Annotated in this window: 48 protein-coding genes and 1 pseudogene; 12 read left to right on the forward strand and 37 right to left on the reverse strand. The window is 60.7% G+C overall.

The window, feature by feature from the left end; all coding sequences use genetic code 11:
* Both map and AAFM15_RS07165 read left to right on the forward strand, forming a co-directional pair.
* On the forward strand, window positions 1-619 hold a 619-nt coding region (gene map, locus AAFM15_RS07160; RefSeq protein ID WP_341686020.1), incomplete at its 5' end, for a type I methionyl aminopeptidase.
* Between the two features lie 5 nt (window positions 620-624).
* Window positions 625-3249, forward strand: coding sequence for a [protein-PII] uridylyltransferase (locus AAFM15_RS07165; RefSeq protein ID WP_341686021.1), 2625 nt, complete (start codon window positions 625-627; stop codon window positions 3247-3249).
* A 9-nt stretch (window positions 3250-3258) separates the two neighbouring features.
* Here AAFM15_RS07165 and AAFM15_RS07170 read toward each other — a convergent pair whose 3' ends face one another.
* The 3 genes from AAFM15_RS07170 to AAFM15_RS07180 form a co-directional block, all read right to left on the reverse strand.
* A complete protein-coding gene (locus tag AAFM15_RS07170; protein WP_341686022.1) occupies window positions 3259-5589 on the reverse strand; it encodes a YgiQ family radical SAM protein in 2331 nt (776 codons plus the stop codon).
* A gap of 67 nt (window positions 5590-5656) precedes the next feature.
* Complete coding sequence (locus AAFM15_RS07175; RefSeq protein ID WP_341686023.1) at window positions 5657-5845, reverse strand: DUF2783 domain-containing protein; 189 nt, start codon at window positions 5843-5845, stop codon at window positions 5657-5659.
* Entirely contained in the window at window positions 5842-7536 is a 1695-nt protein-coding gene (locus AAFM15_RS07180; protein WP_341686024.1) for an FAD-dependent monooxygenase, read from the reverse strand. The genes AAFM15_RS07175 and AAFM15_RS07180 overlap by 4 nt, the downstream gene beginning before the upstream one ends.
* Window positions 7537-7599: 63 nt before the next feature.
* On the opposite strand from AAFM15_RS07180, the gene AAFM15_RS07185 reads away from it, so the two are divergent.
* Genes AAFM15_RS07185 through AAFM15_RS07195 form a run of 3 tightly spaced genes read left to right on the forward strand, consistent with a single transcriptional unit; the run spans window position 7600 to window position 9418 of the window.
* Window positions 7600-8196, forward strand: a complete 597-nt coding sequence (locus tag AAFM15_RS07185) for a YigZ family protein (RefSeq protein ID WP_341686025.1) — start codon at window positions 7600-7602, stop codon at window positions 8194-8196.
* A gap of 32 nt (window positions 8197-8228) precedes the next feature.
* Window positions 8229-8822: a chromate transporter gene (locus tag AAFM15_RS07190; protein ID WP_341686026.1), complete on the forward strand. Its 594-nt coding sequence runs from the start codon at window positions 8229-8231 to the stop codon at window positions 8820-8822.
* Complete coding sequence (locus AAFM15_RS07195; protein WP_341686027.1) at window positions 8819-9418, forward strand: chromate transporter; 600 nt, start codon at window positions 8819-8821, stop codon at window positions 9416-9418. The genes AAFM15_RS07190 and AAFM15_RS07195 overlap by 4 nt, the downstream gene beginning before the upstream one ends.
* A gap of 1 nt (window position 9419) precedes the next feature.
* Here AAFM15_RS07195 and AAFM15_RS07200 read toward each other — a convergent pair whose 3' ends face one another.
* From AAFM15_RS07200 to AAFM15_RS07215, 4 genes are read right to left on the reverse strand one after another with little or no spacing between them, the layout of a single operon-like run.
* A complete protein-coding gene (locus tag AAFM15_RS07200; RefSeq protein ID WP_341686028.1) occupies window positions 9420-9668 on the reverse strand; it encodes a DUF3297 family protein in 249 nt (82 codons plus the stop codon).
* A gap of 2 nt (window positions 9669-9670) precedes the next feature.
* Window positions 9671-10018 carry a hypothetical protein gene (locus AAFM15_RS07205; RefSeq protein WP_341686029.1) on the reverse strand — a complete coding sequence of 116 codons (348 nt, stop codon included), beginning with the start codon at window positions 10016-10018 and terminating at the stop codon, window positions 9671-9673.
* A 24-nt stretch (window positions 10019-10042) separates the two neighbouring features.
* Window positions 10043-10780, reverse strand: coding sequence for a 23S rRNA (guanosine(2251)-2'-O)-methyltransferase RlmB (gene rlmB, locus AAFM15_RS07210; RefSeq protein ID WP_341686030.1), 738 nt, complete (start codon window positions 10778-10780; stop codon window positions 10043-10045).
* 9 nt (window positions 10781-10789) lie between these two features.
* A complete protein-coding gene (locus AAFM15_RS07215; RefSeq protein WP_341686031.1) occupies window positions 10790-11506 on the reverse strand; it encodes an ABC transporter ATP-binding protein in 717 nt (238 codons plus the stop codon).
* On the opposite strand from AAFM15_RS07215, the gene AAFM15_RS07220 reads away from it, so the two are divergent.
* Window positions 11505-12158 carry an arylesterase gene (locus tag AAFM15_RS07220; RefSeq protein WP_341686032.1) on the forward strand — a complete coding sequence of 218 codons (654 nt, stop codon included), beginning with the start codon at window positions 11505-11507 and terminating at the stop codon, window positions 12156-12158. The genes AAFM15_RS07215 and AAFM15_RS07220 overlap by 2 nt on opposite strands.
* Window positions 12155-13225 carry a tRNA 2-selenouridine(34) synthase MnmH gene (gene mnmH, locus AAFM15_RS07225; RefSeq protein WP_341686033.1) on the forward strand — a complete coding sequence of 357 codons (1071 nt, stop codon included), beginning with the start codon at window positions 12155-12157 and terminating at the stop codon, window positions 13223-13225. The genes AAFM15_RS07220 and mnmH overlap by 4 nt, the downstream gene beginning before the upstream one ends.
* On the opposite strand, the gene AAFM15_RS07230 is transcribed toward mnmH, so the two are convergent.
* The 21 genes and pseudogenes from AAFM15_RS07230 to AAFM15_RS07330 form a co-directional block, all read right to left on the reverse strand.
* Window positions 13211-14071: a DUF2189 domain-containing protein gene (locus AAFM15_RS07230; RefSeq protein WP_371833093.1), complete on the reverse strand. Its 861-nt coding sequence runs from the start codon at window positions 14069-14071 to the stop codon at window positions 13211-13213. The genes mnmH and AAFM15_RS07230 overlap by 15 nt on opposite strands.
* Before the next feature lie 76 nt (window positions 14072-14147).
* Window positions 14148-15362: a PLP-dependent transferase gene (locus AAFM15_RS07235; RefSeq protein WP_341686034.1), complete on the reverse strand. Its 1215-nt coding sequence runs from the start codon at window positions 15360-15362 to the stop codon at window positions 14148-14150.
* Window positions 15363-15433: 71 nt separating this feature from the next.
* Entirely contained in the window at window positions 15434-15958 is a 525-nt protein-coding gene (locus tag AAFM15_RS07240) for a phosphoribosyltransferase (RefSeq protein WP_341686035.1), read from the reverse strand.
* Between the two features lie 20 nt (window positions 15959-15978).
* Window positions 15979-17310 (reverse strand): adenylosuccinate synthase, encoded by a 1332-nt coding sequence (locus AAFM15_RS07245; RefSeq protein WP_341686036.1) that lies wholly within the window; start codon window positions 17308-17310, stop codon window positions 15979-15981.
* Window positions 17311-17331: 21 nt separating this feature from the next.
* Window positions 17332-18492 (reverse strand): ATP phosphoribosyltransferase regulatory subunit, encoded by a 1161-nt coding sequence (locus AAFM15_RS07250; RefSeq protein WP_341686037.1) that lies wholly within the window; start codon window positions 18490-18492, stop codon window positions 17332-17334.
* A 53-nt stretch (window positions 18493-18545) separates the two neighbouring features.
* Window positions 18546-18737, reverse strand: coding sequence for a DUF2065 domain-containing protein (locus AAFM15_RS07255; RefSeq protein ID WP_341686038.1), 192 nt, complete (start codon window positions 18735-18737; stop codon window positions 18546-18548).
* The gene (gene hflC / locus AAFM15_RS07260; protein WP_341686039.1) at window positions 18737-19636 is read right to left on the reverse strand and encodes a protease modulator HflC; all 900 of its coding nucleotides are present in this window, start codon (window positions 19634-19636) and stop codon (window positions 18737-18739) included. Before hflC ends, AAFM15_RS07255 begins: the two co-directional genes overlap by 1 nt.
* A gap of 14 nt (window positions 19637-19650) precedes the next feature.
* Entirely contained in the window at window positions 19651-21066 is a 1416-nt protein-coding gene (gene hflK / locus AAFM15_RS07265; RefSeq protein ID WP_341686040.1) for an FtsH protease activity modulator HflK, read from the reverse strand.
* A 25-nt stretch (window positions 21067-21091) separates the two neighbouring features.
* Entirely contained in the window at window positions 21092-22276 is a 1185-nt protein-coding gene (hflX, locus tag AAFM15_RS07270; RefSeq protein WP_341686041.1) for a GTPase HflX, read from the reverse strand.
* A gap of 23 nt (window positions 22277-22299) precedes the next feature.
* On the reverse strand, window positions 22300-22545 hold the full coding sequence (gene hfq / locus AAFM15_RS07275) for an RNA chaperone Hfq (protein WP_341686042.1): 246 nt from the start codon (window positions 22543-22545) through the stop codon (window positions 22300-22302).
* A gap of 78 nt (window positions 22546-22623) precedes the next feature.
* On the reverse strand, window positions 22624-23958 hold the full coding sequence (gene der / locus AAFM15_RS07280; protein WP_341686043.1) for a ribosome biogenesis GTPase Der: 1335 nt from the start codon (window positions 23956-23958) through the stop codon (window positions 22624-22626).
* 13 nt (window positions 23959-23971) lie between these two features.
* Window positions 23972-25096 (reverse strand): outer membrane protein assembly factor BamB, encoded by a 1125-nt coding sequence (gene bamB, locus AAFM15_RS07285; protein ID WP_341686044.1) that lies wholly within the window; start codon window positions 25094-25096, stop codon window positions 23972-23974.
* A complete protein-coding gene (locus AAFM15_RS07290; protein WP_341686045.1) occupies window positions 25093-25755 on the reverse strand; it encodes a tetratricopeptide repeat protein in 663 nt (220 codons plus the stop codon). The genes bamB and AAFM15_RS07290 overlap by 4 nt, the downstream gene beginning before the upstream one ends.
* Before the next feature lie 32 nt (window positions 25756-25787).
* The gene (gene hisS / locus AAFM15_RS07295; protein ID WP_341686046.1) at window positions 25788-27101 is read right to left on the reverse strand and encodes a histidine--tRNA ligase; all 1314 of its coding nucleotides are present in this window, start codon (window positions 27099-27101) and stop codon (window positions 25788-25790) included.
* Between the two features lie 9 nt (window positions 27102-27110).
* Window positions 27111-28376 carry a flavodoxin-dependent (E)-4-hydroxy-3-methylbut-2-enyl-diphosphate synthase gene (gene ispG / locus AAFM15_RS07300; protein WP_341686047.1) on the reverse strand — a complete coding sequence of 422 codons (1266 nt, stop codon included), beginning with the start codon at window positions 28374-28376 and terminating at the stop codon, window positions 27111-27113.
* Window positions 28373-29014: a helix-turn-helix domain-containing protein gene (locus AAFM15_RS07305; RefSeq protein WP_341686048.1), complete on the reverse strand. Its 642-nt coding sequence runs from the start codon at window positions 29012-29014 to the stop codon at window positions 28373-28375. The genes ispG and AAFM15_RS07305 overlap by 4 nt, the downstream gene beginning before the upstream one ends.
* Window positions 29015-29019: 5 nt before the next feature.
* Window positions 29020-30186, reverse strand: a complete 1167-nt coding sequence (rlmN, locus tag AAFM15_RS07310) for a 23S rRNA (adenine(2503)-C(2))-methyltransferase RlmN (protein ID WP_341686049.1) — start codon at window positions 30184-30186, stop codon at window positions 29020-29022.
* Window positions 30187-30217: 31 nt separating this feature from the next.
* A complete protein-coding gene (gene ndk, locus AAFM15_RS07315) occupies window positions 30218-30643 on the reverse strand; it encodes a nucleoside-diphosphate kinase (RefSeq protein ID WP_341686050.1) in 426 nt (141 codons plus the stop codon).
* A 98-nt stretch (window positions 30644-30741) separates the two neighbouring features.
* Window positions 30742-31875 (reverse strand): annotated as a pseudogene (locus AAFM15_RS07320) (pseudouridine synthase); the annotation flags it as partial.
* 26 nt (window positions 31876-31901) lie between these two features.
* On the reverse strand, window positions 31902-32576 hold the full coding sequence (scpB, locus tag AAFM15_RS07325) for an SMC-Scp complex subunit ScpB (RefSeq protein ID WP_341686052.1): 675 nt from the start codon (window positions 32574-32576) through the stop codon (window positions 31902-31904).
* Window positions 32577-32698: 122 nt separating this feature from the next.
* Entirely contained in the window at window positions 32699-33676 is a 978-nt protein-coding gene (locus tag AAFM15_RS07330; protein WP_341686083.1) for an RluA family pseudouridine synthase, read from the reverse strand.
* Window positions 33677-33708: 32 nt separating this feature from the next.
* Here AAFM15_RS07330 and AAFM15_RS07335 point away from each other — a divergent pair, with 32 nt between their 5' ends.
* Window positions 33709-34521, forward strand: coding sequence for an outer membrane protein assembly factor BamD (locus AAFM15_RS07335; protein ID WP_341686053.1), 813 nt, complete (start codon window positions 33709-33711; stop codon window positions 34519-34521).
* On the opposite strand, the gene AAFM15_RS07340 is transcribed toward AAFM15_RS07335, so the two are convergent.
* The 8 genes from AAFM15_RS07340 to AAFM15_RS07375 all read right to left on the reverse strand — a co-directional run bounded on the left by AAFM15_RS07340 (window position 34487) and on the right by AAFM15_RS07375 (window position 46480).
* Window positions 34487-36496: an ATP-dependent DNA helicase gene (locus AAFM15_RS07340; protein WP_371833094.1), complete on the reverse strand. Its 2010-nt coding sequence runs from the start codon at window positions 36494-36496 to the stop codon at window positions 34487-34489. The genes AAFM15_RS07335 and AAFM15_RS07340 overlap by 35 nt on opposite strands.
* A gap of 22 nt (window positions 36497-36518) precedes the next feature.
* The gene (locus AAFM15_RS07345; protein ID WP_341686054.1) at window positions 36519-36854 is read right to left on the reverse strand and encodes a hypothetical protein; all 336 of its coding nucleotides are present in this window, start codon (window positions 36852-36854) and stop codon (window positions 36519-36521) included.
* Window positions 36851-37948, reverse strand: a complete 1098-nt coding sequence (zapE, locus tag AAFM15_RS07350) for a cell division protein ZapE (protein WP_341686055.1) — start codon at window positions 37946-37948, stop codon at window positions 36851-36853. Before zapE ends, AAFM15_RS07345 begins: the two co-directional genes overlap by 4 nt.
* A 68-nt stretch (window positions 37949-38016) precedes the next feature.
* Window positions 38017-39444 carry a dihydrolipoyl dehydrogenase gene (gene lpdA / locus AAFM15_RS07355; protein WP_341686056.1) on the reverse strand — a complete coding sequence of 476 codons (1428 nt, stop codon included), beginning with the start codon at window positions 39442-39444 and terminating at the stop codon, window positions 38017-38019.
* 56 nt (window positions 39445-39500) lie between these two features.
* Window positions 39501-40745, reverse strand: coding sequence for a 2-oxoglutarate dehydrogenase complex dihydrolipoyllysine-residue succinyltransferase (odhB, locus tag AAFM15_RS07360; protein WP_341686057.1), 1245 nt, complete (start codon window positions 40743-40745; stop codon window positions 39501-39503).
* 43 nt (window positions 40746-40788) lie between these two features.
* Window positions 40789-43656, reverse strand: a complete 2868-nt coding sequence (locus AAFM15_RS07365; RefSeq protein WP_341686058.1) for a 2-oxoglutarate dehydrogenase E1 component — start codon at window positions 43654-43656, stop codon at window positions 40789-40791.
* 210 nt (window positions 43657-43866) lie between these two features.
* Window positions 43867-45762 (reverse strand): propionate--CoA ligase, encoded by a 1896-nt coding sequence (locus tag AAFM15_RS07370; RefSeq protein ID WP_341686059.1) that lies wholly within the window; start codon window positions 45760-45762, stop codon window positions 43867-43869.
* 112 nt (window positions 45763-45874) lie between these two features.
* Window positions 45875-46480: an isochorismatase family protein gene (locus AAFM15_RS07375; RefSeq protein WP_341686060.1), complete on the reverse strand. Its 606-nt coding sequence runs from the start codon at window positions 46478-46480 to the stop codon at window positions 45875-45877.
* Window positions 46481-46603: 123 nt separating this feature from the next.
* Here AAFM15_RS07375 and AAFM15_RS07380 point away from each other — a divergent pair, with 123 nt between their 5' ends.
* Window positions 46604-47197, forward strand: coding sequence for a C40 family peptidase (locus AAFM15_RS07380; protein WP_341686061.1), 594 nt, complete (start codon window positions 46604-46606; stop codon window positions 47195-47197).
* Between the two features lie 21 nt (window positions 47198-47218).
* Here AAFM15_RS07380 and AAFM15_RS07385 read toward each other — a convergent pair whose 3' ends face one another.
* Window positions 47219-48385, reverse strand: coding sequence for a YbfB/YjiJ family MFS transporter (locus tag AAFM15_RS07385; protein ID WP_341686062.1), 1167 nt, complete (start codon window positions 48383-48385; stop codon window positions 47219-47221).
* A gap of 117 nt (window positions 48386-48502) precedes the next feature.
* On the opposite strand from AAFM15_RS07385, the gene ylqF reads away from it, so the two are divergent.
* The 3 genes from ylqF to AAFM15_RS07400 form a co-directional block, all read left to right on the forward strand.
* Entirely contained in the window at window positions 48503-49450 is a 948-nt protein-coding gene (gene ylqF, locus AAFM15_RS07390) for a ribosome biogenesis GTPase YlqF (protein ID WP_341686063.1), read from the forward strand.
* A 2-nt stretch (window positions 49451-49452) separates the two neighbouring features.
* A complete protein-coding gene (locus tag AAFM15_RS07395) occupies window positions 49453-50700 on the forward strand; it encodes a TIGR03862 family flavoprotein (RefSeq protein WP_341686064.1) in 1248 nt (415 codons plus the stop codon).
* Window positions 50701-50706: 6 nt separating this feature from the next.
* The coding region (locus AAFM15_RS07400; protein ID WP_341686065.1) for a hydroxymethylglutaryl-CoA lyase at window positions 50707-51500 on the forward strand (794 nt) is incomplete at its 3' end.

A 51500-nucleotide genomic window follows, 5' to 3' on the forward strand; every position in this document is an offset into this window, starting at 1 on the left:
CTACAAGCCCTACCCCAAGTCGATCTGTACTTCCATCAACCAGCAGGTCTGCCACGGCATTCCCAGCAGCGACAAATTGCTGAAAAAGGGCGACATCGTCAACCTGGACATCACCACCATCAAGGATGGCTGGCACGGCGACACCAGCCGCATGTTCGTGGTGGGCGAAGGCTCGATTGCCGCCAAACGCCTGTGCCACCTGACTTACGAAGCCATGTGGAAAGGCATTTTGCAGGTCAAACCCGGTGCCAAGCTGGGGGACATTGGCCACGCCATTCAAAAGTTTGCCGAGGGCCACGGGTTTTCGGTGGTCCGCGAGTTTTGCGGCCACGGCATTGGCCAGGGCTTTCACGAAGAGCCGCAGGTGTTGCACTACGGCCGTCCGGGCACAGGCGTCGAGCTGGTGCCGGGCATGGTGTTCACCATCGAGCCCATGATCAATGCAGGCAAGCGTGACATCAAGGAGCTGGGCGATGGCTGGACCATCGTCACCAAAGACCGCTCCTTGTCGGCGCAGTGGGAACACACGGTGGCCGTGACCGAAACCGGTTTTGATGTGCTGACCCTGTCAGCCGGCAGCCCACCCTTGCCCAATTTTGTGACCACCACCCGCTGCTGAACACCATGACCGAACTGGCCGCCCTGCGAGACGCCTACCGCACCGACAAGGCGGCCTTGCTGGCCCAGCTGGGCCAAGCCGCTTTGCGCTCTGTCGGGGTGTCGCGTACCCTGGCCAAGCTGACCCGTCTGACCGACGCCTTGCTCACCCAGCTGTGGCAACGCGCAGCGCTGGATGCAAGCGGTGGCTGCCTGATGGCCGTGGGCGGTTACGGTCGTGGCGAATTGTTGCCCCACTCGGATGTGGACGTGCTGGTGTTGTTGCCCGACACCACCCAGCTGGACCAGGATTCGGCGTTGCAGGCCAAGCTCGAAGCCTTTATTGGCAGCTGCTGGGATGTGGGGCTGGAAATTGGCTCCAGCGTGCGCACCTTGTCGCAGTGCCTGGCCGAGTCGGACAAAGACATCACGGTGCAAACCGCCTTGCTGGAGTCGCGCCGCATTACCGGACAAGCCCAGCTGGCCAAGACCTTTGCACAGGCCTACACGCAGGCCATGGACGCACAGGCGTTTTTCACCGCCAAAACACTGGAGCTGCGCCAGCGCCACACCAAATACGAAGACACGCCCTACGCACTGGAACCCAACTGCAAGGAGTCGCCGGGCGGCTTGCGCGATTTGCAGATCATTTTGTGGGTGGCCAAGGCCGCTGGCCTGGGTCACACCTGGGACGATCTGGTGCAAAGCGGCATCGCCACAGCATTGGAGGCCACACAACTGCGCCGCAATGAAGCCCTGCTGACCTGCATCCGTGCCCGTCTGCACCTGGTCGCACGCCGTCGTGAAGACCGGCTGGTGTTTGATTTGCAAACTGCCGTGGCCGAGTCGTTTGGCATGCAGCTCGAAACCACGCCAGAGGGACGTCTCAAACTGCGCGCCAGCGAAAAGCTGATGCGCGAGTACTATTGGGCTGCCAAGGCGGTGATGCAGCTCAACCAGATTTTGTTGCAGGGCATCGAAGACCACCTCAAGCGCCAACGTGGCGAGGGGCTCAACAGTTTTCGTCCCATCAACGAGCGCTTTTTTGAAAAAGACGGCCTGCTTGAAGTGGCCAATGACGAGCTGTACGAGCGCAACCCGCACGCCATTCTGGAAACCTTTTTGCTGTACCAGGCCACGCCGGGGGTCAAAGGGTTTTCGGCAAGCACCTTGCGCGCGCTCTATAACGCGCGCCACATCATGGACGCCGCCTTCCGGCGCGACCCCGTCAACCGCGCCACCTTTGTGCAGATCCTGCAGCAGCCCCAAGGCATCACCCACGCCATGCGGCTGATGAACCAGACTTCGGTGCTGGGGCGCTACCTTTGGGTGTTCCGGCGCATCGTCGGGCAGATGCAGCACGACCTGTTCCATGCCTACACGGTAGACCAGCACATCCTGATGGTGCTGCGCAATGTGCGGCGCTTTTTCATGGCCGAGCATGCGCACGAGTACCCGTTTTGCAGCCAGCTGGCAGGCGACTGGGACAAGCCCTGGCTGCTGTATGCGGCAGCCTTGTTCCACGACATTGCCAAAGGTCGGGGCGGTGACCACTCGCAATTGGGCGCGGTGGAAGTGCGCACATTTTGCCGCCAGCACCAGATCGCCAAAGACGATGCGCAGCTGATCGAATTTCTGGTCAGCGAGCATCTGACCATGAGCCATGTGGCGCAAAAGGAAGATCTGGGGGACCCCGAAGTCATTGCGCGTTTTGCCAAGCGTGTGGGCAACGAGCGCAACCTGACGGCGCTGTACCTGCTCACGGTGGCCGATATTCGCGGCACCAGCCCCAAAGTCTGGAACGCCTGGAAGGGCAAGCTGCTCGAAGACCTGTACAAGCTCACCTTGCACGTACTGGGCGGCCGTGCACCGGACGCCTTGGCACTGGTGGAGTCACGCAAGCGCGACGCGCTGGTGGAGCTGGCGCGTCAGGCCCAACCGCACGAAGGCCACAAAGCCCTGTGGGACATTCTGGACGTGAGCTACTTCATGCGCCACGACGCTGCCGACATTGCCTGGCACACACGCCAGCTCTCACGCGTGGTGGCCAAAGTGGGGGGCATCGAGCCGCAAACCACCGTCCGCGCCCGACTCTCGCCCGTTGGCGAAGGCCTGCAAGTGCTGGTGTTCACGCCCGACCAGCCCGATTTGTTTGCCCGCATTTGCGGCCACTTTGATCAAGCTGGCTTCAGCATTCTGGACGCCAAGGTCCACACTGCCCGCAACGGCTGGGCGCTGGACACCTTCCAGATTGTCACGCCCACGCTGTCCGAGCACTACCGCGAGTTGGTCAACATGGTCGAGACCGGGCTGACACGCACCCTGACCGACAACGGCCCCCTGCCCGCCCCGGTCAAAGGCCGTCTGTCGCGCCGGGTTAAAAGTTTTCCGATGGCGCCGCGCGTCAGCCTCAAACCCGACGACAAAGCTCAAAACTGGCTGCTCTCCGTCTCCGCCAGTGACCGCATGGGTTTGCTCTACAGCATTGCCCGTGTCTTGGCCAAGCACGGCATCAACTTGCAATTGGCCAAAATCAGCACCTTGGGCGAGCGTGTGGAAGACACTTTCCTGGTCAGCGGCCCTGCCTTGCAGCACAACAAGGCCCAGCTCGAAATCGAGACGGAATTGCTCGAAGCCCTTCAGTCCGACTGAGCCCTGGGCTTATTTTTTTCGCCGTGGGGGTAGCCCCGTGTGTTGCGTCAGCACTGTTCCTTGGCGCGGCGACTGCCCCGGCTTTTTGAGCCCCACCGCAGACTTGGCCTTGGCGGGCGTTTTAGCGGCTGGCTTCGATGGTGTCTGCGTGCTGTTGGTACGACGTGGACTTTGGTAGCCGCCATCGGTCAGGGGCTGCCAGCTCGGGATCAGGTGCTGTTTGCCGTTGCCGATCAGATCGGCGCGGCCCATGGCCTTGAGGGCTTCGCGCAACAGCGGCCAGTTGTTGGGGTCGTGGTAGCGCAAAAAGGCTTTGTGCAAACGGCGTCGTTTTTCGCCTTTGACGATGTCAACCCTTTCGCTGGTATGCGTGATCTTGCGCAGCGGGTTGCGGGTGGTGTGGTACATGGCCGTGGCCGTGGCCATAGGACTGGGGTAGAAGGTCTGCACCTGGTCGGCGCGAAAGCCGTTCTTCTTGAGCCAGATGGCCAGGTTCATCATGTCTTCGTCGCTGGTGCCCGGGTGGGCAGCGATGAAGTACGGGATCAGGAACTGCTTCTTGCCGACTTCTTCGCTGTACTTGTCGAACATGGTCTTGAAGCGGTCGTAGGTGCCAATGCCCGGTTTCATCATTTTGGACAGCGGGCCTTGCTCGGTGTGCTCGGGCGCGATCTTCAGGTAGCCGCCCACATGGTGCTGCACCAGCTCTTTGACATATTCAGGCGACTGCACCGCGAGGTCGTAGCGCAGGCCGGAGCCGATCAGGATCTTCTTGATGCCCTTGAGCGCACGCGCACGGCGGTAGATTTTGATCAGCGGGCCGTGGTCGGTGGTCAGGTTCTGGCAGATGCCGGGGTAAACGCAACTGGGCTTGCGGCAGGCGGCCTCGATCTCGGAGCTGCGGCAGCCCAGGCGGTACATGTTGGCCGTGGGGCCGCCCAGGTCGGACACCACGCCGGTGAAGCCCTTGACCTTGTCGCGGATGTCTTCGACCTCGCGGATGATGGATTCTTCGGACCGGCTCTGGATGATGCGGCCTTCGTGCTCGGTGATGGAGCAAAAGGTGCAGCCGCCAAAGCAGCCGCGCATGATGTTCACGCTGAAGCGGATCATCTCCCACGCGGGGATCTTGGTCGCGCCGTCGTGGCTGCCGTTTTCGTCCGCGTAGCTCGGGTGCGGGCTGCGGGCGTACGGCAGGTCAAACACATGGTCCATCTCGGCCGTGGTCAGCGGGATGGGCGGCGGGTTGATCCACACGTCGCGCGCGGTGGTGCCCTCACCATGCGCCTGCACCAGGGCGCGGGCGTTGCCGGGGTTGGTTTCCAGGTGCAGTACGCGGTTGGCGTGGGCATACAACACCGGATCAGACTTGACTTGTTCGTAACTGGGCAGGCGCAGCACGCTGCGCTCGCGCGGGGGGACCTTGAAGGTGCCTTTGCCTCGCAATGCAGGGTTGAGTACGAACTGGATCGGTTGCGTGTTCTGCGCGTCCGCTGTGGCTTGCGCTTCGTCCTCGCGGGCACAGCTGCCGCCTTGCGCTTTAGCCTGCTCGCTGACCATCAGGTAAGGGTTGACATGGGCGTCCACATGGCCGGGCGTGTCCACCTCGGTGGAGTCGATCTCGAACCAACCCTCCGGCGTGTCGCGGCGCACAAAGGCGGTGCCGCGCACATCGGTGATGTGCGCCACAGGCTCACGCGCCGCCAGGCGGTGGGCGACCTCGACAATGGCGCGTTCGGCGTTGCCGTACAGCAGCAGGTCGCATTTGCTGTCCACCACGATGGAGCGACGCACCTTGTCGCTCCAGTAGTCGTAATGCGCGATGCGGCGCAGGCTGCCTTCGATGCCACCGAGCACGATGGGCACTTCGGGGTAGGCCTCGCGGCAGCGCTGGCTGTACACAATGGCCGCGCGGTCAGGGCGCTTACCACCCACGTTGCCGGGGGTGTAGGCGTCGTCGCTGCGGATTTTGCGGTCGGCTGTGTAGCGGTTGATCATGGAATCCATGTTCCCGCTGGTCACGCCCCAGAACAGATTCGGTTTGCCAAGGGCCTTGAAGGGCTCGGCGCTTTGCCAGTCCGGCTGGGCGATGATGCCGACCCGAAAGCCCTGGTTTTCCAGCATGCGGCCGATCACGGCCATGCCAAAGCTGGGGTGATCCACATAGGCGTCGCCTGTGACCAGAATGATGTCGCAGCTGTCCCAGCCCAGCTGGGTCATTTCCTCGCGGCTCATCGGCAAAAACGGGGCCGTGCCAAAGCGGGCCGCCCAGAACTTACGGTAACTGGTCAGCGGTTTGGCGTTGCGCGGGAAAAAGGAGACGTCGGTAAAGGCGTTCATGAACGGGGCTGGTGTAGACCTCGTAGTGTAGGCGTTTGGGTGAGTGCCGCGCTGGCCAATGGGTATTTCACAAATCCTGTTGCGCCCTGCGGATCAGGTCAGCAAAAACCTGTTCATCGCCCAGCTGCTGCGCTGCCAACAGCGCCAGTTTGACCAGAAACAGTTCGGATTTATCTTGCCCCACGGCATCGATGGCGGTGGCCAGTTGGTCGTAAACGGTTTCCAGGCCGCCAATGGTCAATCCTTGGGTGCTCATGCGTTTTCTCCGGTGATGGCTTGCTTCAGGGCTGCATTCAGGCGCTGGGCATCCAAGGTCAGCCAGCGTGCGCACACATGCTGGTCCGGGCGCAGCAGGTAGCTCGCACCGTCGGCGGCGACGCCCCAGCGGGTCCGGGCGCGGCCTTCGGCATCAGGCAAGCAGACGTCCGCACCTGGGGTGCGACCGCCCTGCCCGATCAGTACCACCCGTAACTTCAGCCCCTTGTCCTGCCAGACCTTGACCGCTGTTTGCACCTCGGCAGGCACCGCCGAGCCAAACACCAGCAGGTCAAAACCGCCGCCCACATGGTCGAGCAAAAAGTCGTCGGGGCCAAGGCGAACATTGGCAGGCGGCGCGCCGTTGGCCGAGCCGCTTTCGAACAACGCGTTGTCGTCACCCGTGCTGTTCAGGACCGAGCCGGTGTACTCATGCGGCCGCGAAGTGCGCCAGTGGTAGAGCGGCCGCACAAAGGCTTCGGTCAATGACAGCGACAGCACCGCGTCGCGCAGCAGCCGGAAACCCCGGCTGGGTGGAGTCATGAAGCGGGTGCTCTTGCCTGCCTCGTCGATGATTTCCCGTGCCGCGCCCACGCGTTCTTTCGAATAGCTGACCAACAGGCGCTCGCTCGCCTGGCCGCTGCAGATCAGGCCCAGACGCCAGCCCAGCGCCTGCGCATCCTGAAAGCCGGTGTTGGCACCGCGCACGCCAAAGATAGGCAGCAGGTGCGCGGCGTCGCCGATGAACAAGGTGCGACCAGCGCGGTAGTCGGGTAGCGTCAGGGTGCGCGCCGAGTAGACCGAGCACCAGTCCATCTCCCAGGGTTTGTCGCCATGGCCGATCAGTTCAAGCTGAGCATTGATGCGGGCTTTGAGCGATTCAGGGGCGAGCGCCTGTTCGGGTGTTTCGCCTTCGGGCAGCTGATAGTCAATACGCCAGATGTTGTGCGGCTCGCGGTGCATCAGCACCGTGTTGCGCGGGTTCCAGTCGGGGTCAAAAAAGGCCAGGCGCTCGGTGGGCAGCGGCAAGTCAATGCGGATGTCGGCAATCACAAAGCGACCTTCGTAGGAGGCCCCCTCCAGCTTCAGATCGAGCAGCGTGCGGATGCCCGAGCGCGCGCCATCGGCCGCCACCAGCCAGTCGGTTTCCAGGGTGTAGGGTCCCTCAGGCGTATCCACCTCGACCATAGCGCGATCCGCTTGCTGTGTCAGGCCGGTGACACGGTTGCCCCACCGCAGCTCAATCAAGGGGTTGGCATTGCAGGCGTCGACCAGAAACTCTTCCAGGTACTGCTGCTGCAAGTTGATCATGGGCCCGAAGCGGTCGTTCTCGTCGTGCGGTGCTTCCATGCGAAACACGCGTTGCCCCCGGTAATACGAGTTGCCATAACGCCAGGGCAAGCCGTGCTGTGTGACGCGATCGGCCACACCGACCTGCTGCAGTATTTCCATGGAGCGGCGTGTGAAGACAATGGCGCGGCTGCCTTCGCTGACCTGCAGTTCGGATTCCAGCAGCACACACGGCACACCGTAGCGGGCCAATTCGAGTGCCGCTGTCATGCCCACCGGGCCACCCCCCGCAATCACCACCTGGTGGCGCGCTTGCTTGCCGTGCTGTGAGGCCAGCCAGGGTTGGTGGACTTCGTACGTGTAATAAATGGATCGCCGGGGGGTATTGGCGGGCTGGTGCATGACGAACTCCTTGTGGTTTCCATATTAACCGGCAAGACATTTGTACTCGGTTATTCTCAGCTCATGCCCTTCTCCCTCGCCACCCCGGCTCACCACGAGCTGATCGTCAAAAAAAGCCGGTTCATCGCCTGCGTGGAGCCCGTCTCGGGCCGCGATCAGGCGCAGGCCCGGGTGGCGCAACTCAAGGCCGAACACCCGGATGCACGGCATGTGTGCTGGGCTTTGCTTGCAGGCGGACAGTCAGCAGCCAATGACGATGGCGAGCCAGGCGGCACGGCCGGTCGGCCCATGCTTGAAGTGTTGCGCCACCAGGATATGCAGGGTGTATTGGCTACAGTGGTGCGCTATTTTGGCGGCGTCAAGCTTGGGGCAGGCGGTCTGGTGAGGGCCTATACCGATGCAGTGGCTCAAGCCTTGCTCACAGCGCAAAAGATTCCATTGGTCAAACAGTCCCGCCTGGCCTGCAGCGTGCCTTACGCCCTGGAAGGCATGGTGCGGCGCGAGCTTGAGATGGCGCACGCTGAGCTGCTTGGCGTCGAACACGGTAGTTTGGTGACCTTGCAATTTGCCTTGCCTGAAACCGCAACTGTCGAGTTGGTCCGGCGCCTGGGTGAACGCGGCCAAGGTCAGCTGGCGTGGGTGGAGGCTCCAGAGGCCTGACAGCTGGAGCTTCAGGCGCATAATCGCCAACCATGTCTGCGCCCGAAGCCCCCAATCAGCCCCAATCCAAGACCGACTTGTTCGTGTCGTTTTCCATCCTGGCCTTGCAAGGCTTTGGCGGCGTATTGGCGGTGGTGCAACGTGAGCTGGTTGAAAAGAAGAAGTGGCTCACCCGCGAGCAATTCATTGAAGACTGGGCCGTAGCCCAGATCATGCCGGGGCCCAACGTGGTCAATCTCGCGCTCATGATTGGCGGCCGGTACTTTGGCCTGGCGGGCGCCTTGGCGGGTGTGGCGGGCATTCTGGCCGCCCCCATGGTCGTGGTCTTGCTGCTGGCCTTGGCTTTTGGTGGCGTGTCTGACAGCGCATGGGCGCAAGGAGCTCTTCGAGGCATGGGCGCCGTGTCTGCAGGTCTGATTGCCGCAGTGGGCCTCAAGCTGATCTCTGCCCTCAAAAGCAATCCCATGGGCATGCCTGTTTGTATTGCACTTGCAGCTGCAAGTTTTGGCGGTGTGGGCCTGTTACGCCTGCCGCTGGCCTGGGTCTTGTTGGCTGCAGGCAGTGCTGGCTGCCTGTGGGCCTATGTGCAATTGGCCAGACAAGTCACCCGCAAGGAGCAGCCATGAATCCGGTGCTGAACCTGAGTGCGGCCGACTGGCTGCAATTGTTTGAGCACTTTGCCTCGTTGTCACTGTTGGCCGTTGGTGGTGCCATCACCACAGCGCCGGACATGCATCGTTACCTGGTCAGCCAGCTGGGTTGGCTCAGCGACAGCCAGTTCACTTCGTCCATCGCGTTGGCGCAGGCTGCACCGGGACCGAATATCCTGTTTGTCGCGCTGATGGGCTGGAATGTCGGTCTGAACGCAAGTCAGGGTGCAGCCTGGTGGATGCAGGGGGCTTTGGCTTTGACGGGTGTGTGCGTGGCCATGTTGGGCATCATGCTGCCCTCGTCCATCCTGACCTACATGGCCACCCGTTGGGCACACCAGCACCGTGACATGCTGGCCATTCGCGCTTTCAAGTCGGGCATGGCACCGATCGTGATCGCCCTGCTCATGGCCACCGGTTGGCTGTTGACTGTCAGTCACGATCAGCCGGCCAGAGACTGGCCCTTGTATCTGTTGACCCTGCTGACCACGCTGGTGGTCTGGCGCAGCCGCATTCACATGCTCTGGCTGATTGGCCTGGGCGCCCTGCTCGGCGGCCTGGGCTGGGTCTGATTTATTTGTAGAAGGCTTCGACGCGCCCTTTGAGCTTGAGCATCAAGGGGTTGCCTTTGCGGTCCAGTGTTTTTCCCGCAGGCACCTTGATCCAGCCTTCGCTGACGCAGTACTCCTCGACATCGAAGCGCTCCTTGTCGTTGAAGCGGATACCGATGTCGTGCTCAAAGATGGCTGCCACATGGTGTGGGCTGCGCGGATCAATCGACAGGTGGTCAGGCAGTGGGGGACGTTGTGCGGTGTCGCTCATGATCAGTTGGAGTGCGGGTTTTCAAAAAAGATGGTGGTGGCGAAGTCACTGAACTCGAAGTAAACCTTCTTCTCGCCGGGGTCCACTTGCATGTTCAGGTTTTCGTCCATCACGCCATAACCATAACGGTAAGCTCGGGGCTTGCCGTCATCGGTCCCCAGGGCGGTGCTGAGTTTGTCAACTTTCAGGAAGCGACGAACGAGCTTGTCACCCGCATACACCTCCAGCACGCCATTGGTACCGGTCCAGTTCTGGATATCTCGGCTGATCTTGTTTTGCTGTTCCTGGGTACACCCTGCCAAAGTGACCAACGTGCCTAATGCCAACAGCGATAAAAGTGTTTGTTTCATATTCGTGCTCTCCCCGAAAAGAAGTCAAAGGCCGCGTTGACGAAGCGCCTCGTACAGGCACACGCCCGAGGCCACAGAGACGTTCAGGCTCTCGACAGCCCCCTGCATGGGAATGCTGATGAGCTCATCGCAGGTCTTGCGCGTGAGCTGACGCATGCCCGGACCCTCTGCACCCAGCACCAGGGCTGTGGGGCCTTTCAGGTCAGTCTGGTAAAGCGTGCGTGGCGCATCACCGCTGGTGCCAATCACCCAGATGTTGCGCTCCTTGAGCTCACCTAAAGTGCGCGCCAGATTGGTGACCATGAAATACGGCACGGTTTCGGCCGCGCCACTGGCCACTTTGGCCACAGTCGCATTGATACCAGCGGCATGATCCTTGGGTGCAATCACAGCATGCGCCCCGGCTCCGTCGGCCACGCGCAGGCAAGCGCCCAGGTTGTGAGGGTCGGTGATGCCATCGAGCACCAGCAGCAAGGGCGGTCCCTTGAGCTCGTCCAGCAATTCATCAAGCGAGCGCGCCTGTGCCACGGGCTCGACCAGTGCGGCCACGCCCTGGTGACCATGGCTGCCAGCCAGCTTGGACAGGCGCAGTCCATCGGCTTCGATCAGGCGCACGCCCGCCTCTTTGGCGCGGGCGATGAACTGGCGCATACGGGCATCACGCCGACTGGCCTCGAAATAGACTTCCACCACGGACGCGGGCGCCGTCTTCAGGCGAACCCCCACTGCATGGAAGCCAAAAAGTACTTTGTGTGTGGACATAAGCCCCGATTATCCTGCCTGCACAGCCTCCTGGGCCAGGTGATGCGCTAGCGTTTGTTCAACCAAAGCACCTGCGTGCAGCGTCAGGATCTTGTTGCAACGGCGAGCCAGGCCCATATCGTGGGTCACCAGCACCAGTGTGGTGCCGCTTTCCTGGTTGAGCTTGAACATCAAATCCGCCACGGCCTGACCTGTGGCATGGTCCAAACTGCCCGTGGGTTCATCGGCCAACAGCAGCTGTGGCCGCGTCACAAAGGCACGAGCCAGGGCTACACGTTGTTGCTCTCCACCACTGAGCAGGCGTGGTAAATGCGACAGTCGCTGGCCTAAACCCACATGCTCCAGCATTTGCCTGGCCCGATCCCGGGCATCTCGCTGTCCTGCCAGTTCCAGAGGCATCATCACGTTTTCAAGCGCTGTGTAGTGGGGCAAAAGTTGAAAGTTCTGGAACACAAAGCCCACATGGCGTGCGCGCAGCCGGGCGCGGTCGTCTTCGTTCAGGTTGAACAGGTCGGTTCCGGCCAATCGCACCTGCCCGCGGCTGGGCGTATCCAAGCCCGCCAGCAAGGCCAGCAATGTGCTCTTGCCGGAGCCCGAAGCCCCCACAATGGCGCAGCTTTGCCCTTGCGGGATTTCGAATGAAATATCGCGCAAAATCTCCAATTCACCACTGGAGTCCAGTACGGTTTTGCCAAGATGGCGAACGGACAAAATGGATTGCGACATGCCTGACCTCCTGATACAACGACGACACTTTAGCGCCTGTGCCCTGACCTTGGCTGCCAGCGGTTTTGTCCCCCTGCCCACCCTGGCCAGCAGCGCAGGCACGATATTGGTGCTGGGCGACTCCATCAGTGCCGAATACGGCTTGCCGCGCGGCGCAGGTTGGGTGACCCTGATGGAGCAACGTCTGACGAAAACCGCCTCGACTTGGGCGGTGGTCAACGCCAGCATCAGCGGCGACACGAGCGCTGGTGGCCGCAGCCGCCTGCCGCCGCTGCTTGCACAGCACCAACCCAAGGTGTTGATCATCGAATTGGGTGCCAATGATGCCTTGCGAGGCTTGTCCATGAACGCTACCCAGGACAATTTGCTGGCCATGACCCGCATGGCGCAAGCCCAGGGCACAAAGGTCTTGCTGCTGGGCATGCAAATGCCCCCTAACTATGGTCCGGTACTGATGAAGGCCTTTGAGCAGGTGTTTGTGAATGTAGCTCGCCAGACAAAAGCATTGCGGGTACCGTTTTTGCTCAAAGGCATCGCCGATGCACCAGAACCCTTTGCGTTGTTCCAGGACGACCGCATCCACCCTAACGCGAAGGCACAACCCATCATGCTGGACAATGTGTGGCCTGAACTGAAGAAATTGCTGAAATGAGTGTCCACCTGATCGATGCGCCCAGCGCCCTGCAACGATTGCAGACTTTTGACGCCATCCTGGACGCGCGCAGCGAGGGCGAATTCGCACTGGATCATCTGCCTGAGGCTCTCAACTGGCCCTCGCTCAACGATGAAGAACGCATCAAGGTCGGTACGCTTTACAAGCAAGTCAGCCCTTTTGAGGCTCAGAAAATTGGTGCAGCGCTGGTGGCGGCCAACATCTCTCGCCACATCCTGGCGCATGTGATGGACAAGCCCAGGAGCTGGAAGCCTCTGGTTTATTGCTGGCGGGGCGGCAAGCGCAGCAACTCGCTGGCGCTGATTCTGGGGCAAATCGGTTTTCAAGTGACCCTGATCGAAGGCGGCTACAAAGCCTTTCGCTCGGCCCTGGTGCAAGATATACCTAAACGCGTTGAGCCTTTGCAATGGCGCGTGTTGTGCGGACCTACAGGCTCCGGCAAGACCCGCTTGTTGCAGGCCCTGGCCTCACAAGGTGCGCAGGTGCTCGATCTGGAGGCCATTGCCAGTCATCGCGCCTCGGTCTTGGGCGTCATTCCTGGTCATCCCCAACCCACACAGAAGGCTTTTGAAACCCGGCTTTGGGATGCGCTTTGCCGCTTCGACCCGAAACGCCCGGTTTACGTGGAAGCCGAAAGTAAAAAAGTGGGTAATCTGACCCTGCCCGACAGCCTGATGGACGCCATGCGCCAAAGCCCCTGCGTTCGGCTGGAGTTGTCGGTGCCCCATCGCGTACAACTGTTGATGGAAGACTACGACTATTTCGTCAAAGACCCTGCGCTCTTTGGCGAACGCCTGGATCGCCTGATCGACCTCAAAGGTCGTGCGGTGGTGGAAGACTGGAAAAGCCGAGCCCATGCTGGACAGACCGCAGAGGTCGTGGCCGAGTTGCTGGAAATGCACTACGACCCGGGCTACGAAACCTCTACCGCTCGCAATTTCAGGCACTACGGCCAAGCTCGGCCACTGACGCTGTCAGGTCCATCGCCAGCAGAGATGGATGCAGCAGCAACGCAGCTGATGCGCGCAGAATCAGCTCAGGGCTGAAGCGGGGTCAGCCTCTTCCCACTGTACGCTGGCCCGGTATGCATGCCAGCTGGCATGTCCCAGCAAAGGCCCAACCACCATGATGGCGACTGACCATGGTGACCAAGGCGACAGGGACAGCACGACCATCAGTGAGATCAGTCCACCCCAGGTGATCATGGTCAGCGGGTTGCTGAAGACCACGCGCAAACTGGTGATGGCGGCAGAAATGGCGTCCGTATCACGATCCAGAATCATCGGGATGGACACGACAGCTGTGGAAAAAACCAAAGCTGCAAAAGCGCCACCTACAGCGGTGTAGACCAGGACAAACTCCAGATTCTCCGGGTTGAATATGGCTTCAATCACCCCGGTGGTCGAAGGCATCCCCGTATTGAAAAAGACGGCGAAAACCACCAGCGAGGCACGTCCCCACAAGAGCTCGATCACCATGAGTACCAGCACCAGCATGGCCATGCTGCGTAAATGGCTGTCCCAGCAGGTCAGTGACACCCCCAGATGGGGTTTAAGCCCTTGTTCGCGCCTGCGACTGACTTCGTACAAACCCATCGCCAGAAATGGACCCACCAAAAGGCACCCCGACACGATAGACAAGGTGTACTCAGGGTTGTGGCGAAACACCAGGGACAAAACCAGGGCCATGAACCAGAAGCAGACACCATACACCGCTGCGATCAACGGTTCGTGACGCATATCCTCCCATCCGCGCGCCAGCCAGACAAAGGGGTGATACATGTGCAGGCGGGTCATCCGCGCCTTGGGCCCAACCGGTGGCGGAGGGACATAAGGCGTCTCCATCACGGGCAAGTCTTCGATATGTTGGGGTTGTGTTTGTGGTTCCGTCATGCACTCACCTTGATGACTGTCTAGGCTAAGCCAGCACTGCCTGCGAGCCAACTGTGGAAAACCCGTGGGAGTACGCTCAATCGAGTTTGGACAAATGCCTGTTCAACGCATTTTCCAGGTCTTGCGTCAACGCCTGCACCGACTCCAGTCCTGTCGAAAAGCGAACAAGGTGTCCGTTTTGGAGGTGCGACTGTGACTGGCCTCGTAACGCTTTCAGTTCATAAGGCATGACCAGGCTGACGGGCCCACCCCAGCTGTAGCCGATTCGAAAACATTGCAGGTTGTCACAAAACGCATCAATCTGCACCGGGTCATAACGCGGATCAAGCAGCACACTGAATAAGCCGGCCGCCCTGCCCTGTGGTCCGCAAACCTCAAGCCAATGGGCGTGGCCCGGAGCCCCTTCAAAGGCTGGGTGCAGCAACTGGACACACTGCGGCTGGGCCTGCCACCAGCGGGCCAGAGCCCGAGCCGTGTCATCCTGCGATGCGTAACGAAGGCCAATGCTTGGCAGTGAGCGCAGCACTGCCTCCACATCATTGCCTCCCACCCCAAAGCCCAGACGCATGTGACACAACTTGATTTTCAGATGCAAGGACAGATCACGTGTCACGATGCTGCCCATCAACACATCGCCACCCCCACTAGGGTATTTAGTCAGCGCATGCACGCTGATGTCCACACCCAAGTTGCCGTCACCCAGCAAATCAAATGGCGCAAACGCCAGCCCTGCACCCCAGGTGTTGTCCAGCGCGCAGATCACGCCCTTGGCGCGACAAATACGGGCCAGTTCCGCCAAATCGGGAAACTCCATAGTCACCGACCCCGCGGCCTCCAGCCACACCAGGCGCGTGCGCTCAGAGATGCGTTCGGCCAGATCTGAGGGGTTCATGGGGTCATAAAAACTGTGTGCAATGCCCCAATGTGCCAACTCGCCTTCCGCCAAAGCTTTATTGGGTCCGTAGGCGTTGTCGGGGATCAGGACTTCGTCGCCAGTGTTGAGCAGTGCCAATGCAGTGGTTGCAATGGCAGCGAGGCCACTGGGCACAAGAATGCATTGCTCACCACCCTCTAGCGCACACAAGCGCTCTTCGAGCAAATACGTCGTGGGTGTGCCGTGCAGGCCGTAGGTGTAAGCGCTTTTGTTTTTCCACTCACGCGAGCGCATGTCCGCGACGGTCGGGAAATACACAGTGGAGGCTTTGAACACGCCAGGCTGTGGTGCCTCAAAACCATCAGGTGGCGTGTAGGGGTGGTGAATCAGGTGGGTCAGGTCGGGCTGTTTATCCATGCCTGCATGCTAGCCTGAAAATGAAAAAGCCCGGCACATTGGCCGGGCTTTACAGATGGAGTCGGAAGGAATCAGACTTTCCACTTTTCCAGCAGTTTTTCCGGTCGCATGTTGTCATACGGCTCGAAGGGCTGGTGAATCCAGGGGTTGGTCGGCAGGAAGTCCACCGAGTAGTCGGGCTGGAATGTCGACACACCCTTGGTCCAGATCACAGCGCTCTTGAGCTCGGTGATGGGCTGATAGTTGTTCTTGAGCTGCTCCACCACGGCGCGCAGCGTGTGGCCGGTGTCGGCCAGGTCGTCGACCAACAGCACCTTGCCAGCGATCTCGCCTTTGGGGGTGGTGATGTAGCGGGCGATGTCCAGATGGCCTTGCACGGTGCAGGCCTCGGCGCGGTAAGAGCTGGTGGACATGATGGCCAGCGGCACATCAAAAATGCGTGACAGGATGTCGCCGGGGCGCATGCCGCCACGGGCCAGGCACAGGATGGTGTCGAACTTCCAGCCAGATTGGTGGATTTTGATGGCCAGCTTTTCGATGAGGTTGTGATACTCGTCGTAGCTGACGTACAGGTGCTTGCCGTCTTCGGTCAACATGGTGGGGGCTCCGTTAAAAATCAGGGGGCTTGGAAAGGGTTTTGCATCAAGATCGTGTGGTCACGGTCCGGGCTGGTAGAGACCATGTGGATGGGCACGCCAGTGACGTCTTCGATGCGTTGCAGATATTGGCGTGCGTTGGCAGGCAGCTTGTCCAGCTCGGTCACACCCACGGTGGAGTCGCTCCAGCCGGGAATGGTTTCGTAGATGGGCTTGCAGCGGGCAATTTCGTCCGCGCCCATGGGCAGGATATCGATGGTTTCGCCGTCGAGCTCGTAGCCGGTGCAAAGCTTCAGTTCGCTCAGGCCATCGAGCACGTCCAGTTTGGTGATGCACAGGCCCGACAAGCCGTTCACTTGCGCACTGCGCTTGAGCAAAGCGGCATCAAACCAGCCGCAGCGGCGGGCGCGACCTGTGGTGGTGCCTTTTTCGGCTCCCACAGTGGCCATGTGCCAACCTGGGGTGCCTTCTTTTTCCCACTCGAGTTCGGTCGGGAATGGGCCGCCACCCACGCGGGTGCAATACGCCTTGGTGATACCCAACACATAGTGCAGCATGCCAGGGCCTACGCCCGAACCTGCAGCGGCATTGCCCGCCACACAGTTGCTGGACGTTACAAACGGATAGGTGCCATGATCAACGTCGAGCAAGGTGCCTTGTGCGCCTTCAAACAGCAAGTTGGCACCAGCCTTGTGGGCGTCGTTGAGTTCACGCGACACGTCAGCCACCATGGGCAACAGATGCTTGGCATAAGCCATGGCTTCGTTATAGACGGTGTCGAAGTCGATCGGAGCCGCGTGCAAGTGATTGACCAGCACATCGTTGTGCAGCGCCAGGTTCTCGCGCAGCTTGGTGGCGAAACGCTCGGGGTATTTCAGGTCCTGCACGCGCAGGGCGCGGCGGGCCACTTTGTCTTCATAAGCCGGGCCAATGCCGCGGCCGGTAGTGCCAATCTTGGCATTGCCTGCCTTCTCCTTGGCCGCTTCGCGGGCTTGGTCAAGCGCGACGTGGTACTGCAGGATCAAGGGACAAGCTTCACTCACGCGCAGACGAGAGCGGACTTCCACGCCAGCCTTTTCAAGACCAGCGATTTCTTCGAGCAGCTTGGACACCGAGAGCACCACACCATTGCCGATGTAGCACTTGACGCCAGCGCGCATGATGCCGCTGGGGATCAGGTGCAAGGCGGTCTTGACGCCATTGATCACCAGGGTGTGGCCGGCGTTATGGCCGCCTTGAAAACGCACCACGCCTGTGGCGGTTTCGGTGAGCCAGTCCACCAGTTTGCCTTTGCCCTCGTCACCCCACTGGGTACCGACGACCACCACATTGCGTCCTTGAATTTTGTTCATCTTCTGTCCAGAAATAGGCATTCACACAGCCTGCACGATCCAGTGGCCGGCAGCTTCAATCAGTTCTCGATCGCACTGAAATTCGTCGATCTCGCTCTCGTGACCAGGCATCACGCACACCACGGTCTCACCTCGGCTGCGCAAGCTGGCAATAGCCGCACGCAGCCCATCGTCATCGCTCCAAGGCGCACGGATGGCGGCCTTGAGTGCCAGAGCGGGCACGGCAGACACGAGTTGTTTGAGGTCCACGCTGAAGCCCACCGCCGGGCGCTCTCGCTCGACCCGGTGGCCAAACACGGCACCTACACCGTCATAGCGACCACCACGCGCCAGCGCATCGCTGGCCTGAGGGGCGTAAATCGCAAAGCGGATACCGCTGTAGTAGGCATAGCCACGGGTGTCGGCCAGGTCAAAACTGACTGTCGCGTCTCCTGCCCGGCTGGCCAACCAGCGAAGTTGCTCCAAAGCGATCTGAATTTCAGGCCACTGCGGCAACTCCTGGGTGGCACGATCGAGCACCGTGACATCGCCGTAAAGCTGAGGCAAAGCCTGCAGTGCTGTAGCAATCACAGGCTGAAAACCGGTTGTCAGGGCTTGCAGGGCACTGCTGTCCTTGACGGACAAGGCCTGCTGAATGGCGTGACGCTGCTCCGGGCTGGCTTGCTGACGATCGAGCAAGGCCGAAACGATGCGGGCATCGGCCAGATCCACCTGTAGTTTTTGAACGCGCGCAGCGCGCAGACAGGCCTGTGCGAGCTCCAGCACCTCCAGATCAGCCTCCATGCCCCTGTGGCCGTAAATCTCGGCCCCCAGCTGCAGCGGCTCGCGCGTGGCATGTGGACGGTCAGGGCGGGTGTGCAACACCGGTCCGCAATAGCACAAGCGGGTAACGGCACTGCGCCCGAGCAAATGGGCGTCGATACGAGCGACCTGAGGCGTGGTGTCGGCACGCAGACCCAAGGTACGCCCGGAGAGCTGGTCGACCAGTTTGAAGGTTTGTAAATCCAGCGCCTCACCCGTGCCCGTCAGCAGGGATTCAATGTGCTCAAGAAGCGGTGGCATCACCAGCTCGTAGCCGTAGCTGCGGGCGGTGTCGAGCAATTCACGTCGGAGTTCTTCGATGTGGCGGGCCTCGGAGGGCAGCACATCGGCGATGTGATCCGGTAGGACCCAAGCAGACATTGCAGTATTCGGGGGCTGTTAAAAACGTGATTTTACCGGCATTGTGTGGTCATTTAATCCAACCACCACAAGCCGATCAGCCCTAGCAGCACACTGATGAGTCCAAAAAACCGGATTTGCCCATCCTGCATCAGCAATATTTGCCGAAACATCTCGCGCCAGCGCCCTGGCGCGATCATGGGCAAAAGCCCCTCGATGACCAGCACCAGGGCCAGCGCTGTCATCCAGGAAGAGGCTTCAGGCATCACTTGCGCGCAGGTGCTGCACTTGCGCCTGAGCGCATGGCTTTGAAGAATTCGGAGCTGGAGGGATCAAGCACCATCACATCAGACTTCTTGGCCAGGCTGGCCTTGTAGGCTTCCAGGCTGCGATAAAACTGTGCAAATTGGGGATCACGACCAAAGGCTTCGCTGTAAATGCGCGCAGCCTGAGCATCACCCTCACCCTTGATTTTTTGCGCATCACGGTAAGCATTGGCCACCGTCACCTCACGCTGGCGATCGGCGTCTGCACGAATTTTTTCGCCTTCAGCTGCGCCGGTGGAACGCAACTCATTGGCCACGCGCTTGCGTTCGGCTTCCATGCGGCGGTAAACCGATTCGGTAATCGTGTCTGCATAGTCGGCACGCGTGACGCGCACATCAATGATGTCCACACCCCATGGTTTGGCACCTTTGACCACGTCCAGCACTTCTTTCTTGACGTCGTTCATGAGGACCTCACGCTTGGTTGAGAGCAAGTCCTTGACCGTGCGCTTGTTGATCTCTTCCTGGAATGCGTTACGCACCACACGGTTGAGCTGGCTGGCACCGGCTTTTTCGTCCAAACCCACGTTGCGGATGTAAGCACCGGGATCAGTGATGCGCCAGCGAACATACCAATCCACCACCACGCGTTGTTTTTCCGCTGTGAGCATGGGCTCGGTATCCACACTGTCGAGTGTGAGCAGACGTTTGTCGATGTAGTTGACGTTTTGAAGCGGTGGAGGCAGCTTGAAATGCAGGCCAGGCTCCGTGATGACGCTCTTGATCTGACCCAGGGCGTAAACCACGCCAAACTGACGTTGATCGACCACAAAGACCATGGAAGACAGGATCAACAGGCCCAGCAGGAGAGAAGAAACAAAAAGTCCAAGTCGATTCATGATGTCATTTCTCCTCAACGCACGTCACGCGAGCGGGCGTTATCGCGAGAGCGCGTGTCGCTGCTCATGGCGGGCGGTATCTCCACCGGGGCTACTGGTGCTGGCGCAGCAGTAGCAGCAGTGCCATTGACGGGGGCACCCGTGCTGACTTGCTGCATGATCTTGTCCAGCGGCAGGTACAGCAGGTTGGAGCCTTGTTTGCTGTCGACAACCACCTTGCTCACGCTGCTGTAAATTTGCTGCATGGTGTCGATGTACATGCGGTCGCGGGTGACCTGAGGCGCCTTTTGGTACTCGGGCAAGATGGTCTTGAAGCGCTGTGCATCGCCTTCAGCCTGAGCCACGATGCGTTGTTTATAGGCTTCAGCCTCTTCTTTCAAACGTGAGGCGGTACCTGTGGCTCGCGGCACCACGTCGTTGGCGTAGGCTTCGGCTTCGTTCTTGGCGCGTTCGCGCTCCTGGCCCGCTTTGAGCACATCGTCGAAGGAAGCCTGCACCTGCTCGGGCGGGCGTACGCCGCCTTGTTGCAGGTTGATGCCCACGATTTCAATGCCGACGTTATAACGGTCCAGAATGGTTTGCATCAGTTCGCGAACACGCGGACCAATCTGGTCACGCTCTTCGGCCAGAGCCGAATCCATTTTCATTTTGCCCACCACTTCGCGCACCGCGGTTTCGGCGGCCTGCACAACAGCCTCTGTGGGATTTTTGCTTTCAAACAAGTACGCACGGGCGTCACTGAGGCGGTACTGAACGGCAAACTTGATTTCGACAATGTTCTCGTCCTCGGTCAACATGGCCGAGTCGCGAAGACCTGTGGCCTTGATCACATTGTCACGGCCAATATCGATCGAGCGAATTTGCGACACATAAACCAGCTCGTGGCGCTGGATCGGGTAAGGCAAGCGCCAGTTGATGCCAGCACCCACAGTCGAGCTGTACTTGCCGAATTGGGTGATCACCGCTTGCTGGCCTTCCTGAACGATGAAAAAGCCGGTCCCCAGCCACACCAGGACGCCAGCTCCCACCAGAACGCCGGCACCAATATTGCGCATGAAGGCGGGTATCTGCGGGCCCTGTCCACCTCCACCAAAATTTCCATTGCCAGAGCCACGTGAACCGCCCCCTGCGCCCTTGTTGCCAAACACCTGGCCCAGCTTGCGGTTGAAGTCGCGCCAGAGTTCATCCAGATCAGGGGGGCCCTGGTTTGCGCCGCCCTGCCCTGTAGTGGGTCGCTGGGGGGACTGAGACGGTTGGGGTTGCTGCGGCTTGTCCGAAGGCTCCTGGCCATTGTCTTGTGGCCCGGAATCTCCTGCCTGACGAGGCGAATCCTCGTCGGAGCGCCCCCAACGCGGGTCATTCAAGTTGTAAACAGCCTGGGCTTGCTTGGGCAGCCAAGGCCAACGCAGTGCATTTTTTTTCATGGTCATGACCTCATTGTGCCCAAAGTCAAGTTCAAACTCTGAATTCATCCCCTGATGACCCGGGTAAATCACGGGGATCGTGTGCGTGATCGTCCAAGGCTGATGATTCGGTCCGTGCACGCTCAGCCAGCACTTGACGCAGCAAAGGCAAGCCCTGACCGCTTTGAGCGCTGACAAAAACACGCTCCAGCTGACGTCCATCCACTTCGTAATGGTCACGATCAGCATGAGGTTCGCTGCCCTCGGGCAAGGCATCGCATTTGTTGAACACCAGCAGCTGGGGGACGTCATGTGCACCAATTTCATGCAACACGCGTTGTACTTCCTGCAACTGTTCGGGCCAATTGGGGTTGGCCGCGTCCACCACGTGCAGCAGCAAGTCTGCATCTGCGGCCTCCTGCAAGGTGGCCTCAAAGGCCTCCACCAGACCGTGGGGCAAGTCTCGAATAAAACCCACCGTGTCGGACAAGGACACAGAGCGGCCCGCCTCACCCAGGTACAGCTGACGCGTGGTGGTGTCCAAGGTAGCAAACAGCTGGTCAGCCGCATAGGCGCGGGCCTTGACCAGGGCATTGAACAAGGTCGATTTTCCCGCGTTGGTGTAACCCACCAGGGAGATCATGAAGGCCTGCCTGCGCTCGCGCTGGCGGCGTTGCGTGTGGCGCTGTTTCTTGACTTTGGCCAAACGCTCTTTGGTGCGCTTGATGGCCTCGCCGATCATGCGGCGGTCCAGCTCGATCTGGGTTTCACCTGGGCCTCCGCGCAGACCGATACCGCCCGTTTGGCGCTCAAGGTGGGTCCAGCGGCGCACCAGCCGGGTGCTCAGGTATTGCAGGCGAGCCAACTCGACCTGGAGTTTGCCTTCATGACTGCGTGCACGCTGAGCGAAGATTTCCAGAATCAGCAAAGTACGGTCATTGACCGCCAGCCCCATGTGGCGTTCCAGGTTGCGCTGCTGCGCGGGGCTCAGGGACTGGTCGAAGAGCACCTCACTGGCGCCGTGCATCAAGGCCAGCTCCTTGATTTCATCTGCCTTGCCCGACCCCACAAACAAGGCCGGGTCTGGCGCACGGCGTTTGCAGGTGATGTGTGCTACGGGCTGCAGGCCCGCCGTTTGCGCCAACTGCGAGAGTTCGGCCAACTCGCCATCAAAATGGGGAAGCCCAAAGTCAACGCCGACCAGGATGGTCGGCGCTGCAGACGGTGAAGAAGACACGGAGGTCAATGCCTTGGGCGTCCTCAGGCTTGCTCGGGGACGTCATCACCCGCAGCCAGGTTCACGGCGCGACCGGGAACGATGGTGGAGATGGCGTGCTTGTAGACCATCTGGGTCACCGTGTTGCGCAGCAACACCACGTATTGGTCAAAAGATTCGATCTGGCCTTGCAGCTTGATGCCGTTGACCAGGTAGATGGAGACCGGCACATGCTCGCGGCGCAGGGCGTTGAGGAAGGGGTCTTGCAGAAGTTGGCCTTTGTTGCTCACGATATTCTCCGTGTTCCGAAATGGTTAAGGAGCCCCGACCTTACCACACACCTTGTGCGACTCAGCCCGAGGCAAACATCAATCCTTGTCAGCGTAAGGATTGTCAGAAGTTTTCATCTCGATGCGCAGCGGGGTGCCCACCAGATTAAAGGCTTTGCGGAAACGCCCTTCCAGGAAGCGTTTGTAGGCTTCGGTCACGTGCTCGAGCGAGTTGCCGTGGATCACAATGACCGGCGGGTTCATGCCGCCTTGGTGCGCATAGCGCAGCTTGGGACGGAACATGCCCGTCTTCTTGGGCGTTTGGTATTGCACAGCTTCCAGCAACAAGCGCGTCAGCACAGGGGTGGTCATCTTGCACGTGGCCGCTTTATGCGCCTGGGCAATGGAAGTCCACAAGGGGCCCAGGCCCTGACGCTTCTTGGCCGAAATGAAATGCAGGTTGGCAAACTTGAGGAAGCCCAGGCGCGTTTCAATCGAGCGCTGCACCAGCTGGCGCTGGTATTCGTCCACCGCATCCCACTTGTTCACGGCCAGGACCACGGCACGGCCACTGTCGAGCACAAAACCGGCAATGTGCGCATCCTGGTCGGTCACGCCTTGGGTGGCGTCGATCAACAGCAAAACCACGTTGGCGTTTTCAATCGCCTGCAAGGTTTTGACCACCGAGAATTTTTCGATAGCTTCAAACACTTTGCCCTTGCGGCGCAGACCGGCGGTGTCAATCAGTTCGAATTTTTGGCCATTGCGTTCAAAAGGCACGGAAATCGCGTCGCGGGTGGTGCCAGGCATGTCAAAGGCCACCAGACGCTCCTCGCCCAGCCAGGTGTTGATCAAGGTCGATTTGCCTGCGTTGGGCCGACCGGCCACCGCCAGCTTGATGACCGAGGTATCTTCTTCGACCTCTTCGTCCTCTTGCGGCAGATCCAGCTGGTCCAGCGCGTGTTCCAGTAAGCTCCGTATTCCTTGACCGTGTGCCGCAGAGACAGGAATCACTTCACCCAGGCCGAGCTCATAAAACTCGACCAGCTGCACGCCTTCTTTCATGCCTTCGGCTTTGTTGGCCACCAGCAAGCACGGCTTGCCAATGCGACGCAGGTAGTTGGCAATGTCATGGTCTTGGGCGGACAAACCCAGACGGGCATCCACCACAAAAATCACCACGTCGGCTTCAGCCACCGCTTGCTGCGTCTGGCGTGCCATTTCCTTGTAGATGCCACTACTGGCATCGGGCTCGAATCCACCGGTGTCAATGACGATGTATTCGCGCCTGCCCAGGCGACCCTGTCCATAGTGGCGGTCTCGCGTGAGGCCTGCAAAATCAGCCACGATGGCATCCCGGCTCTTGGTGAGACGGTTGAACATCGTGGATTTGCCCACATTGGGGCGGCCCACCAGGGCCAAAACGGGTTTCACTTATTGTTTCCGATCATTGGGCGTTGAACGCCCGCACCTGACCCTGGCGCGTTACCACTACCAGGGTTTGACCCACCACCACGGGGGCCATGGCAATGGCTGAACCGTCCGTGCTCAGACGTTGCAGCACGTGTCCATCCTTGCGCGAGAGAAAGTGCACATAGCCTTGAGCGTCTCCCACGACCACTGAGCGGCCCAACACCAGAGGCGCTGTCAGACCTCGAAAACGCAGGCCTTCGTGGGTCCAGGTCGGCTGACCATCGGCGCGTGCCAACGCTTGTACCTTGTCGTCACCTTCGACGGCAAATACCTGGGTATCGTCCATGCCCAGACCTTGGTGGCCCTGCATTGGCTTGCTCCACAGGGGGCGGGCCGTCGCGGTATCCACGCATGCCACAGCCGATTGGAAGGCTCGGACGCAGACCGTCTGACCATCTCGTGCGGGCGGGTTGACCAGGTCCACCAGTCGCTCCACCTCATTGGTACCGCGCATGGAGCCCACAGCCACTTCCCACTGCACACGGCCTTGATCCGGGTCGATCGCCACCATGCGACCACCCAAGCCAGCAATCAAGGTATTGCCCACAGCCATCAACAATCCCGCTTGACGCAGCACCAGTGCGTCCGAGCCGCGGTGCTCGTAACGCCAAAGCTCCCGCCCCGAGGCACCATCAAGCGCTGTCACAGCGCGATCCGATGTCATCACAAACACGCGGCCGCCAGCCACCAAAGGTGCCGTCAGCGTGGATGCGGGCAGAGCATGCTTCCACAGCACCTTGCCAGCCTCCAGTGCCAGCACTTCGTTGCGGACGTTGACCGCCGCAAAGCGTTGACCGTCACCCCCCAACCCGGCCTGGACAGGCGCATCCAGTTGAACTTGCCAGAGCACTTGTCCTTTGTCGCCGTCAAGCAGCACCACGCGGCCGGCGCTTGAAGTCAGTGCCACGCGGTTGCTGTGCACCGAGGCGGCCAAGGGCCCTGCGATCTCACCCAAACTCAAAGACCAGCTTGGCGCAATGGCAAATTCGGCTTTGAAGGTCGACAGCGCTGTCGGCTCAGGCTTGGATGGCGTGCTCGAGCACGCCACCAGGCCTGCACAGGCCACAGTCAGCGCGGACAGGATCAAACGTTGTTTCACGATTTCCCCCCTTCGGTGGCCGCCGGCTCGGCGCCCAAGGCATTGAGTTTGGCCTGCAGCAGACGACGATACTGCGTGTTTTGCGGCAATTGGGTCCACGCTTTTTGATAGGCAGCCACGGCCTCGACTTGCTTACCCTGCAGTTGCAGGACATCGCCTTGCATGTCCGCGGCCAGACCTTGCATGGCCTGACTCACGCCCTTGAGCTGCTCCAAGGCTTGGTCGTATTGCTTGTCCTGCATGGCTTGGCTGGCCAGGCGCAGGCGTGCCACATCAGCGTAGACGGGATCAGACGCTTTTTGCACCAGCCAAGCCCACGCCGCTTTGGCTTCAGCGGTTTTGCCTTGTTCGGCAAAAGCTTTGGCCACCAGCTGGGTCGCCTGCTGCGCTTGCATGCTGCTGGCAAAACGCTCTTGCATATCGGTCATGCTGCGCTGCATGCGTTGAACATCGCGGGAAGAAACAGATCGCTCCACCTCGTCATACAAGGCTGCCGCCTGTGTAGCCTGATGACGTTGCCAGTATTGCCAGCCATTCCACGCTGCATAGGCACCCAAAACCACAATCAGCACCCAGCTGATCAAGTTGCCGTAGGTGTTCCAGAAATGCTTGAGCTCTGCAAGCTGTTCTTGTTCTTCAAGATCGAGATGCGATGCCATGTGTAGGTATTCCTGTCAGTTTCAGAGCAATATCAAAGAGATTTTAGGCTCGCAGCCCATTCAGGCACATGATCCAGGCGCTCGGTGCGCTGGGCGCCTTGCCCGTCGCGCAGCGACTTGACCGTGACCTCGCCACGGGCGAGTTCGTCGCCGCCAAAGATCAGGCCAAAAGCCGCGCCACTGGCGTCGGCCTTCTTGAACTGGCTCTTCATGGAGCCCATGCCCTCGCCCGTGCCTGCATGCATCTGGGCCGACACGCCCGCCGCGCGCAGCACCTGCAAGGTCTTGATGGCCACCGGTAAGGCCGCTGTATCGGGAATGATGGCGTAGACATCCGGAGCCGGGGCGGCCAATGCCTCGCCTTGTTCTTTCACAAGTTCCAGCACGCGTTCCACGCCCAGCGCCCAGCCCACGGCCGGGGCCGGTTTGCCACCCACCTGCTCTACAAGATAGTCGTAACGGCCACCGCCGCAAATCGTGCCTTGCGAGCCCAGGCTTTCGGTGATGAACTCGAACACCGTGAGGTTGTAGTAGTCCATGCCGCGCACCAGGCGCGGGTTGATGCGATACGCGATGTCGTTGGCGTCCAGAATCGCCTTGACCGCGTTGAAGTGCGCCAGTGACGCCTCACCCAGAAAGTCGAGCAGCTTGGGGGCGGATTCGACCACCGGGGCCATGGCCGGGTTCTTGGTGTCCAGAATGCGCAGCGGGTTGCTGTGCAGGCGGCGTTTGGCGTCTTCGTCCAGCAGCTCGGCGTGCTGCTCGAAGTGCGCGATCAGCGCGGTGCGGTGGGCCTTGCGCTCGTCGGGCTGGCCCAGGCTGTTGAGCTCCAGGCGCACATCTTTCAGGCCCAGTTCTTTCCAGAGGTCGCTCGCCAGCAGGATCAGCTCGGCGTCCACCTCGGGGCCACCAAAGCCCAGCACCTCGGCACCGATCTGGTGGAACTGGCGGTAGCGGCCGCGCTGCGGGCGCTCGTGGCGGAACATCGGGCCCATGTAGTACAGGCGCTTGCCGCCTTCGTAGAGCAGGTTGTGCTCGACCACGGCGCGCACGAGCCCTGCCGTACCTTCGGGGCGCAGGGTGAGTTGCTCGCCGTTCAAGCGGTCTTCAAAGGAGTACATCTCCTTTTCGACGATGTCGGTCACCTCGCCCAGACCACGCACGAACAGGGCCGTGGGTTCGACGATGGGCAGGCGCACGTTGCGGTAGGCGTAACGGGCCATCAGGCCACGCACCTGCGCTTCGAGCCACTCCCACTGCGCCGAATCCGGCGGCAGGATGTCGTTCATGCCCTTGACGCCCACCAGCTTCTGGGCCTTGGGCTGTTTTGCGGTTTGTTCTGTCATGGATGCAGGTCAGGCTTTGGCCGTGCCAAAGCGGTTCTCAATGTAGTCTTCGACGATGCGCTGGAATTCCTGGGCAATGCCCTCCCCGCGCAACGTCATGCGTTTTTCGCCGTCGATGAACACCGGGGCGGCAGGCGCCTCGCCGGTGCCCGGCAGGCTGATGCCGATGTCGGCGTGCTTGCTCTCGCCAGGGCCGTTGACGATGCAGCCCATCACGGCCACTTTCATGCTTTCAACGCCAGGGTACTTGCCGCGCCAGACCGGCATCTGGGCACGCAGGAAATCGTCGATCTGCTTGGCCAGTTCCTGAAAGGTGGTGCTGGTCGTGCGACCACAACCCGGGCAGGCGGTGACGCTGGGCACGAACACGCGCAGACCCAAGGACTGCAGGATCTCGGAGGCGATCACCACCTCTTGTGTGCGCGATTCGCCTGGCTGCGGGGTGAGCGAGACGCGGATGGTGTCGCCGATGCCTTCCTGCAGCAGGACGGACAGCGCGGCAGCCGAGGCAACCGTACCCTTGGTGCCCATACCCGCTTCGGTCAGGCCCAAGTGCAGCGGGTAGTCGCAGCGGCGGGCCAGCTCTCGGTACACCGCAATCAAATCCTGGACGCCCGAAACCTTGCACGACAGCGCGATCTGCGCACCGTCCATGCCCATGGCTTCTGCGCGCTGGGCGGAACCGATGGCCGACTGGATCAGGGCTTCGTACATGACCTGGCGGCCCTCGAAAGGCTGGGCGCGGCGGCTGTTGATGTCCATCAGTTCGGCCAGCAGTTCCTGGTCCAGGCTGCCCCAGTTCACGCCGATGCGGATGGGTTTGTTGAATTTTTGCGCCACCTCGATCATCTGACCGAACTGCACATCGCGCTTGTCGCCCTTGCCAACGTTGCCGGGGTTGATGCGGTACTTGGACAGGGTCTCGGCGCAGGCCGGGTACTCGGTCAACAAGCGGTGGCCGTTGTAGTGGAAATCGCCGATCAGCGGCACGTCGATGCCCATCTTGTCGAGCTGCTCGCGGATGTGCGGCACGGCCTGCGCGGCTTCGGGCGTGTTGACGGTGATGCGTACCATCTCTGAACCCGCCAGCGCCAGCTCCTTGACCTGGATGGCGGTGCCGATCACGTCCACCGTGTCGGTGTTGGTCATGGACTGCACGCGCACCGGTGCGCCGCCGCCCACGGTGACGACACGGTTGCCCCAGACCACACTGGATTGACGGCTGTGACGAACCCTGGGTTGCGACAAGGCAATGGCTTGATCTGACGCGCTCATTGCTGACTCTTGCTCTCTGCGGGGAAGGCTGCCGGCACGGCAGGCAATGTGACTGTCAAAGGCGGGACTGCTGGAGCCTGCGCATTCGCGGGCGTTTGAGCGGCGGCTGCATCAGTCGTGGTGACGGTTGTGGGCTCAGCCGCTGCAGGAGCGGGCATCACGGCGGGTGGCAAAACATCGGCCACTTCGCTTTCATCTGTCGAGCTCTGGTGCCACAGACTGTAGGCACCACCCACCAACATCAATGCCAGCACCAAGGCAGCCCATTTGCCCCAAGCAAAACTGCGTCCATGAAACAAACCACCCAGTTGAGGCCCATCGGCCTCACCCAGGCTGTCTTTTTCCGGGCCCAGGCGGGTGATATTGCCCGGCAACAAGTCCAGAGCCGGCTGCGGGTCAACACCTACATGTCTGCAAATGGCCACAGTCAAGCTGCGTACAAAGGCCGTCCCCATGAGTTGATCGTGCTGGTCAGCCTCCAGTGCCTGAAGCTGGCGCACCGGCACTTTGACCAGCGCCGACAACACGCCAAGGTCCATGCCAGCGCGTTCACGCGCCTGGCGCAACCACTGGCCTGCGCTCAGGGATACGGCTGGCGCTGAACTCGCGGCTTCGTAAGTTGTATGTTGTTCGTCCATGCGACTCATTGTGAATGATCTTTGGCCAAGGCCGAAGAAGACAAAGGCGAAAAGCGGATCACCTGTTCTTGGGCCTGGCGTTGGGAGCTCATGCGCTCCTGTACACGCGTGCGATCGCGAACATCGCCGGCCAGCTGACCGCAGGCTGCGTCAATATCGTCACCACGGGTCTTGCGGACTGTGGTCACGATACCAGCCTCCAGGAGCAGCTTTGCAAATGCCTGTACACGTGGCTGCGACGAGCGTTGAAGCCCTGACGCAGGAAAAGGATTGAAAGGAATCAGGTTGAATTTGCAGCGCAAGCCCTGCCTGCCATGGCGCTGGACCAGATCAATGAGCTGACGGGCATGCTCGGGCTGATCGTTCACACCATCGAGCATGCAGTATTCAAAAGTGATGAAGTCGCGCGGAGCGTGGGCCAGGTAGCGCTCGCAGGCCTGCAGCAACTCATCAAGCGGGTACTTGCGGTTGAGTGGCACCAGCACATCTCGCAAGGCATCGTTGGGCGCGTGCAAGGACACGGCCAGCGCCACAGGGCAATCCTGTGCCAAGCGGTCGATCATGGGCACCACACCCGAGGTCGACACCGTGACGCGGCGACGCGACAGGCCATAGCCGTGGTCGTCCAACATGGCCTTGAGGGCCGGAATCAGCGCTGAATAATTTTGCAGGGGCTCACCCATGCCCATCATCACCACGTTGGAGATGACGCGTTCTTCCGTGTTCAGGTGCTTGCGCAGAAAGTGTTCAGCAAACCACAGCTGCGCCAGGATCTCGGCCGTGGAGAGGTTACGGCTAAAGCCTTGGTGGCCTGTGGAGCAAAAGCGGCAACCCACAGCGCAACCGGCTTGGGAGGACACGCACAGCGTACCCCGGTCGTCTTCAGGAATGAACACCGACTCGACGGCATTGCCGTCCCCCACATCGAACAACCATTTGATGGTGCCGTCCTGAGACATGTGCTGTGAAAGCACAGGCAACGCGGCAATGTGGGCGGTGGTTTTGAGTTTTTCGCGCAGGGACTTGGCCAGATCGCTCATCTGGTCAAAATCGCTGGCGCCTCGCTGGTGAATCCAGCGGAACAATTGCGTGGCCCGGAAGCGTTTTTCTCCCAGGCCCTCGCAAAAAACGGCCAGACCTTCCAGATCGAATTCGAGAAGGTTGGCCGTCATAGGGCTACAGCGTCGCGAAATCGCGACAGGCTCAGCGGGAGTAAACGTTCATGCCGGGGAAGAAGAAGGCAACTTCCACAGCAGCGGTTTCGGGGGCGTCGGAGCCGTGCACGGCGTTGGCATCGATGCTGTCAGCGAAGTCAGCGCGAATGGTGCCAGGCGCGGCTTTCTTGGGGTCGGTAGCGCCCATCAGGTCGCGGTTTTTACCAATGGCGCCTTCGCCCTCCAGAGCCTGGATCATGACGGGGCCGGAGACCATGAAGTCCACCAGGTCCTTGAAGAAAGGACGCTCTTTGTGCACGGCGTAGAACTGCTCGGCTTCGCCGCGCGACAGGTGAGCCATCTTGGCAGCCACAACCTTCAGGCCAGCAGCTTCAAAGCGGGCGTAGATCTGGCCGATGACGTTTTTGGCCACTGCGTCGGGCTTGATGATGGAGAGGGTGCGTTCGATTGCCATGATGATTTCCTGATGATGGATAAAAGTGAAAGGTTTGCCGTTCAGCAAAGCTCTCTATTTTAACCCGACAGACAACGGCTGCCGAGCGAAAAAGGGTTTCAACGTCCCCCGCGGCGTGCTTTGTTGGGGCGCGCGCCCTGGCGGTGGCGCTGCAGGCTGTCTGCGCCAATATAGCCCTGCGAAGTTTGCATCGGGTCGGGTTGCGCGCGGCGACCGCCCTGCCCCCCAGCCTTGTTGCCTTGTTTGCCGCCACGGGGACCCGTGGGTTTGCGCTCTGCCTGCGGCAGGGCCGTACCGGGTGTGCCCGCAAACATGCCACGTGGCCCGCCCTGGCGCGAACCGCTGCGGCGACGCGCAGGCGTTGCCGCCCCATCACGCTCCACACGCGGCTGCTCGGGTGTGCCCGAGGCTTTCATCAGGGCGCGGATGTCGGCCTCATCGAGCTCGATCCAGCCACCACGACGCAAGCCGTGGGGCAAGACCATGGCACCATAACGCACACGAATCAGGCGGCTGACGGCGTGGCCCACGGCCTCCATCATGCGGCGCACTTCCCGGTTGCGGCCTTCGGAAATCGTGACCCGGTACCAGCAGTTAGCCCCCTCGCCCCCGCCGTCCTCGATGCTGCTGAACTGGGCCATCCCATCGTCGAGCTGCACGCCTTCGAGCAGGCGGGCTTTTTCGTCGTTGCTGAGCGCACCGAGCACGCGCACGGCATATTCGCGCTCCAGGCCAAAACGGGGGTGCATCAGTCGATTGGCCAGCTCGCCCGAACTGGTGAACAGCAAGAGACCTTCGGTATTCAAATCCAGACGGCCCACCGACTGCCACTTGCCTTGCTGCAAACGGGGCAGCTTGCGAAACACGCTAGGGCGGTTTTGCGGGTCGTCGTGCGAGACGATCTCGCCCGCAGGCTTGTGGTATGCAATCACGCGAGCAGGCGGCGGCGCAATGCGCACGCGAATGGGTTTGCCGTTGACCTTGATGAGGTCGCCGTACTGGATGCGCTGGCCCACGTGTGCGGGCTCGTTGTTGACAGAGATACGCCCCTGCAAGATCAGCTCTTCCATTTCCAGGCGTGAGCCCATGCCAGCTTGTGCAAGCACTTTGTGCAACTTGGGTGAATCCACTTGCGGGGCCAGTACGCGCTTGCCCACGATCTCGGCGGGAGCCTCGGATTCTTGCTCCTGGTCAAACTGGCCAGAGACCACTTCGGCCAGATCCACGGCCTGGTAGCCACCTTCGGGTTTAGTGGTACTCATGAAGTTGCATCCTGTGTGTTGGGGGGCTCAGCGGTATCCGACATCTCGGGCTGATCTAGCTGCACCTGTTCAATCGCCTCTTCCAGAGACAGCGCCGGTTGCAGCGGCAATTGGTCATCCTGTGCGGCCACCAGACCCGCGAATGCATCGGCCTGGTCCTGCATTTGGCCCAGCATGGGCAGCTGATCGAGCGAGGACAAACCAAGATCGTCCAGAAACTGGCGGGTGGTGGCATACAGACCTGGGCGACCCACGGTCTCGCGGTGACCAATCACCTCAACCCAACCGCGGTCTTCAAGCTGCTTGATGACCTGTGTGTTGATCGTCACGCCGCGAATGTCTTCCATATCACCGCGGGTCACGGGCTGGCGGTAGGCGATGATGGCCAGGGTCTCCAGTGCGGCGCGAGTGTACTTCGGAGGCTTTTCCGGGTGCAGGCGATCCAGGTACTCACGCATCTGGGGTTTGCTTTGAAAGCGCCAGCCGCTGGCGACTGCGACCAGTTCCAGTCCGCGCTCAGACCATTCCTGCTGGAGGGACATCAGCATCGAGCGAAGGGTATCGGCCCCTAGTTCGTCAGCAAACAGGGTTCGCATGTCCCGCAGGGTCAAGGGCATGCTCGAGCACAGCAAGGCTGTTTCGAGGATGCGTTTGGCTTGCACCGTGTTCATGTTGGTTCATCCGGACAAAAGGCCTTGATGAGGCCATTGAAAAAGTCGTCACGGCAAGGATGGCGCAGGGCTTGCGCGATCGGGGCCGCAGGGTTCATTCACCTCAGGGCCGGCGTGTGGGGTCAATTGTAACGAAGTCCCAACATCTGCAAGGCTTGCTCAATATCGGCGGGGGCAGCTGCCTCAAAGGCCAGCTCCTGAGCCGTGATCGGATGGGCAAAGGCCAATTTCCAGGCATGCAGGGCCTGCCGCTGCAAGCCAGCCGCAGGCACGCCCCCATACAAAGCGTCCGCCACCAGGGGATGCCCCAGATGGGCCATGTGCACCCGAATCTGGTGGGTACGGCCGGTGTGCAAGCTGCACAGCACCAGGCAATAGCTGTCGTTTTGGTCCAGGCAACGAAGGGTGGTACGCGCCTCCTTGCCCGACTGGCGTTGCAGATCCACGGCGGCCATGCGCAATCGGTTTTGCGGATCGCGACCAATGCCCACCGTCACCTCGCGCTCCGTCACACTACCCCAGCGTCCCTGACCGATGGCCAGGTATTGGCGTTTGACCTCACGGGCAGCAATAAGCTGGACCAGCGCGTCCATAGCTTGGCGCGTGCGCGCCACCACCATCAGGCCGCTGGTGTCTTTGTCCAGCCGATGAACAATGCCTGCACGCGGCAGTGTGCTGGCCGAGCTGTCCAGCGCCAGCAAACCGTTGAGCAACGTGCCTCGCCAGTTGCCCGGCGCCGGGTGCACCACCAAACCGGCTGGTTTGTGGATCACGCGCAGGTGTTCGTCTTCAAACACCACCTGCAAATCCATGGGCTCGGGCACAAAAGCCCGGGACTGGGGAGTAGGCCGCATGACCAGCCGCAAGCGCTGGCCCATGCGCACCTTGACCGATGCCTTGGTCTGGACCTGCGCATCCACACTCAAATCGCCCTGCGCAATAAGCTGCTGCAGATAACTGCGCGAGAACTCGGGCACCCCTTCGGCCAGCGCTTTGTCCAGGCGCAAGCCGTGAAGGCTGGCGTCCACCCGCAGCTCTCGGATTTCACTGTCTGCGGGGAGGTCTTCTTCGTCCTGAACAACGGGGGCGGTCGATATAATCAATTGGAGTAACGCTTCTTGTAAGGCCTGTGATGCAACGCTCCCGATTATCCGTGCTTGGCACCAGTTCCCTCCTGGCTTTGAGCCTGACCTTGGGTGCCTGCTCGAGCACCCCCAAGGACATCACGGCAGGCTGGTCGCCCGAGCGCATCTACAGCGAAGCCCGCGACGAGGTCAATGCAGGCTCCTGGGACAAGGCCATTGGCCTGTTTGAAAAGCTGGAAGGTCGTGCGGCCGGCACACCACTAGCCCAGCAGGCCCAGGTTGAAAAAGCCTTTGCGCAGTACCGCAACGGTGACAAACCTCAGGCTTTGGCCACCCTGGACCGCTTCATTCGCCTGCACCCCGCCAGCCCGGGCGTGGACTACGCCCTTTACCTGAAGGGCTTGGTGAATTTCAACGACAACACCGGCTTGTTCTCGTTCATCACCAGCCAGGATTTGTCCGAGCGTGACCAAAAAGCAGCGAAGGACGCCTACGAGTCGTTCAAGGAATTGAGCAACCGCTTCCCTGACTCCAAGTACACGCCTGACGCCCGTCAGCGCATGGTCTACATTGTCAATTCGCTGGCCGCTTACGAAGTGCACGTGGCCCGCTACTACGCCTCACGTGGCGCGCATGTGGCGGCGGTCAACCGCGCACAGCAGGCCATCTCCGAATACCAGGGCGTCCCTGCGGTGGAAGAAGCATTGGCTATTCTGGTCAGCTCTTACGACGCGATGGGCATGCCCCAGCTGCGTGACGATGCTCAACGCATCCTGGAGAAGAACTATCCAAACTCGCGCTTTCTGAAAGCCAATCAGGAGCAGCTCAAGTCCAAGAGCTCGTGGTGGAAGATCTGGTGACCTCCTGCAAGGCTGCTTCAAAGGCCTGAGCGTCGAGCAATCTGCGCATGGGAGGCAAAGCGCGCATCAGCCTCTTGCCGTAGGACATTTGCACCAGTCGCGGGTCACCAATCAGCAAAATTCCGTGGTCGAGCTCGCTGCGAATCAAGCGACCGGCACCTTGCTTGAGTGCCACCGCAGCCTCGGGCAAGGCATGATCAGCAAACGGACTTTTGCCCTGCGCCTCCAAACGCTCACTGCGCGCCTGCACCAGGGGGTCACCCGGTGGCGGGAATGGCAACTTGTCGATCACCACCAGCTGCAAAGCTTCGCCGGGCACATCAAAGCCCTCCCAAAAGCTGGCTGAACCGACCAGCACCAAGCCCTTGTCCCCCAGTTCGATGGCTTGACGAAAACGCTCCATCAATTTGCGTTTGGGCCATTCGCCCTGCACCAGCACTTCCAGACCTGAATCGTCAGACAGACGCGTGCGCAGCACCTCGCCAATGGTGCGCATGGCCGATAAGGTGGTAGTCAACACCAGCGTGCGCCCGCGCAAGGCCCGAGCGCCCTGCTCCGCCCAGAACGCGACTTGTTCGCTGTGGCGGGCATCTTGTGGACGCACCATATCGGGCGGCACAAACAAGCCCGCCTGGCGCTCATAGTCAAATGGGCTGCCCACCTGCATGCAGCGAGCCTGCTGCAAACCACACGGTTCGGTAAACCAGCTCAGCTGCGGATCGTCGCCCAAAGTGGCCGAGGTGAAGACCCAGGCACGCTGCGCAGCTTGTTCAGGCAAGGGTTTGACCCACTCGCCAAAAGCCTGGGCAATGTCCAGTGGCGAATCCATCATGCGCAGCTGGGTTGATACCTCCAGCCAACGCACATGCCCTGTCTGCACCGGCTCCGCAAAGGTGGCTAGCTTGTCACGAGATTGGTCACAACGCTCACGCAGGCGGGCGAGGTCAGGCGCAAGCTCCTCGACCATCTCCAGCGCCTTTTGCAAGTTTTGCACGGCCTCGTCCACAACTTGCATCGCATGCGACCAGCCCTTTTCGTCCAGGCCCTCGGGCGCTGCTTCATGCCAGCGCAAACGCACTGCATGACGTCGGTGGCCTGCAGTCAGGCGCCAGTCTCGCACCGCCGTTTCGAGCGTGCCCGCTAGCCCTTGCCAATCGGCCAAGCCTTTGGCCCACTGCAGGGCCACGCCGATCACATCACGAGCCAGTTCCAGCAGTTGACTGGACGAAATGTGTGAACCCAGAAAATTGACGCCGATCTGGTTGAGTTGGTGTGCCTCGTCAAACACCGTGATGCCTACATTGGGCAGCAACTCGGCCACGCCGCTCTCGCGAACAGCCATATCTGCAAAAAACAAATGGTGGTTGATCACCACCAAGTCAGCAGCCATAGCCTCTTTGCGCGCCAGGTTCACATGGCAGGCCTTGTACTTGGGACACATGGAACCTAGACAATTGTCTCGGGTAGAGGTGACCAGGGGCAGCACCGTCGACTGCTCATCCAGCCCGGTCAGTTCACCCAGATCGCCTGTACGCGTCAGACGCGACCACTGCTCCACACGCTGCCAGGCGTGGCGCATACCCGGCGTATCCAGCGCAAGACCATGGGGTGCCTGCTCCATGCGGTGCAGACACAAATAACTGCCTCGCCCTTTGAGCAAGGCCACACGCAGTGGCAAACCCAACCACTCCAGCAAACGTGGAATATCGCGGGCATACAGCTGGTCTTGCAGGGCTTTGGTGGCGGTTGAAATCAAGGCACGCTGGCCGCTGAGCAAAGTGGGCACCAGATAGGCATAGGTCTTGCCCACACCCGTGCCCGCTTCCACCACCAGTTGACCGCCTGTGGAAATGGTGTCGCTGACCGCATCGGCCATGTCCAGCTGCGCCTGACGAGGCTGAAAGCCCGGCAAACACTGGCTCAGCAAGCCTTCTGGCCGGAGCACCTGGTCCACGGCCTGCTTCAAATCGCTCAAGCGGAATCTCCCAGGCAATCCCTCAGTGATGGGCTTTGTCGAGCAGGCGCTGCTCACGCTCTTGCAAGCGAAGCAGACGGTCGCTGGCATTGAGCTCGAGCAACGCTGCCTCTACAGGTTCAAGGGCTTTGCGTTGTGCGCGACGTACATCGCGCAAACAGTCATTGACCGCAAAACGTTGCCAGCATTGCTCCTGCAGCTTGGCATGGGCATCCGCCACAGCCTGCTTTTTCGCTGTCAACTCGCTGCGCTTGAGCTCAATGGCTCGCTGCTTTTCGACAAGCGTGGGCTCAGACAGCTGCGCTTGTGCGTGACCTGTCAACAACATGAGCAAAAAGGCGAGCAAACGTGTCTTCATGTCAATTGCGTATTGACGGTACGGTGCTCGAGCGCCAGAAATTCGGCAGACCGCATTTCATTGAGGCGAGACACCGTACGCGGAAACTCGTGGGCCAGCGGGCCTTCTGTATAAAGCTGCTCGGGGGCCACTTCTGCCGACACGATCAGCTTGACCCGGCGGTCATAAAGCACATCTATCAACCAGGTAAAGCGACGTGCCTCGGATGCCAGTTTGACCGGCATGGCCGGCACATTGCTCAGCAGAACAGTATGAAACTGACTGGCAATTTCCAGGTAGTCGTTTTGTGAGCGTGGGCCGCCGCACAAACCCCAGAAGTCGAACCAGACCACACCACCATTACGTCGGCGCGCCTTGATCTCGCGTGCCTCGATGTGCAGGACCGGCGGCTCATCCTGACCACTCGCGAGACGGTCAAATGCTTCCTGCATAAGTGCATCGGCATGCTCGCCCAAGGGGGTGTGGTAGAGCTGAACCATCTCCAGGGTCCGTCGGCGGTAGTCGGTGCCGTTGTCCACATTGAGCACCTGCATGCGCTCATTGAGCAGTGCAATCGCAGGCAGGATACGGTCCCGGTGCAGGCCATTCGGGTACAAGCCGTCAGGCATGAAGTTGGACGTCGTCACAAACCCCACACCATTGTCGAACAAAGCCTGCAACAAACGGTGCAAGATCATGGCATCTGTGATGTCGGCCACGTGAAATTCGTCAAAGCAGATGAGCTTGAAGCGCTTGGCCATGCGTTTGCCCAGCTCATCGAGCGGGTTGACCGTACCTTGCAAACCCGCCATCTCACGATGGACCTCGCGCATGAATTCATGAAAGTGCAAGCGGGTCTTACGCTGGATGGGAACGGCCTCATAAAAGCAGTCCATCAAAAAGCTTTTGCCGCGTCCTACCCCTCCGTACATGTACACCCCTTTGGGAATATCGGGGCGGTTGATCAATTTCTTGAAACTGTTGGAGCGTCGAGCTTTGTATTGAGCCCATTCCTGGGCACAACGCTCCAGCGCATCAATGGCACGCAGCTGCGCGGGGTCACTCTGGAACCCACGTTTTTTCAGCTCTTCTTCGTAAACGGAACGAACAGACATGACTTGAGTCTAAGGCATAAAAAACCCGGGACCAGCCCGGGTTTGGTGGATTCAAGCTCTGGGCTCAATCAAAAGTTCAGCGTGCGCTTGTCGACCGCCAGCGCGGCTTCCTTGGTGGCTTCGGACAGCGAGGGATGCGCGTGGCAGATGCGGGCGATGTCTTCGGCGCTGGCGCGGAACTCCATGGCCACCACGGCCTCGGAGATCAGCTCGGACGCCATCGGACCCACGATGTGCACGCCCAGGATCTCGTCGGTCTTGGCATCGGCCAGGAACTTCACCATGCCGGTCGTGTCACCGAGGGCACGGGCACGGCCGTTGGCCAGGAACGGGAAGGTGCCCGCCTTGTAGGCCACGCCATCGGCTTTGAGCTGCTGCTCGGTGCGGCCGACCCAGGCGATCTCGGGGCTGGTGTAGATGACCCAGGGGATGGTGTTGAAGTTGACATGACCGTGCTGGCCGGCGATGCGCTCGGCTACGGCCACACCCTCTTCCTCGGCCTTGTGCGCCAGCATCGGGCCACGCACAACATCGCCCACGGCCCAGATGCCGGGTACATTGGTGCGGCAGTCACCGTCGACCACGAGGGCGCCACGCTCGTCGAGTTGCAGGCCCACGGCTTCAACATTTAGGCCAATCGTATTGGGCACGCGGCCGATCGAGACGATCAGCTTGTCGGCGTCCAGCGCCACGGCTTCGCCCTTGGCATTGGTGTAGTTGACGGTCACGCCCTTCTTGCCGGTCTTGATTTCGCCGACTTTCACGCCCAGCTCGATCTTCAGACCCTGTTTGTCGAAGGCCTTCTTGGCCTCCTTGGCGATCTGCTCGTCCACCGCGCCCAGGAAGGTCGGCAAACCTTCGAGGATAGTGACGTCGGCACCCAGACGGCGCCAGACCGAACCCATTTCCAGACCGATCACGCCGGAGCCGATCAGGGCCAGCTTCTTGGGCACGGCGCCCACGCGAAGTGCGCCGTCATTCGACAGCACGGTTTCTTCGTCAAACGGCACGCCGGGCAGCGCTCGGGCGTTGGAGCCAGTGGCCACAATGACCTGCTTGCCCACGATGGATTCTTCGGTCTTGCCGGCCACCTTGATCTCGCAGCCAGCCTCGGTCTTGCCGACAAAGCTGCCGCGACCGTGGAAGAAGGTGACCTTGTTCTTCTTGAACAGGTACAGGATGCCGTCGTTGTTCTGTTTGACGACGTTGTCCTTGCGGGCAATCATCTTGGCCACGTCGATCTTGACGTCCTTGGCCGTGATGCCGTGCTCGGCAAAGTGGTGGTTGGCATGCTCAAAGTGCTCGGAAGACTGCAGCAGCGCCTTGGACGGGATGCAGCCCACATTGGTGCAGGTGCCGCCAGGAGCGGGACCACCCGCAGCGTTTTTCCATTCGTCAATACAGGCCACCTGCATGCCGAGTTGGGCAGCGCGAATGGCTGCGATGTAGCCACCAGGGCCACCGCCGATGACGACGACGTCGAATTGTTTGCTCATGAGGTACTTTCAAATGTGGCAATGCCCCCGTCAGGAGGCATTGCGGATACAGTCAATTACAGATCGAACAGCAGGCGTGTGGGATCTTCCAGCGCCTCTTTCATGGCGACCAGACCCAGCACGGCTTCGCGGCCGTCGATGATGCGGTGGTCATACGACATGGCGAAGTAGTTCATCGGGCGAACCACGACCTGGCCGTTTTCGACCATGGCGCGGTCCTTGGTGGCGTGCACGCCCAGAATGGCCGACTGGGGCGGGTTGATGATGGGGGTGGACATCATGGAGCCGAAGGTGCCACCGTTGGAGATGGAGAAGGTACCGCCGGTCATCTCTTCAATGCCCAGCTTGCCTTCAGCAGCCTTCTTGCCAAACTCGGCGATCTTCTTTTCGATCTCGGCAAAGCTCATCTGGTCGGCGTTGCGCAGGATCGGCACCACCAGGCCACGGGGCGAGCCCACAGCGATACCGATATCGAAGTAGCCGTGGTAGACGATGTCGTTGCCGTCCACCGAAGCGTTCAGGACCGGGAACTTCTTGAGGGCGTGCACGGCAGCCTTGACGAAGAAGCTCATGAAGCCCAGCTTGACGCCGTGGGTCTTTTCGAACTTCTCCTGATGCACCTTGCGCAGTGCCATGACGGGAGCCATGTTGATCTCGTTGAACGTGGTCAGAATGGCGTTGGTGGCCTGCGACTGCAGCAGGCGCTCGGCGATGCGGGCGCGCAGACGGGTCATGGGCACGCGCTGCTCGGGGCGGTCGCCCAGGGCCACGGGGGCAGCGGGCGCAGCCACCTGGGCCAGAGCGGCGGTCGGGGCGCCGGTGGGGATGCTGGCACCTGAGGCTACAGCAGCGAGCACGTCGCCCTTGGTCACCCGGCCATCCTTGCCGGAGCCGGCCACAGAGCCAGCGGCCAGGTTGTTGTCGGCCATCAGCTTGGCGGCAGCGGGCATGGCAACACCGGCCATGTTGTTGCTGGCAGGAGCAGCAGCGGGGGCTGCGACAGGAGCAGCAGCGGCCGCAGGAGCAGCGGTTGGGGCGGTTGCAGCAGCACCAGCCTTGCCTTCGCTGTCGATCTTGGCGATCAGCTGCTGGGCCACAACGGTACCACCGTCACCCACTACGATCTCGGCCAGCACGCCAGCGGAAGGTGCAGGCACTTCCATCACGACCTTGTCGGTCTCGATTTCGATCAGGATCTCGTCCTGGGCCACGGCTTCACCGGGCTTCTTTTTCCAGGTCAGCAAAGTGGCTTCGGCCACGGATTCGGACAACTGGGGAACTTTGACTTCAACGATTGCCATGTTGATTTCTCTTTGAAGATGTTATGAGGAGGTACGGGACGTTTTATTTGGTCAGCACGAAGCCTTTGAGCTTGCCGAAAGCAGCATCGAGCAACGCTTTTTGCTGGTCCTGGTGCAGGTGCGAGTAGCCTACAGCCGGGGAAGCAGATGCAGCGCGACCGGCGTAGCCAAGCTTCTGGCCAGCCAGCATGTTCTCGTGGATGTTGTGCTGGATGAAGAACCAGGCACCCTGGTTTTGCGGTTCGTCCTGGCACCACACCACTTCGGTGGCGTTAGGGTACTTCTTGATCTCGGCCGCAAAGGCCTTGTGCGGGAAGGGATAGAGCTGCTCGACGCGGATGATGGCCACGTCGTCGGCGCCCTTGGCTTCACGCTGCTTGACCAGGTCGTAGTACACCTTGCCCGAGCAGGCGATCACGCGCTTGACCTTGTCGGCCTTGAGCGCCTTGTTCTCGGGGATCACGGTCTGGAAGCTGCCTTTGGTGAACTCGGACACCGGGCTGGTGGCGTCCTTGTTGCGCAGCAGCGACTTGGGCGTGAAGATGACCAGCGGTTTGCGCAGGTCGCGCACCATCTGGCGGCGCAGCACATGGAAGATCTGGCTGGCCGTGGTCGGCTGTACGATCTGCATATTGGTGTCAGCCGCCAGCTGCATGAAACGCTCTACGCGCGCCGAGCTGTGCTCGGGGCCCTGGCCTTCATAGCCGTGCGGCAGCATCATGACCAAGCCGTTGACGCGGCCCCATTTCACTTCGCCGGATGCGATGAACTGGTCAATGACCACCTGGGCGCCGTTGGCGAAGTCGCCAAACTGGGCTTCCCAGATGACCAAGGTGTTGGGGTCGTTGGAGGCGTAACCGTATTCGTAACCCAGCACCGCTTCTTCCGAAAGGATGGAGTCGATGACAACAAATGGTGCCTGGTTGTCAGACACGTTTTGCAGGGGCACATACGTGCCGGTGTCCCACTTCTCGCGCTTTTGGTCATGGATGACTGCGTGGCGGTGCGTGAAGGTGCCGCGTCCGCAGTCTTCGCCAGACAGGCGCACCGGGTAGCCGCTGGCCACCAGCGATGCAAAAGCCATGTGCTCGCCCATGCCCCAGTCGACGTTGATCTCGCCACGACCCATGGCCGCACGGTCGTCATAGACCTTCTTGACCAGCTGGTGCGGGTTGACGCTTTCAGGAATGGTGGTCAGCTTCTCGGCCAGACGCTTCCACTCGGACAGCGGGATGGAGGTGTCGCCGGCATCGGTCCACTTTTTGCCCAGGAAGGGCGCCCAGTCCACCGCGTACTTGCTCTTGAAGTTGGTCAGCACGGGATCGTTGGTGTGCTTGCCGGCGTCCATGGCGGCGCGATAGGCTTTGACCATGTCGTCGCCCAACGTATCGCCCAGACCTTGCGCGGCCAGCTTGTCGGCGTACAGTTTGCGAGTGCCGGGGTGGGCTGCAATCTTCTTGTACATCAGCGGCTGGGTCAGCGCAGGGGTGTCCTGTTCGTTGTGACCCAGTTTGCGGAAACAGGTGATGTCGATCACCACGTCCTGGCGGAATTCCATGCGGTATTCGAGCGCCAATTGGGTGGCCAGCACCACGGCTTCGGGGTCGTCGCCATTGACGTGCAGCACCGGCGCCTCGACCATCTTGACGATGTCGGTACAGAACACGGTCGAACGCATGTCGCGCGGGTCAGACGTGGTGAAACCGATCTGGTTGTTGATGATGATGTGCACCGTGCCGCCCGTGGTGTAGCCACGGGTCTGGGCCAGACACAGGGTTTCCTGGTTGACACCCTGACCGCCGAAGGCGGAGTCACCGTGCACCAGCACTGGCAGCACCTGGCTGCCCTTGGGGTCGCCACGGCGGTCCATGCGGGCACGCACCGAACCTTCCACCACGGGGTTGACGATTTCCAGGTGCGACGGGTTGAACGCCAGGGACAGGTGAACCGGGCCGCCAGGGGTAGACACGTCCGAGCTGAAGCCCTGGTGGTACTTCACGTCGCCGGCGGGCAAGTCTTCAGGGGCGGTATGGTCGAACTCGGCAAACAACATGCCGGGGGCCTTGCCCAGGGTGTTGACCAGCACGTTCAGACGGCCACGGTGGGCCATGCCGATCACGATTTCCTGAACGCCCTGCTGGCCTGCGACCTGGATCAGCTCGTCCATCGAGGCGATGAAGCTCTCGCCACCTTCGAGGGAGAAGCGCTTTTGGCCGACGTACTTGGTGTGCAGGTAACGCTCGAGGCCTTCGGCAGCGGTCAGGCGGTCGAGGATGTGCTTTTTCTTCTCGGCCGAGAAGTTGGGCTTGGCGCGGTTGCTTTCGAGTTTTTGCTGCCACCAGCGCTTTTGCGCCATGTCGGTGGTGTACATGTACTCGGAGCCGATGGTGCCGCAGTACGTTTCGCGCAGGGCGTTCAGCAGTTCGCGCAGGCTCATGCGATCCTTGCCGAAGAAGGTGTTCGAGGTGTCGAACACGGTTTCCTGGTCGGCATCGGTGAAGCCGTAGAAGGACGGTTCCAGCTCGGGAATGTTTTCACGCTCGGTGCGCTTGAGCGGGTCCAGATCGGCCCAACGCTGGCCCACATTGCGGTAGGCGGCAATCAGCTGCTGCACGGCGGTGCGCTTGCGGCCCATTTCGGCATCGGCGCTGGCCATGACGACTTTGGTGCCACCCTGCTTGGCGCGGTCGGCAAACGCATTGATGACGGGCAGATGGGGAACGTCTTTGGCGTTGGAGCCATCCACAGCAGGAACATGCTGCAGGGCGTCAAAGTATTCGCGCCAGTTATCGGGAACACTGCCAGGGTTGGCCAGGTAGTTCTCGTACATCTCTTCGACATACGGACCGTTCCCACCGAACAGGTGTGTGTTGGCCGAATAGGCCGTATAGACGGACTTGGTCTCGCTCATTGTTTTCGCTACCTTCGCCCCCCTTCAGGGAGCATTAGCTGGTTAAAAATACCTTCCGCGACACGGCTGAACCGGTTGGCGGATGCGACAGTGTGGCACTGGAAGGGCCTCATGAAACTGTTGCATTGTGCCACGGTCTTGCCAATATCAAACTTACAGACTCATTTTTGTTGCAAGAAAAAAAGACCCCGTACAAGACGGGGTCCATCATCAGGCTTTGAGCAGGTCAACGATCTGGTGCAAAGCGCTGGGATCATCGATGGTGGTCAGATCCCCGGGGTCGCGGCCTTCGCACACTGCCTGAATGGCACGACGCAACACCTTTCCTGAGCGGGTCTTGGGCAAAATCGTCACAAAGCGCACACGGGCCGGCCGGGCTACTGCGCCCAGCTGGCCGTCGACCACTTTCATGATTTCTGCTTCCAGCTTCTGTGCGTCTTCAGCACTTTTGACTTTGCTGGGATCCTTCAGCACCGCAAAACCTACCGCAACTTGCCCCTTGAGCTGGTCGGCCACGCCCACCACGGCGACTTCGGCCACATTGGGGTGGCTGGAGATGCTTTCCTCGATCTCGCGGGTGCCCAAGCGGTGGCCGGCGACGTTGATCACGTCGTCGGTGCGGCCCAGGATGTAGAAGTAGCCGTCCTTGTCTTTCACGCCCCAGTCGAAGGTGGAGTACATGGTCTTGCCGGGGATGCTGGTCCAGTAGGTGTTGACGTAGCGCTTGTCGTCGCCCCAGACGGTCTGCAGGCAGCCCGGAGGCAGCGGGCCTTCGACCGCGATCACGCCCTTCTGGTCAGCTTCGGTGATTTCCTCGCCGGTGTTTTCGTTGATCAGCTTGACCTCATAGCCGTACACCGCCTTGCCGGGCGAGCCGTACTTGGTGGGGGCTTTTTCGACGCCGTTGCAGATCGCCATGATCGGCCAACCGGTTTCGGTCTGCCAGTAGTTGTCGATGATGGGCTTGTTGATCGCGCCCGCCATCCAGGTGGCGGTGGGCTCGTCCAGCGGCTCGCCGGCCAGGAACAGGGCCTTGAGGCTGGAGAGGTCGTATTTCGTCAGGTAGGCCGGGTCCTGCTTTTTGAGCACACGGGCGGCCGTGGGGGCCGAGAACATGACCGAAACCTTGTACTTTTCGACCAGGCTCCACCAGATGCCCGCGTCGGGGTTGGTAGGCAGGCCTTCGTACATGATGGTGGCCATGCCGTTGATCAGCGGGCCGTAGATGATGTAGCTGTGGCCCACCACCCAGCCAATGTCGGACGTCGAGAAATACGTCTCGCCGGGGTTGCCCATGTAGATGTGCTTCATGGACGCAGCCAGGGCCACGGTGTAGCCCGCGGTGTCGCGCTGCACGCCCTTGGGCTTGCCGGTGGTGCCCGAGGTGTAGAGGATGTAGCTGGGGTGGTCGCTGGCGACCCAGACGCAAGGCACGTTGGCGTCCATCACCTTGGCGCGCTCGGTGGCGTAATCCACATCGCGGCCAGCCACGGGGTTAAGCGGGGCCAGTCCGCGGTTGACCATCAGCACCTTGGCGGGTTTGTGGGCCGCCAGATCAATGGCGGCGTCCAGCAGGTGCTTGTAAGGCACGGCCTTGCCGCCACGCATGCCGGCGTCGGCACTCACGATGGCCTTGGGCTGCGCGTCGTCAATGCGGCTGGCCAGCGAGTGGCTGGCAAAGCCGCCGAACACCACCGAGTGGATGGCGCCAATGCGCACGCAGGCCAGCATGGCAAAACAGGCCTCTGCAATCATGGGCATGTAGATCAACACGCGGTCGCCCTTGCCTACACCTTGGGCTTGCAAGATGGCGGCCATGCGGTTGACCTCAGCATGCAGCTCGCGGAAGGAATAGGTTTTTTCGGTGTTCGTCTCGGTGGAAACGAAGATCAGCGCATTCTGGTCTGCACGAGTGGCCAGATGGCGGTCCACTGCGTTGTGACAGAGGTTGGTCTCACCGCCCTTGAACCAGATTGCAAAAGGCGGCTTGCTGTAGTCGCAGACCTGTTCGTAGGGCTTGTGCCAGTCAATCAACTGAGCTTGTTCACCCCAAAAAGCATCGCGTTCGACGATAGAACGCTTGTGAAATTCTGCATAGCTTGCCATGAGGGCTCCTCTAGATTTTTATATCAGACACTCGAACCAGCAGGATACGAACACCCCGTCGGCGATTTCTGAATTCATAATTATGAAGAGTGGACTTGCGGCAAGCTGACTTTCACTTGAACAGTTGCTGCATCGCCTTGAATGAGGGGTGTTCAGCCGAGCGCACCCATTCAAAGGCCACCATCTCCGCCGTCACCAACTCTGCGCCCGCGCCGGCAAGACGGTCGTAAGCGGCATCGCGATTGCGCTCGGTACGTGAAGTGCAGGCATCTGTCACCACCCAGACATCAAACTCGTCTTCGAGCAAATCCAGCGCCGTCTGAAGCACACACACATGTGCCTCCACACCTGCAATGACAATGCTTTGACGTGAAGGTGCCGCTGGCTGGGGCTTTTGCAGGTGTCTGGGCAAGCTGCGTGCATTGCCGCGGGGCGTGGCCGCAGGCTCTGGCTTGAGCCATTCGCCCAAGCCCTCTTCCACAGCACTGAACTGCATTTTTGCGAGTACCCGCTGACAGTATTGGCGCATGTTTTCATCCAGAACGCCGAGCTTGGACGGGTTCTGCTCGGTTCCCCAAACAGGAATTTGCAGGGCTTGGGCCAACGCCGCCAAACGTGTGGCATTGCCCCACGCATGAGCAGCATCGTGCATGGCCGCTTGCAAGCGAGGTTGAAAATCAACCAGAACCAGCTGGCTTTCCTGTGCATCAAGCAACATGAGAACATCTCCACAAACATCAATGATTGGATTGTCGCTTGTACAAAGCCTGGCTTGTCAGTTCACCTTGTCTTTACATCCCGGCGGCATAAACCGCTTCCAGAGCGGTTATGCTCGCAATCTATGTCTTTGAATCCTTATGTACTGGTTTTGACTTGTGCTTGCGCCTATGCGCTGGCACAGGGACCCGCACGCGCGCAGGAGACCTCAACGACAAACCAGGCGTCCGCCGCCGTCTCAGCACGTAAAAACCTGCTCGACCAGTGGGGCCAGCAAGTCAGCCACGCCAAAGACAGCGTCGGATTCGGTGCAGAAGAACTCGTCACACGCGCCATGGGTTTGCTGGGCGTGCCTTACAAATTTGGGGGTAACTCCGAAGTCAAGGGACTCGACTGCAGTGGTCTGGTGCGCAACGTCTACGAAAAAACCTTTGGCATGGTGCTGCCCCGCCGCGCCGAAGAACAGGCGGCCGCTACAGAAACCATCGAACGCACCGAATTGCAACCCGGCGATCTGGTGTTTTTCAACACCATGAAGCGCGCGTTCAGCCATGTGGGCATCTACGTCGGGGACGGGAAATTCATCCATGCGCCTCGAAAAGGCAAGCGCGTCAAGATCGATGACATGCGCTCGGCCTACTGGCAAAAACGCTTCAATGGTGCTCGCCGCGTCCAGACTGAAGAGGGTGTCGCGTCTCCCGCGCAAATAATCGAGTAAGCCCTTTCCGGTTCCTACTCCTCACTCCTCTTTGGGCAAGCTGGCGAGCAAGGCCAGCCCCAGGGTCAGCATGGCCGCAGTCAACCACAGCCCCGCCCTGAAATTGCCGGAAGCCTGAGCCATGGCACCCGTCAATGCAGGGGCGATCACTTGCGCTGCGCCATAGCTGAGCGTCAGTTTGGCCATGGCTTTACCCGGATTGGCAGGCGAGCGTCGTCCGACCAAAGCAAGAGTCAGACTCACAATGCCGATGAAAGTGGCACCGTAACCGGCAGATCCGATCAGCGCTGCAGGCAAAGAGCTCGACGCCGCGGGCAGGATGACAGACAGAATTTGCAAAAACATGGCCAGCATCAAGGCCCGAATGTCACCCAGAGCACGTGCCACACGGTCCCATAAAAACACTGCCGGCATGGCAGCTACCCCCACAAGCGCCCAGGCCCAGGGTCCCTGCCCCGCCAAGGCAGGTTCGCGCTCCACCATCGCGACCGTGAAGGTGGCACTGATCACAAACCCCCAGCCTGCCGTGAAGTAACTGAGCATCATCGTCCAGAGCCAGCGCCCGGATGGCAAGCCTGTAGAAGACTGGGCTTGCCTGGGCGTTGCCGCAGGGGGTACTGGCGGTCGCCAACGCCAGGCCGGCACAAAAAACAGCAGTCCCAGCGCCGCAAAAGCCAGCCATTGGCTGGCCCAGTCACTGAGCCACAAACCCAGCAGCCATGCGCCGAGGGCAGACACCACGATGCCGACGCCGATACCCATGAAATGAAGCCCCAGCTCGGGCCTGCGACCGTGCTGCATCAACCAACCCAGAACCAGTCCAGAGCCCAGCAACATGCCTGTAGCGCCGCACAAACCGCCGATGTAGCGCCACAACGCCCAAGCCGGCCACCAGGCCGACAGGGCCATGGCTGCCGTCACAAGTAACGCCATCCATAGACCCGCGCTATAGAGGCGATGACGCCAGCGCACATCATCCAGCCAGGCAATCGCCAAAGCCCCACTCATGTATCCCGCGTAATTGACGGCGGCCAACGCGCCCGCTGCCGAATCGGTCAAACCGGTCTGCGCCTGCATGACGGGCAACAAGGGCGTGTAGGCAAAACGCGCCAACCCCAGGGTCAGCACCAGTCCCGATAGACCGCCCGCAATCACCTGCCAGGGTTTGAGTGTGGATGTTTGTGACATGGGTCAAGTATGGAGCATGTCGGGGTCAGAAGATCAAACCCTTCGGCCCCACACGTCGCCTAACGGACAAGCAGGCACAATACCTCCTTCGTCAACGGCCCACACCACACCACGCCCATGTCCATTCAATGGTTTCCCGGTCACATGCATCTGACGCGCCAGGCGATTGCCGAGCGCATCAAAGCCATTGATGTCGTCATCGAAATGCTTGATGCCCGCCTGCCCGGCTCCAGCGCAAACCCGATGCTGGCCGGGCTGATCAAGGGCAAGCCCGCGCTCAAGATCCTGAGCAAGCAAGACCTGGCCGACCCTGTGCGTACCCAGCAATGGCTCGACCACTACAACGCCCAGGACGGTGTTCGCGCCATCGCGCTGGACAACAGCATGAAGCAGCCCGCCAAGGCACTGGCTGCAGCCTGCCGCCAGCTGGCCCCCAACCGGGGTGGCATGGATAAGCCCATGCGCGTGCTCATTTGCGGCATCCCCAACGTGGGCAAATCAACCCTGATCAACACCCTCAAAGGCAAAGCCGCAGCTAAAACCGGCGATATTGCGGGCGTGACCAAAACCGAGCAGCGCGTCACCATTGCTGACGACTTCTATCTGTACGATACGCCCGGCGTGCTGTGGCCGCGCATCATCGTGCTGCAAAGCGGCTACAACCTGGCCGCCAGTGGTGCCATTGGCGTCAACGCCTTTGACGACGAAGAAGTGGCCCTGGAGCTGCTGGCCTACCTGATGGCGCATTACCCGCAAGAGCTGATGGCCCGCTACAAACTGGCCAGCCTGGAAGGTCTGAGCGACGAGCAGGTGCTCAGCGCTGTGGGCCGTGTGCGCGGCGCCCTGCTGCCCGGCGGGCGCATCAACACCACCAAGGCGGCAGAGGCTGTGATTCACGACCTGCGCTCGGGTGCGCTGGGCACCATCACGCTGGAAACGCCCGAAGAATTTGCGAAATGGCTGGCCGAAGGCAAAAAGGCCGATGCTGAGCGCGCAGCCCGCAAGGAAGAGTTCGCCAAGGCCAAAGCGCAAAAAACCTCGCAACGGGCGCGCACGCGCAGGTAAGCATGGTGAGCGCAGTCCCCTCCTCCACCGTCGTCATCGTCGGCGCTGGCCCTGCCGGGTTGATGGCGGCGGAAGTGCTCAGCGACGCAGGCGTTCGCGTGCATGTGTACGACGCCATGCCCTCGGTCGGGCGCAAGTTCTTGCTGGCGGGCCTGGGCGGGCTGAACCTGACCCACGCTGAACCTTGGGCTCAGTTCATCACCCGCTACGGCAAGCGCCAAACCGAATGCGCCGGTTGGCTGCAAAACTTTGATGCACAGGCCATACGCAACTGGGCGCAGGGCCTGGGCGTTGACACCTTTGTGGGCAGCTCGCAGCGCGTGTTCCCCAACGACATGAAGGCCGCGCCCCTGCTGCGAGCCTGGCTGCAGCGCCTGCGCCACCCGGCTCAGGGCTCTCCGGTCACCTTTCATATGCGCCACCGCTGGAACGGGGACATCCGCCACGAGGGCGGCAGCTACGTTCTGGGTTTCGACACCCCCACCGGTCCGCATAGCGCACAGGCAACAGCTGTGGTACTGGCCTTGGGCGGCGGCAGTTGGGCCAAGCTGGGCTCAGATGGTGCCTGGCAGCCCTGGCTGCAAACCCTGGGTGTGGACACCACCCCGCTGCGACCGGCCAACTGCGGCTTTGACATCGCAGGCGGCTGGAGCGAACGCTTACGCGAGCAGTTTGCGGGCCACCCGCTCAAAGGCGCGGTTCTGAACTTTGAAGGTTTTTCGCGTAAAGGCGAATGTGTACTGACCGCCACCGGCATCGAAGGTAGCCTGGTCTATGCCGCCTCCGCACTGCTGCGCGACACGATCGAACGCAAAGGACAGGCCACGCTGCACCTGGACCTCAAGCCCGAATGGAGCCCCGAGCGTGTGCTGGCCGAAGTGGCCCACCCACGCGGTTCGCGAAGTCTGAGCAGCCACCTCAAAGGACGCTTGAATCTGGCTGCGGTACACCTGGCGCTGCTGCATGAAGTACTGCCGAAAAACGCGATGAACAACACCACAAAGGTCGCTGCGGCCATCAAGGCCCTGCCGTTGACTTTGTCTGCCCCCCGCCCCATCGACGAGGCCATCAGCAGCGCCGGTGGCGTCCAGCTTGAAACGCTCGACTCACATTTGATGTCCCGCCAACACCCCGGCCTGTTTTTTGCTGGAGAGATGCTCGATTGGGAAGCACCCACAGGGGGCTATCTGCTCAGTGCCTGCCTGGCCAGTGGCAGGATTGCCGCGCAGGGCGTGTTGAACCTCATTTGAACAACCATGCACAACCCACCGCCCAAATACGATGTTCTGATCAGCGAAGTGGGGCCACGCGATGGCCTTCAATCGATCTCGGACATCATGTCAACATCCGCCAAATGCCGCTGGATTGACGCTTTGGTCGAGGCAGGCTTGCAGGAAATCGAAGTGGGCTCCTTTGTGTCTGCAAAACTGCTGCCGCAAATGGCAGGCACCGCCGAAGTGGTAAAGCATGCCTGCACACTACAAGGACTGCGCGTCATGGCCCTGGTCCCCAATCTGAAGGGGGCTCAGCTGGCACTCCAGAATGGCGCTCACAAAATCACCCTGCCCGTCTCTGCCAGCGAGGCCCACTCATTGGCGAATGTACGCAAGACCCACAGCCAAATGATCGCCGAGCTGAAGGCGGTGATGGACCATGTACGCGCACACAACGAACAAGCAACGTATCCGGTCAGCGTTGAAGTGGGGTTATCCACTGCGTTTGGGTGCACCCTGCAAGGTCACGTACCGGAAGATGATGTGATTCGTCTGGCACATGCCTGTGCAGAGGCAGGCGTGGATGAAGTCGGTTTGTCTGACACCACTGGCATGGCCAACCCTGCCCAGGTCAAACGTCTGTTTACACGCCTGCAACAGGAGCTTGGCAAGCATGCAGGGGCAGCCCATATGCACAACACCCGCGGTCTAGGCCTGGCCAATTGTCTGGCTGCATGGGAAGCTGGCGTTCGCACTTTTGACAGCTCCATGGCAGGACTCGGCGGCTGCCCCTACGCACCAGGCGCTTCGGGCAACGTCGTCACGGAGGACCTGGT

The organism is Limnohabitans sp., from assembly GCF_038134685.1.
Taxonomy (GTDB): domain Bacteria; phylum Pseudomonadota; class Gammaproteobacteria; order Burkholderiales; family Burkholderiaceae_C; genus Limnohabitans_A.

Bases quoted from the DNA above. Each gene is read 5' to 3' on its own strand.
- AAFM15_RS07165 (WP_341686021.1), top strand. From the start codon at position 625: ATGACCGAACTGGCCGCCCTGCGAGACGCCTACCGCACCGACAAGGCG.
- AAFM15_RS07170 (WP_341686022.1), bottom strand. From the start codon at position 5,589: ATGAACGCCTTTACCGACGTCTCCTTTTTCCCGCGCAACGCCAAACCG.
- AAFM15_RS07175 (WP_341686023.1), bottom strand. From the start codon at position 5,845: ATGAGCACCCAAGGATTGACCATTGGCGGCCTGGAAACCGTTTACGAC.
- AAFM15_RS07180 (WP_341686024.1), bottom strand. From the start codon at position 7,536: ATGCACCAGCCCGCCAATACCCCCCGGCGATCCATTTATTACACGTAC.
- AAFM15_RS07185 (WP_341686025.1), top strand. From the start codon at position 7,600: ATGCCCTTCTCCCTCGCCACCCCGGCTCACCACGAGCTGATCGTCAAA.
- AAFM15_RS07190 (WP_341686026.1), top strand. From the start codon at position 8,229: ATGTCTGCGCCCGAAGCCCCCAATCAGCCCCAATCCAAGACCGACTTG.
- AAFM15_RS07195 (WP_341686027.1), top strand. From the start codon at position 8,819: ATGAATCCGGTGCTGAACCTGAGTGCGGCCGACTGGCTGCAATTGTTT.
- AAFM15_RS07200 (WP_341686028.1), bottom strand. From the start codon at position 9,668: ATGAGCGACACCGCACAACGTCCCCCACTGCCTGACCACCTGTCGATT.
- AAFM15_RS07205 (WP_341686029.1), bottom strand. From the start codon at position 10,018: ATGAAACAAACACTTTTATCGCTGTTGGCATTAGGCACGTTGGTCACT.
- rlmB (WP_341686030.1), bottom strand. From the start codon at position 10,780: ATGTCCACACACAAAGTACTTTTTGGCTTCCATGCAGTGGGGGTTCGC.
- AAFM15_RS07220 (WP_341686032.1), top strand. From the start codon at position 11,505: ATGCCTGACCTCCTGATACAACGACGACACTTTAGCGCCTGTGCCCTG.
- AAFM15_RS07215 (WP_341686031.1), bottom strand. From the start codon at position 11,506: ATGTCGCAATCCATTTTGTCCGTTCGCCATCTTGGCAAAACCGTACTG.
- mnmH (WP_341686033.1), top strand. From the start codon at position 12,155: ATGAGTGTCCACCTGATCGATGCGCCCAGCGCCCTGCAACGATTGCAG.
- AAFM15_RS07230 (WP_371833093.1), bottom strand. From the start codon at position 14,071: ATGACGGAACCACAAACACAACCCCAACATATCGAAGACTTGCCCGTG.
- AAFM15_RS07235 (WP_341686034.1), bottom strand. From the start codon at position 15,362: ATGGATAAACAGCCCGACCTGACCCACCTGATTCACCACCCCTACACG.
- AAFM15_RS07240 (WP_341686035.1), bottom strand. From the start codon at position 15,958: ATGTTGACCGAAGACGGCAAGCACCTGTACGTCAGCTACGACGAGTAT.
- AAFM15_RS07245 (WP_341686036.1), bottom strand. From the start codon at position 17,310: ATGAACAAAATTCAAGGACGCAATGTGGTGGTCGTCGGTACCCAGTGG.
- AAFM15_RS07250 (WP_341686037.1), bottom strand. From the start codon at position 18,492: ATGTCTGCTTGGGTCCTACCGGATCACATCGCCGATGTGCTGCCCTCC.
- AAFM15_RS07255 (WP_341686038.1), bottom strand. From the start codon at position 18,737: ATGCCTGAAGCCTCTTCCTGGATGACAGCGCTGGCCCTGGTGCTGGTC.
- hflC (WP_341686039.1), bottom strand. From the start codon at position 19,636: ATGAATCGACTTGGACTTTTTGTTTCTTCTCTCCTGCTGGGCCTGTTG.
- hflK (WP_341686040.1), bottom strand. From the start codon at position 21,066: ATGACCATGAAAAAAAATGCACTGCGTTGGCCTTGGCTGCCCAAGCAA.
- AAFM15_RS07290 (WP_341686045.1), bottom strand. From the start codon at position 25,755: ATGGCATCGCATCTCGATCTTGAAGAACAAGAACAGCTTGCAGAGCTC.
- hisS (WP_341686046.1), bottom strand. From the start codon at position 27,101: ATGACAGAACAAACCGCAAAACAGCCCAAGGCCCAGAAGCTGGTGGGC.
- ispG (WP_341686047.1), bottom strand. From the start codon at position 28,376: ATGAGCGCGTCAGATCAAGCCATTGCCTTGTCGCAACCCAGGGTTCGT.
- AAFM15_RS07305 (WP_341686048.1), bottom strand. From the start codon at position 29,014: ATGGACGAACAACATACAACTTACGAAGCCGCGAGTTCAGCGCCAGCC.
- rlmN (WP_341686049.1), bottom strand. From the start codon at position 30,186: ATGACGGCCAACCTTCTCGAATTCGATCTGGAAGGTCTGGCCGTTTTT.
- ndk (WP_341686050.1), bottom strand. From the start codon at position 30,643: ATGGCAATCGAACGCACCCTCTCCATCATCAAGCCCGACGCAGTGGCC.
- scpB (WP_341686052.1), bottom strand. From the start codon at position 32,576: ATGAACACGGTGCAAGCCAAACGCATCCTCGAAACAGCCTTGCTGTGC.
- AAFM15_RS07335 (WP_341686053.1), top strand. From the start codon at position 33,709: ATGCAACGCTCCCGATTATCCGTGCTTGGCACCAGTTCCCTCCTGGCT.
- AAFM15_RS07345 (WP_341686054.1), bottom strand. From the start codon at position 36,854: ATGAAGACACGTTTGCTCGCCTTTTTGCTCATGTTGTTGACAGGTCAC.
- zapE (WP_341686055.1), bottom strand. From the start codon at position 37,948: ATGTCTGTTCGTTCCGTTTACGAAGAAGAGCTGAAAAAACGTGGGTTC.
- lpdA (WP_341686056.1), bottom strand. From the start codon at position 39,444: ATGAGCAAACAATTCGACGTCGTCGTCATCGGCGGTGGCCCTGGTGGC.
- odhB (WP_341686057.1), bottom strand. From the start codon at position 40,745: ATGGCAATCGTTGAAGTCAAAGTTCCCCAGTTGTCCGAATCCGTGGCC.
- AAFM15_RS07365 (WP_341686058.1), bottom strand. From the start codon at position 43,656: ATGAGCGAGACCAAGTCCGTCTATACGGCCTATTCGGCCAACACACAC.
- AAFM15_RS07370 (WP_341686059.1), bottom strand. From the start codon at position 45,762: ATGGCAAGCTATGCAGAATTTCACAAGCGTTCTATCGTCGAACGCGAT.
- AAFM15_RS07375 (WP_341686060.1), bottom strand. From the start codon at position 46,480: ATGTTGCTTGATGCACAGGAAAGCCAGCTGGTTCTGGTTGATTTTCAA.
- AAFM15_RS07380 (WP_341686061.1), top strand. From the start codon at position 46,604: ATGTCTTTGAATCCTTATGTACTGGTTTTGACTTGTGCTTGCGCCTAT.
- AAFM15_RS07385 (WP_341686062.1), bottom strand. From the start codon at position 48,385: ATGTCACAAACATCCACACTCAAACCCTGGCAGGTGATTGCGGGCGGT.
- ylqF (WP_341686063.1), top strand. From the start codon at position 48,503: ATGTCCATTCAATGGTTTCCCGGTCACATGCATCTGACGCGCCAGGCG.
- AAFM15_RS07395 (WP_341686064.1), top strand. From the start codon at position 49,453: ATGGTGAGCGCAGTCCCCTCCTCCACCGTCGTCATCGTCGGCGCTGGC.